This is a genomic window from Actinoplanes sp. NPDC089786, from assembly GCF_040684855.1.
In the GTDB taxonomy this organism is placed as follows: domain Bacteria; phylum Actinomycetota; class Actinomycetes; order Mycobacteriales; family Micromonosporaceae; genus Actinoplanes.
In genome coordinates this window covers 225,038-282,494 of record NZ_JBFBGU010000002.1, presented here as the reverse complement: position 1 = coordinate 282,494, position 57,457 = coordinate 225,038, and the positions used below count along the sequence as shown (strand labels likewise).

Here is a 57,457-nt window from a genome sequence, read left to right as displayed (position 1 = left end):
GGCGGTGTGCCCGGTCAGGATGATCGTGGTGCGGCGGGGGCCGGGCAGCAGCCGGACCCGCAGCAGCGGCGCCGGGCCGGCCGGGAACGGCTCGGTCATCTCGGTCACCAACGAGTCGGTCCAGTCAGCGGCCTCGGTGACCTGGAGCGGGATCGGCGTGCCGGGCCGACCGGCGAAACACGGCCCGTCCGGACCGGGCACCACGGCGGCGCGCAGCAGCGGGTGGCGCCGCTGCACCTGGGCCAGCGCGGCACCCCAGCCGGCCTCGCCGGGCGCGCCGGACACCACCGCGGCCAGGGCGAAGTGCAGCGGCTGGGCCCGCCGAGCAAGCGCTCTCAGGGCTTGCTCCATCATCCCGAGCGGACGATCTGGTGGTGTCACGGCAACTCCCTGGCGGTCCGGCGACCCGAGGCTAACCATCACGAGTGCCGAATTCGTGGAGGACCGGTGGAAGCCGCCGGAGCCGCTCGCGCAGCTCGGCGGCGGTGGCCGACCGGGTCTCCTCGTGGATGCGCAGGCTCTCGGTCCAGGCGTCCCGGGCCTGCTCGGCCCGGCCCTCGTCGAGCCGGGCGTGGCCCAGCGAGAGCAGCGCGGCCGCGGCGCCGGCGTCGTTGTCGGCGGTGCGGTAGAGGTCGGCGGCCCGGGTCAGGCATCCGGCGGCCCGGCCGTTCTCGCCCGCCCGGTGGTACAGGTCGCCCAGGCCCCGCCAGCAGTCGGCCTGGATGACCGGGTCGCCGCAGGCCTGGCCGATCGCCAGGGAATCGCCGAAGAGCCGGACCGCGGTGGCCCGCTGCCCCAGCCGGCCGGCGCAGGTGGCCAGGCCGTGCAGGGCGTCGGCCTGGCCGCGGCGGTGGCCGGTGCGGACGTGCATCCGCAGCGCCTGCCGCTCCTCGTCGACGGCCAGGCTGAAATCGCCGGCGTCGCGCAGGATCGAGGCCAGGCCGCAGTGCACCGAGGCGACCTCGCCGGCATTCTCCAGCAGCGTGAAGATGCGCCGGGCGTTCTCCAGGTGGACCCGGGCACGGTCCAGGTGCCCGAGGTGGTGGTAGGCGGCGGCCAGGCTGCGGTGAGCGTGACCCTGTCCGGTCAGGATCGGGCTGGACTGCGCCGCGCGCAGGGCCGTCCGCATCGTGCCGGCCCAGTCGTGCCAGAGCCCGCGGCTGCGGTAGAACGGCTCCAGGGTCAGCGCGAGCTGCCAGGCCGACGTGTCCGCCTCCTCGTCGGTGGCCCGCCGCACCGCCGCGCTCAGCACCGCGTGCTCGGCCGCGAACCAGGCCAGCGCCGCGGTCCGGTCCTCGGCCACCTCGGGCACGACGCCGGGTGGGGGCTCGCCCGGTGGGATCGGCTCGCGGTGCGGGGCGAGCAGGAGATGGATCCGGTACGCCGAATGGTGGTAGTGGGCGAGCAGGCGCGCGAAGGCGGCCTGCCGGTCGGCCCGTTCGTCATCGGTGAGCTGCTCCGTGGCGTACGCGCGGACCAGATCGTGAAAACGGTAGCGGCGGGGCTGGTGCTCGACGACCAGATGCGCCTGGGTGAGATCGGCGAGCAGCCCCCGGACCTCGCGCCGGGGCAACCCGGCCAGGCTGGCCGCCGCGGACAACGAGATGTCCGGGCCGATGTGCATCGCGAGCAGCCGGAACAACGCGGCCGCCGGATCGCCGAGCACCCGGTACGACCAGGAGAACGCCGCCCGGACATCCACCCCGCCGTCGGCGAACACGCCCAGGTCGGTGTCGGCGTCGCGCAACTCGTCGGCGATCGCCCGCAGCGGGAAGCGCGGTTCGGCCGCGGCCCGGGCGGCGACCACGGCCAGAGCCAGCGGCAGCCGGGCGCAGGCCGCCACGATCTCGTCCATCGCCGACCGGTCCTCGGCCGCCCGCTCGGCCCCCAGCCGCCGGGCCAGGAACTCGCCGGCCTCCTCGGCCGTCGGCACGCCCAGCGTCAGCAGCCGGGCGCCACCGGTCGTGGCCAGCCCGGTCAGCCGCCGCCGGCTGGTCACGATGACGGCACAGCCCGCGGTGCCCGGCAGCAGCGGGCGCACCTGGTCGGCGTCGTAGGCGTTGTCCAGCACGATCAGCACCCGCCGCCCGGCCAGCAGGCTGCGGAACAGGCCGGTCTGCGGCCCGATCCCGGACGGCACCGCGTCGTCCCGCACGCCGAGCGCGTTGAGGAACCCGCGGATCGCCTCGCCGGTGCCGATCGGGGCGGCGGCCACGTCGAAGCCGTTCAGGTCGATGTGCAGCTGGCCGTCCGGGAAGCGCGGGGCGAGCAGGTGGGCGAGGTGGATGGCGAACGTGGTCTTGCCGACGCCGGGCATCCCGTCGATGGCGAGCACGCCGGCCGTCAACGCCTCGCGGGCGGCGTCCAGCTCGTGCGCCCGCCCGGTGAACAGGCCCAGGTCGGGTGGGAGCTGGGCCGGGCGCACGGTCGTGGTCGTCACGGCCTGCGGCTTCAACACCGAGAGGTACGCCGCCTGCAGCTCCGGACCGGGGTCGACGCCCAGCTCGTCGGCCAGGGTCTCGCGCTTCTCCTCGTACAGCGCGAACGCCTCGCTCTGCCGGCCGTCCGCGGCCAGGGTGAGCATCAGCTGGGCCTGGAGCGCCTCGTCGAGGGGATGGAGGTCGGCGATCGGCCGCAACGCGGTGAGCATCGCGCCGCCCTGCCCGGCCCGCAGCGCGGCCTCGGCGGCGGCCCGCGCCGTGCCGGCCACCTCGTGATCGATCGCGGCGAACGCCGTCGGCCGTCGTCCGCCGCTCAGCTCGCCGGCCGCGCACGGCCCGTGGACCAGCCGCAACGCGTCGGCGAAGTGCCGGGCGGCGGCCGGGTGGTCGCCCCGCCGGGCGGCGTCCCGGGCGTCGGCGGCGTGCCCGCGGAAGGCCAGCAGGTCGGAGGCGCCCGGCGCCACGGTCAGCCGGTAGCCGGAGCGGGACCGGACCAGCCACCGGCCCTCCGAGCGGGTCGGCAGGTCCGGTTCGAGCACCCGGCGCAGCACGCCGATGTAGCGGTGGACGCTGTTCACGGCGCTGGTCGGCGCGTCGTCACCCCAGAGCAGCTCGACGAAGTCGTGCACGCCGACCGGGCCGGTCGGGTGGGCGAGCAGCAGGGCCAGCATCAGCCGCTGCTGGCGCGCGCCCAGGTCGACCTCGGCGCCGTCCCGCCAGGCCCGGAGCGGCCCGAGCAGGGCGAAGGTGGGTTCGCTGCTCATCGGCGTCCCACCACCGCCGACCAGCCGTGCCCGAGCTCCTCGGTGGCGACGTCCCGGAAGCCGGCCGCGGCCAGCCAGGCCCCGGCCTCGGCCGTGGTGCTCTGCCGCCCGGCCGGGGTCTCCAGCAGCAGGCCGAGCGAGGAGAGCAGCGCCGCGGTGTTCCGGCGGCGGCCGTCGTCGACCATCCGGTCCTGCACGACCAGCATCCCGCCGGGCGGCAGGGACGCGTGGGCCCGGGCCAGCATCGCGTCGCGGGCCGCGGGGTCGAGCCGGGCCAGCACCTCGCTCAGCACGTACACGTCGGCCGGCGGCAGGTCGTCGTAAGTTACCAACTGGTCGGTAAGGAAGAGCCGCTCGACGTTCTCGGCGTACTCCGGCGTCGCGTGCACGACCCCGCCGCTGATCCCCGGGTACGCCTGGGCCAGCCGTACGGTCAGCAGCCCGGCCCCGCCCACCTCGACCACCGTCTCGACGCCACTCCAGTCGACCCGCGCGATCAGCTCCTCGACGACCGGGGCGAGCGCCCACGCCCGGCCGTCCTGATAGTCGCGGCCCGCCCCGGCCGGCGACGAGGCCGGCGACGACGCGACCGGCGTCGCGACCTGCGGTTCCCCGCTGCGCAGCGCCCCGGTCAGCGACCCCCACATCGGATAGTCGTGGCCGCCCATCCGCTCGAGCACCCCGCCCGCGTAGGTCGGCTTCCCCCGGTCCAGGTAGAGGTCGGCGTCCGCGCTGTTCCGGTACGCGTCCCCGTCCCGGACCAGCAGCTTCAGCGCCACCAGCGCGTCCAGGAAGTCCGGCGTGGCCCGCGCGTGCAGCCCGGCCTCGGCGGCGATCCGCGCCCCGCTGCGCGCACCGTCCCCGAGCACGGTGAAGACCCCCAGCTCGACCGCGGCCAGCAAGGTCCGCGCCGCCATGAAGCCCGCCGCTACGGACAGTAACGAGTCGAGCCCTGTCTCGCCGGTCTCGCTCGTCATGCCGTTTCCAACGCATGGCAGGTACCCCAGGTTCAGATGCCGGGTCAGATCGTTGCCGAACGGCACGCCCGGACGACTGCGGACAGTGATGGGCGCGCCACATCGTAGGGTTGGGGCATGTCCGCCGCCCTCGACGCCGCCGCGGCGCTCGGACCCTATTTCCGCTGGGAACGCTGGGACGGCGACCCGGCCTGGCGACCGCTCGACGATCTGCACGACCCGGACGTGGTCGCCGGGCGGGTCGAGGCCGGCCGGCAGACGTTGATGCGGATGTCGGGGCTGGGCCGGGACCAGATCGGGGAGCGCGAAACCGCGTCGATCACCTTCCTCGGGCTGGCGTCCCGCCTGCTCTCGCCGCCCCTGGCCGCCGCCGCCCTCACGGGTCGCCCGGTCACCGCCCGGCTCTGGTGGCGGCCGGTCGAGGGTGGGCCGATCCCGTTCGCGTACGCCGAACCGGCCGTGACCGCGACCCTGACCACCGACCTGGTCGCGCCGATCCTCGAGGTCTACCGCCTCCGGTTCGCGCTGTCGACCCGGGTGCTGTGGGGCAACGTCGCGTCCGCGCTGGGCGGCGCCGCGAAGATGATCGCCACCCACGCGCCCGCCCACGCCGACCGTGCCTACGCCCTGCTCGACGAACAGCTCGCCGCGCCGCCGCTCGAGGGGCACGCCGAGCTGATCCGGCCCCAGAGGTTTTTGGTACGCAACAACTGCTGCCTGTACTACCGCATCCCGGGCGGCGGCACCTGCGGCGACTGCGTGCTGAACCGGCGTTGACACCCCGGCCATGCGGAATTCATCGGGTTGGGTGAGTCTTGGTGGGTGCTGGAACAGCGAAACTTCGGTATCGAACCGTGGGCGATCCGGGAAACCGGCCTCGACCTCGACAACCTGGGTCACGCGGAGTCGGTCTTCGCGCTGGCGAACGGTCACATCGGCCTGCGCGGCAACCTCGACGAGGGTGAGCCGCACGGCCTGCCCGGCACGTACCTGAACTCGTTCTTCGAGCACCGGCCGCTGCCCTACGCCGAGGGCGGCTACGGCTACCCGGAATCCGGTCAGGCCATCCTCAACGTCACCAACGGCAAGGTCTTCCGGCTGATGGTCGACGACGAGCCGCTGGACATCCGGTACGGCGAACTGCGCCACCACGAGCGCGTGCTCGACTTCCGGGGCGGCACGCTGACCCGGGAGTTCGAGTGGGTCTCGCCGGCCGGCAAGGTGGTCCGCGTACGCAGCGAACGTCTGGTCTCCCTGGCACAACGGGCGGTCGCCGCGATCCGGTACACGGTCAGCGCGGTCGACCAGCCGATCCTGGTCGTGGTGCAATCCGAGCTGGTGGCCAACGAGGACCTGCCGGGCGGCGGCGACGACCCGCGCGTCGAGGCGGCGCTGGCCAACCCGCTGCGCCCCGAGGGGCACTTCCTCGACGACTCCGGTGTCACGCTGCTGCACCGCGTCGAGCAGTCCGGGCTGCGGATGGCGGCCACGATGGCGCACGACATCGACGGGCCGGACGGCGTCCAGGTGCACTCGTCGGCCCACGAGGACATCGGCCGGACCACGATCATCTGCCGCATCCAGCCCGGCCAGCAGCTGCGCATCGTCAAGCACCTGGCGTACGGCTGGTCCTCGCAGCGCTCCATGCCCGCCCTGAACGACCAGGTCCGGGCCGCCCGCTCGGTCGCGCGTTACCACGGCTTCCAGGGCCTGCTCGACGAGCAGCGCCGGTTCCTGGCCGACTACTGGGCCAGCGCCGACGTCGAGATCGACGGCGACGCGCAGCTCCAGCAGGCGGTCCGGTTCGCGCTGTTCGAGGTGCTCCAGGCCGGCGCCCGGGCGGAACGGCGCGCGATCGCGGCCAAGGGCCTCAGCGGGCCCGGGTACGACGGGCACACGTTCTGGGACACCGAGACCTTCGTGCTGCCGATGCTCAGCCACACCGTCCCGGACGCCGCGGCCGACGCGCTGCGCTGGCGGCAGAGCATCCTCCCGCTGGCCCGGGAACGCGCGGAACAGCTCGGCCTGAAGGGCGCGGCGTTCCCCTGGCGTACGGTCCGCGGCCAGGAGTGTTCCGGCTACTGGCCGGCCGGCACGGCCGCGTTCCACATCAACGCCGACATCGCCGACGCGGTGATCCGGCACATCCAGGCCACCGGCGACGACGACTTCGAGCGTGAGGTCGGGCTGGAACTGCTGGTCGAGACGGCCCGGCTGTGGATGTCGGTCGGCCAGCACGGCCCCGGCGGCTCGTTCCGCATCGACGGCGTGACCGGCCCCGACGAGTACAGCGCGGTCGCCGACAACAACCTCTACACCAACCTGCTGGCCCAGCGGAACCTGCGCGGCGCCGTCGCGGCCGCCGACCGGCACCCCGGCCAGGCCGAGGAGCTCGGCGTCGACCAGGAGGAGCTGGCCGACTGGCGGGACGCGGCCGACGAGATGGTGATCCCGTTCGACCTGAAGCTCGGCGTACACGCGCAGTCCGAGGGTTTCACCAGCCACGCGCCGTGGGACTTCGCCGGCACCGCGGCCGACAAGTACCCGCTGATGCTGCACTTCCCGTACTTCGACATCTACCGCAAGCAGGTGGTCAAGCAGGCCGACCTGGTGCTGGCGATGCAGCTCTGCCCCGAGGCGTTCACGGCCGAGCAGAAGGCCCGCAACTTCGCCTACTACGAGCGGATCACGGTGCGGGACTCGTCGCTGTCGGCCGCCACGCAGGCGGTGCTCGCGGCCGAGACCGGGCATCTGGAGCTGGCGTACGACTATCTGTGCGAGACCGCCCTGCTCGACCTGGGCGACCTGGCCGGCAACACCGAGCACGGCCTGCACATCGCCGCGCTGGCCGGAGCCTGGAACGGGGTGGTCGGCGGGTTCGGCGGGCTGCGCCACCTGTCCACCGGGCTGGCCCTCGCGCCGCGGCTGCCCGAGGCGCTGACCAGGATCGCTTTTCGGCTCCGCTGGCGCGGCCGCCGCCTGCAGGTGACGATCACGCCCCGCGAGGCGACCTACCGGCTGGTCGAGGGCGAGGAGCTGGAGCTACGCCATCACGGCGAGCTGATCACCGTCCCCAAGGACGGCTCCACGGCCCACCCGATCCCGCCCCGTCCCGAGGTCGAGCCGGTCCACCAGCCGGCCGGCCGCGAGCCGCTGGCCCGCCGGGTCAAGGGCCATCAGGTCTGACCGGGACGACCGCCGGGAAGCGGACCGCCTTCGCTGCCTTCCTCGCCGCCGGACACGGGCCGGGGGCGAAGAAGTCAGGCCGGAACTGAGCGGCGCCGGCGGGTGCGGATCATCACGATGGCCAGCAGGACGGCCGCCAGGATCAGGACGATCACGCCGACCAGGGCGATCAGCCACCAGCTGAGCCAGGTCGACCGCGGCTCGCCCGGGTCGCCGAGCGGGTTCACGGCGGCCGGGGGAGTGGTCGCGGTGACCGCCTTCTCGGCGTCGACCTCGCCGTAGCCGTAGACGTTGTCGCGGCCCGGGTCGCCCAGGTCGGTGGCGCCCTTCAGGACGCGGTCGATCACCGTCGGGGCGGTGGCGGCCGGGTCCTTGGACTGGACCAGGGCGACCACGCCGGCGACCAGGGCGGTGGCCGAGCTGTCGCCGTTGAGGATGATCGGGTGGCCGTACCCGCTGGTGGATTTCGGGTCGATGGTGATGATCTGGTCGGCCGGTTTGCTGTAGACGACGTCGCCGCCGGGGGCGCGCACGGTGACGCGGCTGTCCGGCGGGCCGTACCCGGCCGGTTGATGATCCTTGTTGGTGCCGCCGACCAGGAGGATGCCGGTACGCAGCTCCTGCGGCAGGTCCTTGCCGTACTCCAGGGGCACGACCACCACGACGTTCTTGGACAGGGCGTACCGGAAGCCGTCGAAGTCGGGGTCGAAGTCGGTGAAGATTGCCTGCGACAGGTTGATCACCTTGGCGCCCTGGTCGACCAGCCAGCGCAGGCAGGTCGCGGTCGAGTCGGCCAGCCCGGAGCAGATGATCGGCTGCACCTTCGCGCCCGGCGCCACGCCGAGCAGGCCGTCGCCGCCCTTGGCCACCATCAGTCCGATGCGGGCGGTCGCCACCTCGTCGGCCAGCGGATAGTCCTTGGGCGCGTCGACGACGCTGTCCTTGACACCGACCTTGAGCCGCTTGACCGGCAGCACGGTGCCGGCGATGTCCGGATGCTCGGTGGGCATGGCGTTGGTGATCAGGCCGATCGTCACGCCGTCGCCGCGGGCGACCTGCTGGGCGGCGGGCACGTGCATCGCGTCCAGGTACCACTGCTGGTCGCGGGGTCCGGCCAGGGCCGGTGAGGCGGGCGCGAGCGCCGCGGACGTGACCGTGGCGACCGCCGCCAGGGCGGCCCACCCGCGGCGGAGCGGCATCGTCACAGCGTGACCATCTGGGGCCAGCCGTCGCCCAGCTCGCCGCGGACCTTCTTGGCGTCGACCATCTTGTTGATCGTGGCGGTCATCTGGTTGACGCCGTTCTCCAGACCCTCGTAGATCGAGTTGATCGCCGTCTGCACCAGCTCGCCGCACTTGCCCAGGGCCTCCAGCGCGCCCGCGATCGTCCCCGCGTCGACAACCGCGGCGGCGATCACGCCGGCCATGTCGAACAGCGGCTTGAACAGCGACACGATGTACGCGGCGTTGGTCGCGGCCATGTCGGACAGCCACGTCGCCAGCTCACCGCCCGCGCCGGCCAGCCCGTCGATCGCCTTGACCTGGATCGGCACCCGCTGCGCGTACGCGCGCTGGGCCGGGCCGTCCCAGTTGTTGAGGTTGGACGTGAACTGGGCCGCGGTGTCGGACATCGCGCCGACCGGCGCCTGCACCGTGTTCAGCCAGGCGAACGCCTTGTTGATCAGGGAGATCACCGGCACGCCCTTGTCCAGGATCTCCTGGACGACCTTGAGGATCTCCTCGACCGATTTCTTGATCTTCTCCATCAGGTCGTGCACCTTGCCGGCGTACTTGTGGGCGGCGTACATGCCGCCCAGGCCGCCGATCCACGACCAGTCGCTCAGGCTGTTCATCGCGCCGTTGACCGCGTCGATGAGCCGGTTGAGCTCGTCGTGCACCTTGCCCTTCTGCTCGCCGACCTGCTGGGTTGCCTTCTTGAGCTGTGCTTCCGACTCGTTGACCTGGCCGGAACCGTCGGGCGGTGGCATCGGAGTCCCTCCCGTCAGTTGCCGTAGATCTTGGACAGGTCCGTGGCGTTCTTGCCCTCCACGGCGTCGTAGTCGTCGTGTGCGCGCTTCAGGGCCTCGTTGATCTGCAGGAACTCCTGCTCGGCCTCGGTCGCGTGCTTCTGCACCAGCGCCAGGGTCGGGTCGTAGGCGTTCTTGGCCATCTGCGCGGTGGCGATCGGGCCGCAGAAGAACGCGGTCACGTACAGCGCGAGGTCGCTGATGCCGTTCTTCACCTCGGCCATGTCCAGCGACAGCTTGCGCCACTTCTCGGCCTCGTCGAGCAGGGCATCCCTGACGATCTTGACCTCGTCGTTCCCAGCCACGAAATCTCCCCTGTTCTCGCTCAGCCGATCAGGCCGGCGGCCGCGTCGAACGCGGCCATGGCCTCGCGGGCGATCATGCCGTTGGTGCTGTCGGCCGGAAGCCGGCTGGCCATCACTCGGATGTCGGCGATCCGTCCGTTCCGCACGGTGATCAGCACGAACTCGCCCGGGCCGGCCACCTCGTGCTCGCCCGCCGGCCGGGGCGTGGCCCGCGGGTCGTCGGCGTAGCGCAGCAGCATCTCGTTCTGTTCGAGCTGGCGGGACAGCCGGTAGCGCAGCTCGTCCATGTCCACGTCGTCGGCGGCGGGCCGGCGGGCCGGCGGTTCCACCCGGGCCGGCTCGGCGCGGGCCACGGCCTCGGCCTCGTCGTAGGCGGCGCTGTCGGCGTCGAAGAGCTCGATGATCGCCTGCGAGTAGGCCGAGGACAGCGCCTCGCCCAGCTCGGTGCGGGCCAGCCGCTGGTCCCACCGCATGTCGATCCGGATGTCGCGGACCTGTTGGCGGCCGTCGAGCACGACCGTGATCGTGCCGGTCGGGTCGCTGCCCTCGTAGTGCGCGTCGGGCCGGCTCGCCGCCCGGGCGGCCCGGCTTACGGCGTCGAGCTCGGCGCTGATCCGGCGCAACCGGACGAGCGGGTCGTCGTCGTCCTGTGTGGCCGACCCGTACCCGTTCAGCGAATATGTCACGATCTGTCACCCGCCCCCGTGTCCAACAGACACGGAGAATACGACGTATCGGCGGACCGCGCTGCCCCGGTGTCAGCTGGGTCAGCGCGGCCGGGTCAGCGCTTGCGGCGCAGGCAGACCAGCTTGCCGCCGGCGTCGACGGCGACGATCTCCCAGCCCTGGTCCTCGAGCATCTCGGCCGCCGAGAGCAGGACGTCGACCCGGGGCAGGTCGCTCGGGTGGATCTTCACGTCGGCGTAGAACGATGAGAACGCGATCACCAGGTAGATCAGGTTGAAGGGGTACTGATCCAGCGCGACGCGGCCGGAGAGAATGTCATCGGCCTCGAAGACGCGAGGCGGGCGCGGCATCATCGCACCAATATCGCATCGGCGGTCCAGCCCCTGGTTCAGGGGCGGCCCCGGCGGATCTGGCTGACGATCGTCTCGTCGGTGATCCGGTCGTCGGCGGCCAGCATGATCGCCTTGGAGAGGATCACCGACAGCACCACGTCGTCGTCGAACGGCAGGCTGAACCGGCCGGCCGGGGCGCGGTTGGGGACGATGCAGAGGTAGGCGTCGTCGGGCTCCATCCGGATGTTCCCGGAGCCCAGGTGGATGCGGTACGCCCCGAGCTTGCCCCGCACCCGCAGGAACCGTTCGCTCAGCTCGCAGTGCTTGCCCACGGTGAGCCGGGGGAGCAGGCGCGCCAGCACGTCGCGGCGGATCTCGGCACGCGGGGTCAGCTCGCCGAACGCCGTGCCGCTCCAGTAGGCCTGGAACCGGTCCTCGCCGCGGTCACGCCAGGTGTCGTCGGCCGCGATCGAGGTCAGGCCGACGAAGAGGTCGACGTCGCGCATCGCCTCGCTGAGGACCAGCGGCGGCACCTCGGTCAGCGGCGCCGCTTCCCAGCCCCGCCCGTCGCGCCGCTCGAACCGCACCTGATCGGTGGTACAGAACGCCTGCTCCCAGGTGCTGCCGTCGACCCAGTCGTGGTAGAACACGGCCTGCCACTGGCCGGCCGCGACCTCTTTCTTCGCCTCGCCGTGGTAGCCGTCGCTCCAGCCGCCGAGATAGTTGGCGGCCCACCCGCGCTCGCGCATCAGCGCGTTGGCCTGCCGGTAGTGCAGGACGTGCGCGGCGAATCGGTTGGAGTAGAGCCGGGTCTCGGACTCGGCCGGGGTCAGCAGATAGACCTCGCGGAACGCCTGCTTGATCGGCTGCCGCAGGCCGGCCTCGACCATCCGGTCGCGCCACCGGGCGACCTCGGCCGGTCCGGCCAGCGCCGGATGCCAGAGTCGCACCCGCCAGCCGGGGCCGGGCGCGGCGTCCTGATCGGACAGGGTCCACCCGTCGCCGGTCGGCACGGGCAGGCCGGAGACCCAGCTCGTGCCGTCGGCCGACGCCTGCCAGATCAGCGGCCGCGCGAAGGCGCCCGTCACCGGATGGTCGAGGTAGCGGGCGACCCAGGTGTCCCGCTCCCAGACCCGTTCCTGGCTCAGCAGGTCTTCCACCCGCCGGCGCTCCACGCCCAGCGCCTTGTTGAGCTCGGTGACCGCGGCCCGGGCCTCGGCCAGCGCGTCCTTCCAGGCCGGCGGCACCGCCCGCAGCACCTCACCGCCCCGGTAGGCCCGCAGCCGCGCCTTGCCGCCGATGATCTCGACGACGCCGGCCTCGTCGTCGCCCAGCGACCAGGTGCGCCGGCCGGACGCGTCGAGCCCGTGGTCGTCGACCGACAGTTCCAGCGCCTCACCCGGCGCCCAGCCACGCGCCCGTCCGATGCGTTCCAGCGCGGCCTGCACGCGGGGCAGCAGCGTGCGGCTGCGCGTGGTCAGGCTCAGCACCGCGAGGGCGCGCACCGGCGCGTCGCCCGGCCGGTCGCCCAGCACCTCGATCGCCGCCGTCGCGGCCTTCGGAGCGACCACCCGGGCACCACCCCGGCGCTGCGGCGACCCGGCCACGACCGCGAGGTCGCTGATCAGCTTGGTGCTCTCTTCCCCCGGCGTCCGCGACTGGAACCAGACCAGCCCGCGAAGCAACCCGTCGATGTAGTCCCACACCTCACCGGCCCCGGCGCGGTAGGCGCCGAGCATCGCCGCGACGGCCTCCTTGACCCGGGGTGACGCGGCCAGCCGGGCGTCGGCCTCGCGCAGCCACGCCTTGGTCGGTGCGAGCTTGGGCAGTTCGGCGGCGAACCAGAACGCCTCGTGGACCTGTGGGTCGGTGAGGAGCGTCTCGAGCTCGGCCGAGGGCCGCCGCGCCTGGCCGACGGCCATCAGCAGGTCACCCGGGATGCCACTCACGCGGGCGATGGCCCGGCCGTAGAGGGGCGTGAGCAGGCGCATCCCCTCGGTCGAGAACTCCCAGCCGGTGTGCAGCGCGGCCAGGGCCGCGGACAGCCGGTCGCCGAGGCCGGACAGGTCGGCCGGGTCCAGCGAGAGGGCGATCAGCACGGGCACCCAGAACGGCGTCTCGGTGTGGCTCGGCAGGTCGTCGAGCAGGACCTGGAGCGCCCACTCGAGGTCATTGCGGGAGTAGTGCGTCGGCATCTCCTGGAGCGCGGCCATCGCGGGCGACAGCCAGGCCCGCGCCGTGCTGTCCTCGGCGGTGAGGTAGGCGTGTGCGTGCAGAACGGCGTCGCGACGCTCGGCCGGGGACAGCGCCGCCAGCAGACGGGGATCGCCGCTGCCGATGAACTCGCGGAAGACCTCGGCCATCAGCCACCGACCAGCGGCATCAGCCGGATGAAGGCCACCGCGTGGGCCCGGCCCAGGTCGATGACCTCGTCGAGATCGTCCACCTGCCGGTCGCCCGCGATCATCACGAACGCGTTGTGCCCGAAGCCGGCACACGCGGCGTCGGCCTGCTTCTCCCAGTCGACCTTGGGCCGCCGGGGATCGGCCGGTCGGACCAGCCCCCGGAACGTGTCGTGCCCCGCCGGCGTGGCGTTGAACCGCGCCACCTCTTCGCGCACCCGCAGACGCACCAGCTCGCGCGCGGTGATCTGGTCGGGCAGATCTGGCAGCACCCACTCGTCGATGGCCCGGCCCGCCATCGTCTCGTCGCGCACGATCACCTCGGCCATGAAAACCCCCGTCCTCCGTGTACGGCGGGATCATGCCGGACGGGTACGACAGATTCCGCCTCGGTCAGTTGAAGACGGCGACCGGGCGGATCGACAGCTCCCGGTCCGTGGAGTCCCAGGACCGGACGCGGCCCAGGCACCGGGCCATGAAGGGGCCGGCGAGCATGTCCTCGGTGCTGATCTCGCCGATCGGGCAGCGGAAAACAACCCGCGCCGCCTTGTCGCCCCCGGGTGGGGAGGCCGCGAAGAGCACGTGCTCGCCGGTCCGCTCGAACAGGTCGAAGCTGCCCCAGACCGAGACGTAGGCGCCGGGCCGGGCGAGCTCGGCGAACGGCAGCGAGCCGCCACCCCGGGACGACACCCGCTCGCGCAGGGTGCGGTCCGGTTCGACGACGCCGTCCAGCAGGTCGACGTAGATGACGTCGCCCTTGTCCTCCAGCACGTCCATCACGATCTTGATGACGGCGACCGGGTCGGCGTTGTCCACGTACTTGGTGGCGACCTGCTGGTTCACGCCCCGTTCCGCCTCCGCGACGAAGCCGTACAGGTCGGCGGCCAGCTTCGCGTTGGTCGGGATGAACTCCGGGTCGGCGAGCATCTGCTGGGCCGGATAGAGCGGGACCCGGTCAGTGTCCGGCACGGCCCGGTCCCGCACGATGTCCAACTGGTAGGCGAAGTACTGGTGTTCGTAGACCACCACGATCGGCGCCTTGCCCTTGCCTTCCGGCGATCGGTAGGAGTTGAACAGGTCGGCGTCTTGCAGCCCTTCGAGGGTGAGCATCGGCTTGATCCGGGCGGCGATCCGGAGCGCGTCCTGTTCCCTGTGCGGCGCGTTGCGGCCGCCGATCACCCATGCGGCCAGGGCGAGATACGTCTGACCCGAGTTGGCGAAGCACATGTTCGCGGTGTGGGCGAGCACCCGGTTCCCGTTGGTGACGGTCCCTCCGTCCGCGTCCTTCTGGCTTCCGAGGTCGAGGCCGTCCCAGGTCGTCCCGGCCTCCGTCAGGCCCAGGAACTTCGCGGTGTCGAGGGTGTAATACATCGGCGGGCCGCCGAGCCGGTTGGCCTGTGGCCGGGCGACACCGGCCGCGACCAGGGTCTCGGCGTACTGCCGGAAAGACGCGAGCACCAGCGGGCTGGCGAACGGATGGGTGACCTTCGGCGAGATGTTCCGCTCGGCGAGCCGGCTCCTGATGGTGGACGCCGTGGGTCGGCCGGACGGGAACAGAAAGTTGTACCCGTCGAACGAGCCGGTCGCGGTTTCGCCGGAACCGGTCTGGGTGACCTCCACCCGGAAGTGCCGCTTCAGCAGGATCTGCTGCATCGTCGGGTCGAGGAAGAGGTCGCCCGCGGAGCCGCTCTTGCCGCGCAACAGGACCGGCTCGCGGAACGGGAGCAGCGCGTTGCCGGTGACGAGGAGCACGACGAGCCCGAGGGTGCCGACCGAGGCGGCCACCGCGAACCAGATTCGCAGGCGGTGGGTCCAGAAGCCCGGTCGAGGACGGACGGTGAGGCGAGGAGCGGACACACTGCGTTCCACTGGTCAAGTGTCGCAGATCGGGATAAATGGATGCCTGGTCGGCTCGCGATCCAGGTCCGTCTGCTGGAAAGATCGGCAGCCGGACCGAGATCCCGCAGCGAGTTACAAAACACCTACCTCCCGTATGTTTCGAGCAGGCGCAGCCAGACCTCGCTGACGGTGGGGTAGGAGGGAACCGCGTGCCACAAGCGGTCCAGCGGGACCTCGCCGACCACGGCGATCGTGGCCGAGTGCAGCAGCTCGGCGACGTCCGGCCCGACGAAGGTCACCCCGAGCAGCACCTTGCGCTCCTCGTCGACCACCATCCGCGCCTTGCCCAGGTAGCCGTCCGCGTACAGGCTCGCGCCGGCCACGTTGCCGATCTCGTAGTCGACCACGCGGGTGCGGTAGCCGGCCTTCTCGGCGGCCGCGGCGGTCAGGCCGACCGAGGCGACCTCCGGCTCGGTGAAGGTCACCTGGGGTACGGCCTGATGGTCGGCGGTCGCGACATGCTTGCCCCACGGCTGGTCGTCGACGGGCTTGCCGCCGGCCCGGGCCGCGATCACGTCCCCGCACGCCCGCGCCTGGTACTTGCCCTGGTGGGTGAGCAGCGCCCGGTGGTTGACGTCGCCCGCCGCGTACAGCCAGTCCTCGTGGACCAGCATCGTGTCGTCGGCCTCCAGCCACGCACCCGGCTTCAGCCCCACGGTCTCCAGACCAAGATCATCGGTGCGAGGCGTACGCCCGACCGCCACCAGAACCTCGTCGGCCAGGATCTCCTCGCCGCCCGGCAGCGTCAGGTGCACGACACCGTCGTCGTCGCGGCGCACCTCGGTGGCGCTCGTGCCCGTCCGCACGTCGGCGCCGGCCTCGGTCAGGGCCTTGGCCACCAGCTCGCCGGCGAAGGGTTCGTTCCCGGCCAGCAGCCCGCTCCGGGCCAGCAGCGTGACCCGCGCCCCGAGCGAGGCGTACGCGGTGGCCATCTCGGTCGCGACCACCCCGCCGCCGATGATCGCCAGCCGCTCCGGCACCTCCTTGGCCGACGCGGCGTCCCGGCTGGTCCACGGATCGCTGCCGGCCAGCCCCGGGATGTCCGGCAGCAGCGCGTCGCTGCCGGTCGCGACGACCACGGCGTGCCGGGCGGTGAGCACGGTGCCGCCGACGTCGACCCGGCGTGGCCCGGCGAGCCGCCCGTGCCCGCGGACCAGGTCGATGCCGGCGCTGCCGAGCCACTCGACCTGCCCGTCGTCCTTCCAGTCGGACGCGAACCCGTCCCGCCGGCGCAGCACGGCCGCCACGTCGAGCCGGCCGGTCACCGCCTCGCGCGCGCCGCCCACCGCCCGGGCCGCGCGCAGAGCCGAGTTGCTGCGCAGCAGTGCCTTGGTCGGCATGCAGGCCCAGTACGAGCATTCGCCGCCGACCAGCTCCTTCTCGACGATGACGGCGGTGAGGCCGCCCTTGACCGCCCGGTCGGCGACGTTCTCGCCGACCGGGCCGGCGCCGATGACCACGACGTCATAGGTGTTGCTCTCTGTCATGTCAGACTGCCTTCGCGGTGCGGGCCGCCCGGCCGAGACGCAGGGCGGAGATGAGGAAGAACACCCCGCCGACCACGGCGTACCCGGCGAGGTTGGTGAGGCCGGCCCCGTTCTGCCCGGACATGATGGCGAAGCCCGAACCGGCGAGGACCGAACCCGCGCCACTCACGATCATCGCCCATTGGCCGCCGAGCCTGCGGCGGCTCAGCCCGACGGCGAGCTGGATCACGCCGGCCACGACCGCCCAGACGCCCCAGACCAGCAGATCCGCGGGCACGTCGACGGGCCGACCGGCGATCTGCCCGCCGTCGACGCGGTCCGGGCGATCGCCACCTCCATCGTCGGTCAGATCAGCGGGCCGGGGTTCCGCGGCTGCGCGTTCCTCAACGCGGTGGCCGAGTACCCCGACCCCGCCCATCCGTGCACCAGATCGTCGTCCGGCATCGTGACTGGTTCCTGGGGTCCTCACGGGTCTGTTCGGCGACGAGCCCACCGCGCGGCAGTTCGTCATGCTGCGGGACGGCGCGATGACCGCTGGTTGCATCTCGGACAAGGCGGAGGTCGGCGAGACCTTCCTCGCCGCCGTCGAGGGCATTCTGCGGTCGCATGCCATCGGCGCATCGTCCAGGACGGATGGCTGAAGGACGACAGCCACGCGAGGCGCCTTCAGATAGCGTTCAGCTCGCGTCCGCCGTGGATCCACGCTGGACGCCCTATCGTGCCCTGAGCTGCTCGCTCCCACCCCTGGAGGGTTCGTGTCCCGATTAGCCGCCGCGGCCTTGTCGCTGTCTCTCGCCGGTGCCGCCGGTCTGCTGTCCGCCACCCCGGCCGCCGCGAACCCGGGCGGCACCGGCCTTGTCATCAGTGAGGCGTACGTCAACGGCGGTTCGGCCGGCGCGACCTTCACCAACAAGTTCGTCGAGTTCTACAACCCCACCACGAACCCGATCCCGTTGGGCGGCGACTCACTGCAGTACCGCGCCCCCACCAGCACGGTCGTGCCGAGCGGGTCGCAGGTCTTCGCGCTGTCCGGCACGGTTCCGGCCCGCGGCCACTTCCTGGTCCAGCTGCCCAGCAACGGCGCCAACGGCGCCCCGCTGCCCACCGCGGACCTCACCACCGGCACGTCGGTCAACCCGGGCGCGGGCGGTGGCACCCTCTACATCGTCGACGGCCCGTCCGGCGTGCTGCCGACCGACGCGTCGGTCATCGACAAGATCGGCTGGGGTACGAGCAACTCGCCGGAAGGCACGGCCGCGAGCGGCAACTCGGTGATCCTGAGCTACCAGCGCTCCGCCGCCGGCGCCGACACCGACAACAACGCCGCCGACTTCCCGGTGGCCACCCCGGCGCCACAGAACGCCGGCTCGGTCCCGCCCGACCCGGATCCCGAGCCCACGGCGAGGACGATCGCCGAGATCCAGGGCACGGACACCGACACGTCCCCGCTCAACGGGCAGAACGTGATCACCGAGGGCGTCGTCACCGCGGCGTACCCGGTCGGCGGTTTCAATGGTTTCTCCCTGCAGACCGGCGGTCCGGACACCACACCGGGCGCCTCCGACGCGGTCTTCGTCTTCGGCTCGATCTCGGCCGCACAGGTGGCCGTCGGCGACAGCGTCCGGGTCGCGGCCAAGGTCACCGAGTTCCAGGGCCTGACCGAGCTCAGCGCCCCGACCGTCACCCGGCTGGCCACGCCGCTCCCGGCGGTCACACCGGCCGCGCTGCCGTGGTCCGAGCTGGACACCGCGGCCGAGAAGGAGGCGCACGAGGGCGAGCTGATCGCGCCGGGGGGCGACTTCACGGTCAGCGACACCTTCGACGCCAACTGGTTCGGCGTGTTCACCCTGGCCGCGGGCGACGAGCCGCTGCGCCAGCCGACCGACGTGGGCCGGGCCGGCAGTGCCGAGGCGCAGGCCGCCGCGGCCGACAACGCCGCCCGCGCGATCGTCCTGGACGACGGGTCGAGCCTGAACTACAGCTCGGCCGCCAACAGCGGCAAGCCGCTGCCCTGGCTGACGGCCGCGCGCTCCGTGCGTACCGGAGCGAAGGTGTCCTTCCATCAGCCGTTGATCCTCGACTTCCGCAACGGGGGCTGGAACCTGCAGCCCCGGCAGCAGGTCACCGACGACGGCGCGGCGGTCGCGACGTTCACCGACACCCGGGCCGCCAACCAGCAGCCGGCCACGCTCAAGGGGGCCAAGCTGGCCACGTTCAACGTGGAGAACTACTTCCCGACCACCGGCCAGGAGTACGTCGCCAAGGGCCTCGGCACCTGCAAGTACTTCAATGACCGGGCCGGCACCCCGATCGGGGTGGACGAGTGCACCGGCTCGGGACCGCGCGGCGCCGCCACCGAGGAGAGCTTCCAGCGGCAGCAGGGCAAGATCGTCACCGGCATCAACCGGCTCGGCGCCTCGATCGTCTCGTTGGAGGAGGTCGAGAACTCGGTGTGGTTCGGCGAGGCGCGGGACACCGCCCTGGCCGGGCTGGTCGACGCGCTCAACGCCAAGGCGGGCGCGGGCACCTGGGCGTACGCGCCGTCCCCGGCCGCCGACGGCCTGCCGCCGCTGGCCCAGCAGGACGTCATCCGCACCGCCTTCATCTACAAGCCGGCCGACGTCTCGCTGGTCGGCCCGCCGAGCGTGCTGACCACCGCGTCCGACCCCGGCGAGCCGTTCTCGATCGCCCGCGAGCCGCTGGCGCAGGGCTTCAAGAAGAAGGGCGCCACCGAGGCCGACGCGTTCCTGGTCGTGGCCAACCACTGGAAGTCGAAGGGCGCCGGCGCGGCGCTCTACCCGGGCGACGAGCAGGACACCCGGCCCGCGTACGACCAGGGCTCGTTCAACGCGACCCGGGTCCGTGAGGCGCGGGAGACGCATGCCTTCGCCACCCAGCGGGCGGCCGCCCTCGGCACCGACCGGATCTTCCTGCTGGGTGACCTGAACGCGTACACCCACGAGGACCCGATGCAGGAGCTCTACGGGTTCGGCTACACCGACCTCGGGAGCCGGTTCAGCCCGTCCGAGCACACCTACTCGTTCGACGGGAAGGCCGGCTCGCTCGACCACGTCCTGGCCAACCCGGCGGCGCTGAAGATGGTCACCGGCGCCGACATCTGGCCGATCAACGCCCAGGAGTCGGTGGCGTACAACTACAGCCGCTACAACTACAACGTCACGCTGCTGTTCAACCCGGACGACCCGTTCGCCGCGTCGGACCACAACCCGGAGATCGTCGGCCTGACCCTGCCGGCGCTGCCGGAGTGGTCGGCCAAGAAGATCTACGACAGCGGTGACACGGTGGCCTACCAGGGCCAGGTCTGGCGGGCGCTGTGGTGGACGCTGGCCCAGCCGCCGGGCGACCCGTACGGCCCGTGGGAGCAGATCGCCACGGCCGCCGACGGCTCGATCCTGTGGACCCCGTCGCGCGTCTTCACCACCGGCGACATCGTCACCTACCAGGGCCACCGGTTCCAGGCCCAGTGGTGGACGCGCAACCAGGCGCCCGGCTCACCGTGGGGCCCCTGGAAGAAGCTCAGCTAGGCCGCTGCCCGGCCGCCCCCGTCCGCTCCAGCCGGGCGGGGGCGGATGGGCCCGACGGCCGGCCCCGGCGAACTAGGCTCCGATGAGCAAGGTCATCCGGCTGATCGACGCGGGGACGGCACCATGATCATCGACACCCACCAACACCTGTGGACCGCTGCGTACGAGTGGCTCCAGGATCCTTCGCTGTCCCGGATCCGGCGCGACTACACGGTGGCCGACCTGCGGGCCGCGATCGCCACGACCGGCGTCGAACGCACGGTGCTGGTCGAGGCCGGCAGCTGCACGTCGGCCGAGACCGACCTGTTCCTGCGGACCGCCGCGGCGACGCCCGAGATCGCGGCCGTGGTCGGGTGGGCCTCGATCGCCGATCCCGCGCTGGCCGGCACGATCGCCGCGCATCGCGCCGGTCCCGGCGGCGAGCTGCTGGCCGGCATCCGCGACCAGGTCCAGGCCCAGCCGGACGACTTCCTCGACCGGGCGCCGGTCCGCGCCGGGCTGGCCGCGGTGGCCGAGGCGGGGCTGGTCAACGAGCTGGTGGTCCGCGCGACGCAGCTCCCGTCGGTGGCCCGGGCGGCGGCCGCGCTGCCCGGCGCCACCTTCGTGCTCGACCACCTGGGCAAGCCGGGGATCGCGGCCGGCGCGCTGGGGGAGTGGCGTGACCTGATCGCCCCGGTGGCGGCCCGGCCCAACGTGGTGGCCAAGCTGTCCGGCCTGGTCTCCGAGGCGAACTGGGAGACGTGGACGCCGGCCGACCTGGCGCCCTTCGTGACCGCCGCGCTCGACCTGTTCGGGCCGGAGCGGCTGATGTTCGGCTCGGACTGGCCGGTCCTCGAGGTGGCGGCCACCTACGAGCAGGTCTACACCACGACGGTCGACCTGGTCGGCGGGACCGACCCGGACATTTTCGGCCGGACCGCCACTCGGGTCTACCACCTGTGACATCACAGACAGGCGCTGGCCGATCGGTGTTTCCTCCGGGCACCGTGGGGCAGTACAGCGTTGATCAATGTCTGGAGCGCCGATGTCGACCACGCCCGATGAAGACTCCCGCCTGACCGTCGGACCGCCCGCCGACCACGCCGCGGGGCTCAAGGCGGTCCAGGTCAGCATGGGCAAGGCGGTCAAGCAGATGGGCGTGGTCAAGACCGCCCGCAACCTGCTCCACCTCAACCAGGTCGACGGCTTCGACTGCATGAGCTGCGCCTGGCCCGATCCGAAGGGCCATCGGCACACCGCCGAGTTCTGTGAGAACGGCGCCAAGGCCGTCTCGTGGGAGGGTCAGCGCGACACGGTCGGCCCGCTGTTCTTCGCCGACCACCCGATCGCCGAGCTGGCCGGGCAGACCGACCACTGGCTCGAGAAGCAGGGCCGGCTGATCCACCCGATGGTGCGCCGCGACGGCGGCACCCATTACGAGCCGATCTCCTGGAAGGACGCGTTCGCCCTGATCGGCGAGCACCTGAACGCCCTGGCCGGCCCCGACGCGGCGGTCTTCTACACCTCGGGCCGGGCGAGCAACGAGGCCGCCTTCCTCTACCAGCTGCTGGCCCGGGCGTACGGGACGAACAACCTCCCGGACTGCTCCAACATGTGCCACGAGTCCACCAGCGCGGCCCTGGCCCGCACGATCGGCATCGGCAAGGGCTCGGTCTCCCTCGACGACCTGCACCGGGCCGACCTGATCGTGGTCTCCGGCCAGAACCCGGGCACCAACCACCCCCGCATGCTCACCGCGCTCGAGATCGCCAAGCGGGACGGCGCGAAGATCCTGGCCATCAACCCGCTGCCCGAGGCCGGGCTGCTGCGCTTCGACAACCCGCAGAAGGCGAGCGGGCTGGCCGGCCGCGGCACCGCCCTGGCCGACCAGCTGCTGCAGATCCGCTCCAACGGCGACCTCGCGCTGTGGCAGGCGATCGGCCACCTGCTCCTGAAGGCCGACGCGCTCGACCACGAGTTCATCGCGTCGAGCACCACCGGCTTCGAGGCCTGGGCCGAGCACGTACGCGACATCGACCGCGACGCCATCCTCGCCGCGACCGGCCTCACCTGGGCCGAGATCGAGGCCGCGGCGGCGATGCTGGCCGGCGCGAAGCGGATCGTGCACTGCTGGGCCATGGGCATCACCCAGCACCACAACTCGGTCGCCACGATCAAGGAGTTCGTCAACGTCGCCCTGGCCCAGGGCATGATCGGCCGGCCCGGCGCCGGCCTCTGCCCGGTCCGCGGCCACTCCAACGTCCAGGGCGACCGGTCGATGGGCATCTGGGAGAAGCCGCCACAGTTCTTCCTCGACGCGCTGGGCACCGAGTTCGGCTTCGAGCCGCCCCGCCACCCCGGCTACGACGCCGCCGACGCGGTGCGCGCCTTCCGCGACCGCAAGGCGAACGTGTTCGTGGCGCTGGGCGGCAACTTCGTGGCCGCCATGTCCGACACCTCGGTGGTGGCGGAGGCGATGCGTGGCGCCGAGCTGACCGTGCAGATCTCGACCAAGCTCAACCGCAGCCACCTCGAGGCCGGGCGTACCGCGCTGATCCTGCCCACCCTGGGCCGCACCGAGCAGGACCTGACCGGTGGCCGGGTCCAGCGGATCACCGTGGAAGACTCGATGTCCGAGGTGCACGCCTCCCGCGGCCGCTCGAAGCCGGCCGGGCCGCTGCTGCGCTCCGAGATCGACATCATCTGCGGCATCGCGGCGGCCACGCTCGGCGACCGGCACGGCATCGACTGGGCCGGGTTCACCACCGACTACGACCGGATCCGTGACCGCATCGGCGGGGTCGTGCCCGGCTGCGCCGGATACACCGAACGGATCAGCAATGGCGGCTTCACCATGCCCCACCCGCCGCGCGACTCGCGCACGTTCCCGACCCCCGAGGGCAAGGCCGTCTTCACGGTCAGCCCGATCGAGGTGCTCCAGGTCCCGCCCGGCCACCTCATCCTGCAGACCCTGCGCAGCCACGACCAGTTCAACACCACGGTGTACGGGCTGGACGACCGCTACCGCGGCATCAAGGCGGGCCGTCGCGTGCTCTTCATCAGCGCCGAAGACCTCTCCGAGCTGGGCTTCGCCGACGGCGACCACGTCGACATCGTCTCGGTCTTCACCGACGGCGTCGCCCGTCGCGCGGCCCGGTTCCGGCTGGTCGAATACTCGACGCCCAAGGGCTGCGTGGCCGCCTACTACCCCGAGACGAACCCGCTGGTGCCGCTCGATTCCCAGGCGGTCGAGAGCGGCACCCCGACCTCGAAGTCGGTCATCGTCCGCCTGGAGCGCGCCTCGTAGTCAGCCGCGCCCGCAGAACGGTGTCGTGGGTGTGGTGGCCGCCGGGCGGGCGAGGGCGGGTCTCGCCGACCTCGACGCTCCACGAGTCGTCGAGGAGGGACGCGACCTCGGACGGCTGGTAGAAGCTCCGCGGGTCGGGGTCCATGTCCGCGGGCAGGCCGGCCAGGTCATGGCCGACGAACAGCAGGGTTCCGCCCGGCGCCACGGCGTCCAGCAGGCCCCGCAGGCCGGCGTGACCCTCGCGGCGCGGCAGCGGGAAGTACTGGGCCGACACCAGGTCGAAGGGGCCGGCCGGCGGCGGCCCGCTGGTCAGGTCGCCCAGGATCCAGTCGACCCGCCCGGCGACATCGGCGCCCGCGGCCGCGGCCCGGTCGAGCGCGATCCGCGAGATGTCGACCGCGGTCACCCGCCACCCACGCCTCGCCAGCCACAGCGCGTCACCACCCTCGCCACACCCGATGTCCAGCGCCCGCCCGGGTGTCAGCCCGCTCACCTCGTCGACGAGTACGCCGTTCGGGTTACCGCTGAACAGCCGCTGCCGGCTCTGATATCGCTCGTCCCAGTACTCGGCGTCCATGATCCCTAGGCTTACTGACGCCGAGATCACAGGCCAGGTTCTTTGCCGGGTCGGCAAACCGGCCGATAGGTTGGTCACGCGAAGGGGAGTAGCTCCCAATGCTGTGGTCGACATGCTGGCGTGCGGTCTGCGCCCGGCCACACGGCCTCATCCACGGGTGAGGCGGGCGAGACCTTCGATCTGGCTGAGACATTGCCGGGTCGAGGTCGTTCGTGCCCGCCCCGGTCTGACGTGGAGAGGCTTTTTTCATGGACGGGTTCCTGGCCGCCCTGGCGCTCAGTTTCGGTGTCATCTTCGTCGCCGAGCTGGGCGATAAATCGCAGCTCATGGCGATGACGTTCGCCACCCGCTTCAAACCGCTGCCGGTCCTCATCGGCATCACCGTGGCCACCGCCGTCGTCCACGCCGTCTCGGTGGGCATCGGGTACGGGCTGGGCGCGTCCTTGCCGACCGGCTGGATCGCGCTCGTGGCCGGCCTCGCCTTCCTGGCCTTCGGCGCCTGGACGCTGCGCGGCGACTCGCTCACCGAGGACGAGAAGGGCAAGGCCGAGCAGACCAGACGCTCGGCCATCGTCGCCGTGAGCGTCGCCTTCTTCCTGGCCGAGCTGGGCGACAAGACCATGCTCGCCACGATCACCCTGGCCACCCAGCACGGCTGGTTCGGCACCTGGCTCGGCTCCACGCTCGGCATGGTCGCCGCCGACGCCCTGGCCATCCTGCTCGGCCGCTTCCTCGGCAAGCGCCTCCCCGAGAGGGCCATCAAGTACGGCGCCGCCGCCCTCTTCGCGATCTTCGGCGTCTGGCTGCTCATCGACGCGATCGGCCAGCTCGCCTGATCCGGTCGCGATCGTCTACTTCGGGCAGGAGTACTTGTCCAGCGCGTCGAAGGCAGGCCGGACCTTCGCCTGACGTTGATGTCCGAATCCGGCCAGCGTCGGTGCGCCCCGCCGACCAGACTCCTCGAAATGACTGACGAGAGAACGATCCAGCGGGCGCGGGTTCTGCGGGAGCTGCACGAGCGGTCGGTGCTGGTGCTGCCGAACGCCTGGGACGCGGCCAGCGCGGCCCTGGTGGCGCGGGCCGGCGCGGCGGCGGTCGCGACCACCAGCGGCGGGGTGGCCTGGGCGCTGGGCCGGGGCGACGGTGAGGGCCTGACCAGGGACGAGATGGTGGCCGCGGTGGCCCGGATCGTCGCCGCGGTCGAGGTGCCGGTGACGGCCGACGTCGAGGGCGGCTACGGCGACAGCCCGGAGGACGTGGCCGAGACGGTCCGCGCGGTGCTGGCCGCCGGTGCGGCCGGCGTCAACCTCGAGGATGCCCGCTCGTCGGACGGCACCCTGCGTTCCGTCGCCGAGCAGTCGCGACGCGTCCGGGCCGCCCGGGAGGCCGCCATCCCGGAGTTCGTGATCAACGTGCGCACGGACGTCTACCTCCGCCAGGTCGGCGACCCGGCTGGGCGCCTGGACGACGTCCTGGCCCGGGCCGGCGGTTATGCCAAGGCCGGCGCCGACTGCCTGTTCGTCCCGGGCCTGCTCGACCTGGGAACGTTGGGCCGGCTCACCGAGGCGTCGCCGCTGCCGGTCAACGCGATGACCGGCCCGGGCGGGCCGACCGTGGCCGAGCTGACCGCCGCCGGCGTACGCCGGATCAGCGTGGGCACCGCGGTGGCGCAGGCCGCCTACGCCGTGGCCGACCGCGCCGCCCGTGAGCTGCTGACCACCGGCACCTTTGCCGCGCTGAACCCGAACCTCGACTACCCGGAGCTGAACGCGCTGCTCACCTGACCCAGAAGTCCGTTGGCAGCGCCTCGATGTGGGCGGCGGACTGTTCCATGTAGCCCGCGACCGACGCCAGCGCGGTCGCGGCCGGATCGCCGGCCTCGGCCATCTCACGCATGGTCGCGGCCTGCCGCCGGGCGCGCCCCACCACGGTGGCGCCGAAGGCGTGCCGGTCACCGTCGTAGCCGTACGCGTCGAGCAGGAGATGAAGACGGCGCGACCGGTCCGCGCTGTGGTGGAAGCCGATCCCCTCCGCGATCTCCGGCGGGCACAGCGGCACCCACCAGAGCGCGGCGAGCGCCAGGTCGAACTCCCGCGTCGACGGGAACGCCGAGTCCCAGTCGAAGAAGCCGACCAGCCGGTCGCCGTCGAGGACCGCCGCGTTGTACGGGGCCACGTCCTGATGACCGATGACCAGACCCGGTTCCATCGTCCGCCCGGTGAACCACTGAGCGTCCGCCGGTGGCACAAAGCCGGCCGTCACGTCGTGGAGGCGTCGCATCCATCGGCCGACCTGGGTGAGCAGCACGTCGGTGAACGACCAGACCGGCCAGGGGACCTGGCCGGCGGCCGTCTCGCCGGGCAGGAAGGTGAGCATCTCGCGGCCCTGGTCGTCGAAGCCGAGCACCCGGGGAGCACCGTCGAAGCCGGCGTCCTCCAGATGTCGCAGCAACGCGTGCACCGTGGGTGTCCACGGGAAGGTCTGCTTGTGGACGACGTCGCCGATCCGCGCGGCGCCGACGGTGTTCCCGCCGGCCAAGGCCTCTTCGGTCATGCCGTGGTTATAGCCCTCGTCGAGCGACGGCGACACTCGATTACGGACGCCGGCCCGGCGGCGGGTGACCGCCACCGGGCCGGCTGTCGGATGTGGGTCAGTTGCCGTCCAGGAGCGGCGGCTTCTTGCCGACGTAGACCCCGGCGGCCTCCTTGCCGAGGACCGCGACGTCGAGCGTGCACGCCTCGAGCCACCCGGCGGCGATCTCCTTCTGCCGGCAGATCGACAGGGCCCGGTCACGGATCTTCGGGTCCAGGTCGCGGGCGAAGAACGGCTTGTCCGGGTTGCTCTCCTCGGTCTTCTCACCGCAGACCGAGAGCAGCGACTCGGACGGCTTCACCCGCCAGCTGTCGCCGAACTTGTGGTACAGGTCGCCGAACGACAGCGGCACCTGGAAGATCGTCCCGTCGCGCGCCTCGAGCAGCTTGATGTTGTTGTCGGGGTTGCCGAGCAGGCCACGGACCTTCGCCGGCCAGGTGCCCAGGCCGACCTCCACGTCGAGGTACGCGCCGCGCGGCGTGACGACGACGCTGTTGCCACTTTCGTCGGTCACCACGTACGCGCCGCCCGACGTAAGAGTGACGTTCACGCCGGACTTCAGGACCAGGGGCTCGTCCTTGAGTTCGACCTTCTCGCCGTCGACGATCAGCGACCTGCCGCCGCAGACCGCAACCTCGGACTTGCCCATCCGGGTGCCGATGGCCTGGTTGACCGACGCGTTCGGCCAGGTCGGGGCGCCGGAGATGTGCCGCGCCTGCACCTCGAAGCCGGTGCCGACCTCGGCGAGCGTGTAGTCGCCCACGCCCTGGAAGTCGTAGTACAGGCCGGCGAGGGTGTGCGCGTGCACGTCGCCGATGGTGACGCCGGCCGCGCAGCCCGGAACGTTGGCGCCGTCGTGCTGCTTGAAGATCAGGGCCGGTCCGGCTCCGCTCTCGGCCGGCGCGTCGGGGCCGAAGTTGAGGTTGTTGGTCTCGCCGGTGAACCCGGTCGCCACGCAGGTCGGCTTGTCCCGGCCGCCGTAGAGGACCCGGTTCCGCACGGTCATCGAGTTGCCGAGGTCGAAGCTGAACATGCCGCCGCCGTCCTCGTTGCCACCGAGGCCGAAGACGTTGAACTCGGAGGTGTCCCAGCCGGCCGCCGCGTTGACCGAGTTGTCGCCGGTCCGGGTGAAAGCGGTCGTCCCGACGAACAGCGTCGCGCTGTCCGCCGTCGCGCTGACCTGGCCGGCCAGGCTCAGGTTGGCCAGGTTGTCGATCGGCTGGTTCGGCACCAGGGTGGCGCCCCCGCTGTTGTTGCGGAAGCAGTAGATGTCACCGACGCCGCCGAACTGGAACTGGTTCCAGCCGCCGGGGCAGGTGGTGTTGAAGTTGAGCAGCCAGTACTGGATGAAGACGAAGCCGTTCGACCCGTCGTTGGCGTGGACGAACTGCTCCCACCCCCGGCAGCCCGGGTTCGGCGACCCGGCGCAGGCCGTGCTGGCGAAGAAGTTCGTGTTCATCTGCAGCGTGTACGCGTCCTCGATCAGCGCGCCCGCGTTGCCGATCGGTCCCCGGCCGCCGGTGACGTTGACGTCCTCGAACGTGCCGATCGAGGTCTGGATGAAGTTCCCGGCCGGCACCTGCGCCGACAGGTCGGTGCCGTTGCCGATCACGAGCGGCCGGGCGCCGGCCTTGGGCGGCATCGGGATGGCCGGTGGCGCGGCACACGCGGCCGGCCGCCAGTTGGTGCTCGGGTACTCGGTGGTGAAGCACCCCTTGGACGCCGGCCGGGCCACCTTGGAGACCGAATTCTGCCAGTCCCCGATGCCCGGAGTTGGAGCCGCGTGAGCCGCAGTGGCGCCGGCTAACACGACGATGAGGGCACACAGCGTGCCCAGAACTTTCCTCATGGCCGTTCCTCCCCCAACACAAGCCACGAAATGGTCGTGCAAAGGAGACGGCTTCGGCTGCTTCCGAAACAACGCCAGAAGTGCTGTAGAGGCTATGTCGGATACCCGAAACGTCGCATGAGCCGGCGCAGTTTCGCCTCCGATCCGGACTGGCCGAGCCGCTCGTAGAGCCGCAGGGCCGTGCCGAAGTGCTCGTGCGCCGGCTCGAACTCCTCCTGCGCGTGGTAGTCGGCGCCGACGCAACGGTGGGTGAGCGCGAGGATGTGCTCGTTACCCTCCGCGATCTCCATCGCCGACCGGTGGTAGCGCAGGGCGGTGGAGACGCCGATCTCGAAGTGGGCCGATCCGAGGTTGTTGAGGAAGATCGCCTCGCGGGCCCGGTCGCCCAGCTTCCGGCTCAGCTCGACGCCCTGCTGGGTCAGCGCGAGGACGCGGTCGAAGTCGCGCTGCCGGAACGCCGCCACACTGTGCGCCTCCAGGGTGCGCATCGTGCCGACCTCGTCGGAGTTGACCCGGGCCAGCGCGTACGCCGAAGCGAAGGTCTGCTCCGCCTCGTCGTGCCGGCCATCCTCGGCCAGGGCCTTGGCGATCACGCTCAGCAGGATCACTCGGCGCTGCGGTGTCGGCGCGAGTTCCAGCGCGGCCCGGTAGTGGGTCACCGCGGCCGCGAAGTCCTCCTCGTGGAAGCTGGCGTTGCCGCGCTTGCTCAGCAACAGATGCCGGTCGCCGAGGCCGGACTCGACGGCCCGGTCGAGCAGCCGCAGCAGCGGGAGGGTGTGACCGTGCGTGTCCAGGTAGCCGCAGGAGGCCAGCTGCTCGACGATGGTCGGGTCGAGCGCCGCCTCGGCCACGATGTTGTCCAGCTCGCGGGCCAGAAGATCATGATCCGACGCGTACGCCAGGACGAAGTCCCGCACCCGGGCCGGCGCCGGCGGCAGCACCGACCGCGCGTAGGCGACCGTCAGGTCGTGCAGCACGTAGACGCCCGCCGAGCGCTTCGCGAAACTCACGTCGACCAGCGCGTTGAGCGCCGCCCGGGACCGGTTGAGGCTGATGCCGAGGCAGCACGACAGCAGCTCCGGCGTGACCGTTCCGCTGGCCAGCGACCCGATCGCGCCGAGGGCGGCACGGGCGTCGGCCTGGGGGAGGGCGTCGATCGTGGTGTCGAGCAGCCGCCGCGCGTTCTCCCGGCCGGGCGCGGCGAACCCGGCGGGCATGGCCAGGTCGTGCGGCGCGCCGTCGACCTCCTTGCGCAGGTCGGCCGGGGTGAGCGCGTACTGGCGCAGGCGGTGCCCGGCGATCTCGATCAGGTACGGGTGGTGCCGCAGGTCGCGGCACAGGGCGGCGGCGTCGGGATGCGAGGCGTACGTGTCGTCGTGCGCGTGATGGGCCAGCAGCCTGGCCGCCTCGGCCGGGTCGAGCCCGTCCACCTCGACCTGATGCTCCACGCCCAGCTTGAGCCGGGACGTGACCAGGACCGCGATGCCGGCCGGGATCGCCCGCAGCACGGTGTGCAGGGCGGACGCGTTCCAGACGTCGTCGAGCACGCACAGCCGTACGCCGAGCTCCTCGAGCTGGTGGCCGATCATGAGAAGCCGCGCGTCGCCCTCGGGCCCGCCGCCGCCGAGGCCGAGCGCCGTGGCCAGGCACCGGGCCAGCCCGTCGAGCAGCACGTCGGAGTCCGCGTCCCCGGTGCGGAGCCACAGGTACGGCCCCTTGCGCGCGTCCACCGACCGGTCGGCGACGGTGGCCGCGATCGCGGTCTTCCCGGCGCCGCCCAGCCCGTGCAGCAGCACCCGTCCGCCCTCGTCGAGCCGGGCGCTCACCGTCTCGATCACCCGCTGACGGCCGACCATCAGCTCGGGCCGGTGCAGCCGGTTGGCCGCGCGGTCGAACAGGAGCACGTCCAGCCGCGACGTGTCGGCGGCCCACCGCGGTTCCGGGTTCGAAGACCGGCGATCGTTGCGTACGGTCGCAGCCGCGCGCCGCAACGATTCGGCCCGCGCCGGGTCGCCGTCCAGATAGGTCACGATCTCGCGCAGCCGTTCCGGGCCGATCGGGCGGGCGCCGGTGAAGAACGCCGACACGGTGGCCGCGACCAGCCCGACCGCCTTGCCGATCCGGGCCATCGACGGCTGTCCGTGCGCCCGGTGCAGGTCGTCCAGATATTCCAGCAGGTCGCGTTCCGGTCCGCCGGTCGGCCACCGGTGCTTGCTGAACCCGGCCACCGGCGCCTCCCGTCCGTCAGCAGAACGTCAGCAGTTCCGCAGCAACCCTGTTCCGGTTGTACCGGGTCCGCGCACGCTGGCCCACATGCAATCACGCTTACGGATCGCGGGGTTCGGGATCTTCTCCGCCGAAGTGGACGGACTGCCCGCCGACCTGCCGCCCATCACCCGTACCGTCCTGGCCCGCCTGGTCCTGGCCCGCGGCGCCCTGGTCTACGCCGACGACCTGCACCGCGACGCCTGGCCCGACCCGGCCGGGCAGATCCGGCGCGAGCAGCGCGTCGGCGTCCACAAGCGCATCGGCGAGCTTCGCCGCTGCCTCCCGCCCGGCCTGCTGGTCACCGAACGCGCGGCCCGCACCGGCTACCGCCTGCTGCTCGACGGCGACGAGGTGGACCTCTACGTCTTCGCCGACCTGGTGTTCCGGGCCGCCGTGGCGCCGGACGAGATCGCCGTCGACCTGCTGATCGCGGCCCTGGCCATGTGGACCGAGCCGCCGCTGCTCGGCCTGCCGGAGAAGCCGTTCGTCACCGAGCACGTGGACCGGCTGGTCCGGCTGCGCGACCGGGCCTGCCGCGCGCTGGTCGCCGCCGGTCGCGCCCTGGGCCGCACCCGCGACGTGATCACCGCGCTGGATCGCCTCCAGGCCGGCAATCCGGACGACAACGGACTCCGCGCGTACGCCGCGGATCCGCTTTCCGTCACTTCCGTTGTGCTCGCCGGTCCGTCCGGCCAGATTGCTGTTCCATGAGACGTCTCCTGGGGGCCGCGCTGGCCCTGCTGATCGTGACCGCTCCGGCCTCACCGGCCGTCGCGAAGGTGCCCGTCCGGCCGGTACCCGGGAACGTCGCCGTGGTCGTGGTCGACGACTTCGGTCTGGGCAGGAACCCCAAGGCCCGCACGGGTACGCGGACCGACAACTGCACGGTCGGCGCCAACGAGGTCGGCTCCACCGGCGCCGGGGACGACCTCCCGCCGTCCGGCTATTCGCACGGCGATCTCGTGTACCGCGTACTCAAGGACGATCTTTCCGTGGTGGCGGGGACGGCGCCGGACGTCGACACGGCGGCGATGACACAGTGGACGTACGTCATCGGCGGTGAGAAGTACGCGCTGCGTGAGGTGCCGGTGCACGCCGACCGTTACCGGGTCGACGAGTTGCTGGCCGGCCTGCGCACCCAGATCGAGGCGCTGCGCAAGGACGGCTTCGACCGCATCGTGCTCAACCTCAGCTTCGTGGTCGTCCCGTGCGACGTGGTCGGCTGGCTCGACGAGAAGTCCCTGAACGAGCTGCTGGCCGCCTACGACGAGATGGTGAGCAACGACGCGACCGGCGACCTGAAGGACGCGCTGCGGGACTACCTGGACGGGTCCGGCCGGCTCGACCCCGCGCTGGTCCGCGGCGGCGCCTTCACCACCCGGGTGCTGCGCGACGACCGCCTGGCCGTGCTGCGCTCGCCGCTGACCGGCGCGTTCTACCGCACCGTCGACGTCCGCGAGTTCAACCCCGGCAAGCGCCCGCTGGCCGGCATCATCCACGACCAGGCCTGGACCAGCTTCCGCCACGACCTGATCGAGCCCGACGGCCCGCTGACCGTCGTACCGGTCGGCGCCGCCGGCAACGGCGTGAAGGACGCCAAGGGCAACCGCATCGGCCTGCCGTTCCCGTTCGCGCCCGCGCTGTGGGACTTCGTGGTCAGCGCCAGTGTGGACGCCGAACCGTCGATCGCCGCCCGCTTCAACTCGGGCGAGGTCAAGCTCGACGCCACCGGTCCCGCGGCCCTGCTGCCCGGCAGCTTCGGCAGCTCGTTCGCGGCGCCGAGGCTGAGCGCCCTGCAGGCCAAGTACCTGGCCGAGACCGGCGCGAGGGCCTGCGGCGGCACCCCGTCCCTGGGCTACGTCGACCTGACCGGCTCGCCCACGCTCGACCTGACCACCGCCTCGCCGTGGAAGAACGAGGGCAAGGCGGCCTGGCCCGGCATCTGCGCGAACTTCCCGGGCTGAGGCCTTTCCCAGGGTCCTCGTCAAAGGGGTAATCTGCCCGCATCGATCGGCGTCCCCGTCCGGTCCCGGCAGATGGGCATCGTCGACCCGTGAGCGGATGGAAGAGGCTCTGCCGGCGTGTGGTGGCCGGGTTGTCCGCCGGCGTGGTCGCCGTGCTCGGGGTGCCCGCCACAGCGGCGCGGGCCGGCGACACCGTCCGGTCCGAGCAGTGGCATCTCCGTACGCTGAACGTGGCCGGGGCCTGGACCTGGTCGCAGGGCGCCGGTGTCACGGTCGCGGTGATCGACTCCGGGGTGGACGCCCGCCAGGTCGATCTGCGCGGCCAGGTGCTGCCCGGCCTCGACCTGGTCGACACCGAGGGCGACGGCGACACCGACCTGGTCGGGCACGGCACCACGGTGGCGGCGATCATCGCGGGCAAGGACGACGCCGCGGGTGTGGCCGGCATCGCCCCCAAGGCCAGAATCCTTCCGGTACGCGTGCTCGACCAGACCAACCGGTACAACGACGCGCTGGTGGTGGCCGAGGGCGTCCGGTGGGCGGTCGACCACGGGGCGAAGGTGATCAACCTGTCGCTCGGCGGCGGCGCCGGCAGCGCGGCCCTGGCCGCGGCCATCGACTACGCCTTCGCCAAGGACGTCGTGGTGGTCGCCTGCACCGGCAACGTGAGCGCGTCGACCACGAACGCGGTGTGGTACCCGGCCCGGGAGCCCGGCGTGATCGCCGTGTCCGGGGTGGACCGTTCCGGCGACGCGCTCTGGTCCGGCTCGAACTACGGTCGCGAGACGGCGGTCACCGCCCCCGCGGCCCACATCGTCGGCATCTATCCCGACGGCTACAACAAGGCCAGCGGCACCAGCTTCGCCGCGCCGATCGTCGCCGGCACCGTGGCGCTGGTCCGGTCCCGCTGGCCGTCGATGCCGGCCGGCGAGGTGGTCAACCGGATCCTCCGGACCGCCCGCGACCGGGGTCCCGAGGGCCGCGACGAGAAGTACGGCTTCGGCCTGGTCGACCCGACCGGCGCGCTGACCGCGGAGGTCCCGGCGGTGGAGGGCAACCCGCTCGACACCTCGCCGGCGCCCGGGCACGCCCGGCTCGGCACCCCCGGCGCCTCCGGCTCGGCCCCGCTCGGCGACCGCGCCCAGGCCGACCGCGCCGCCGCGGACGCCGGCGCCTCGGCCGCGTCACCGGCCGGCGACGAGAGCAGGTCCCGCCTCTGGTGGCCCGCGGCGGCCCTCCTCCTCCTCACGGCCGGCCTCGGCGTGGCGATCATCCGCCGCTCGTCCTAGCCTCGCCACGCGTTGTTCGACCTGGATCGAATGGCTCGGACACGCGGCCCGGTCCTGCGGTGTGCTGTGGTCATGGTTTCCGTCGGCATTCTGGGTCCGCTGACCGTGACCGTGGACGGGCGGGACGTCACACCGAGCGCCGCCCGGCTGCGGACCGTCCTGGCCGTCCTGGCATTGTCGGCCGGCACCCCCGTGTCGGCCGGCCGCCTGGCCGCCGCCGTCTGGGACGAGGACCTGCCGGCCAGCACCCGCCGCACGCTGACCGTCTACCTGACCCGGCTGCGGCGGCTGCTCGGCGCGGCGTCGATCCACACCGGACCGGCCGGCTACACGCTGGTGGCCGACCCGGACCGGGTGGACGCGCTGCGCTTCGCCCGGCTCCTCGACGAGGCCGCCGGGGCGGGTGACGCCCGTACCGAACGAAAGATCCTCGGCCTAGCCCTGGATCTGTGGCGCGGGCCGGCCCTGGCCGACATGCCTTCCGCCTGGCTGGCCGACGTCGAGGCGACCCGGCTGACCGACCTGCGGCTGTCCGCCCTGGACCGCCGCATCACCCTGGACCTGGCCGGGCACCACCACGACGGCCTGAGCGCCGAGCTGCGTGCCCTGACCGCGCGCCACCCCCTGCGCGAGACCTTCTGGGCCCACCTGATCACGACCCTGCACCGAACCGGCCGCCGAGCCGACGCCCTGGCCGCCTACCAGCGCCTCTACCGCCTCCTGGCCGACGAGCTGGGCATCGAACCGGGCCCGGAGGCCCAGGCCGCCCACCGCCGCGTCCTCGCCGCCGCCCCGGGCCGGTCCCGCCGCCGCCCGGCCCCGCACTGGCCGGCCTGCCCGTCCCGGGCCCCGCACCGGCGGAACGCGGCCGCGACGACCCGGGGGTGATCAGCGTTCCAGGCCGGGGCCCGAGAGCCGGGCCACATCCAGCATGCGGATGACCTCGGCCGGGCTCGGCCGGGCCAGGCCAGGCCGGGATGGAACAGCACCGCGCGAGCCCGCTCGTCGGGGACCTGTTCCGGCCGGTCGGCCGACCACAGGGAGGCATCACGGGCCAGGGCGTGGAAGGTCGGCCGGAACTCGCTCTGGATGATCAGAAGGGCGGCCAGCTGGATCTCCTGGGCGCGGCTCGGCCGGGGCGACACCAAGGTGTCCCGCCGGCGGATGGCGAGGGCCAGGTTGAGCACGTTGACGAACCGCTTGACCCGCCGCGGATTGTGCCCGAGACCGGTCTCGATCAGTTTCCAGAGGACCGGATCCGCCCCGAGGTCGCCCAGGGCCGGGCCGAAGGCACGTCGCACGGCGGCGAACTGGATCCGCGGCAGGTGGAACGGAAGCTGGATGATCTTCTCGAGGTAGGCGCCGCCGTCCGCCGCCACCTCGGAGCCGAACTTCGTCGAGGCGATCGAGCCGAGGAGGTCGATGTCCATCGCCAGCACGAAGACGCAGCGGGCGTCGCCGATGAAGAGCTTCATCGCCTCCAGCACGCTCAGGGCGGACTCCGGCGTACAGCGGTCCAGGTCGTCGACGAAGACGAACAGTTTTCCCCCGGGCGGGAGCATGGCGTCGACGGCGGCCGCGAAGTCGGCCTCGAAACGGTTGATCTCGGCGTAGTGCTGCCGGTTCTCGGCCGTCACGGCGTCGATCACCGACGTCACGTCGGCGGCGGGCACGAGCCCGCCGCTGGCCAGGTTGGCCGCGATCCCGGCACCGGCCCGCAACCCCAGCCAGGACACGGCCCGGGCCATCCGGGTGACCCGCTCGCCGCCGCGCTCCTCCTCGAAGGCCACCTCGGCCAGCAGGGACTGGAGCAGCGCGGCCCAGACCTCGACCTTCTGGTCGTACTTCCACGGGTTGAACCACACGGCCCGGTCGGTGGGCGCACCGGTCAGCAGGTCCTGCCACATGCGCATGAAGCTGGACTTGCCGGAACCCCAGGAGCCGAAGACCCCGACCGTCAGCGGGAGGGAGTCCGCCCGGGCGACGACGTCGTGCAGTTCCTCGACGTACGTCCGGAAACCGAACAGGTCGCCGTCGACCGCCGGGACCGGGTTGTCGGACAGTGGCGTGATCAGGTGGTCCTCCCTGAGGTGTGGCGTGATCGGACCGTATCGGTCGACGCCGAGCCGGACAAACCGGCCGATCATCGGATTTGCCTGCTGCTCGCTTCGTGTTGAGCTGACGGACAGCTCACGCCAAGTCGATAGCCTGGAGGAATCCGCGGTGTTTGTCGGTTCGGAACGACTGTCCGTGGTGGACCGGCTCGTCACGACGTTCGACGAGCTTCGCCACACCTGCACGCCGCGGATGATCGCCCTCGTCGCCTCACCCGGCTGGGGCAAGACCCGGATCGTCCAGGAGTTCTACGCCCGGCTCGCCGCCGTGCAGCCGGCGCCCGGCTACTGGTCGCCCTCCCTGGTGGACAGCCCCGACGCCGCTTCGGCCACCTTTGTGGACGTCACCACCAGCCGCAAGGTCGTCCGGCACCGGCGGCTGACCGTGCCGGCCGACACGGTCCCGCCCTGGTTGTGGCTCGCCCCGGCCAGCAGCCGGCTCGGCGACGGCTCGTGCGGCCCGGCTCTGGAGTCGGTGGCCGACCAGTTGGCGCCGCATCTCGGGACGGTGCTGCAGGCGATCGCCGCGCGCGGCGCGCTCGACGACTCGATCCTGGCGGCGGTGGCCGCGGCCGTGCCCCTGAGACATCTGGTCAACCTGAGCCCGATCACTCCCGAGCTGTCCCAGCGCCTCCTCCGGCTGTCGGTCGACCGCATCGTCCCTGGCACCGCGGAGCTGACCGCCGGTCTGGGCAACGCCTTCGCCGCCCTGCTCCGGGCCGCCGCGGACGGGCTCGGTGGCGACCGGCTCGGCGTCGTCGTCGTGCTGGACGACGCCCACGACCTCGACCGGGCCACCGTCGACTTCGTCACCGAGATCCTCAGCGGCAGCGTGCCGGTGCTCTTCGTCGCGACGACCTGGCCGGACCCACCGGGCGGTGACGCCATGCCGTCGCCCTTCACCGCGTACCTCGCCGAGGCGGCCGACGCCGAACGGGTGCATCGCGAGGTGCTCGCCCGGCTCGACCCCGACGATCTGGTGGACTACGTCCGGGCCCAATTCCCGGAGACCGACCCCGGGGTCGCGTTCCGGCTCGCCCAGCGGGCCGACGGCAACCCCTACGCCCTGCGGCTGCTCCTCGACACGCCGCGGGTCCGGTCGGCGACCGGCAACGGCCGCATCGTGCTGGACGCCGACGAGATCGAATCGATCAACGGTGGTCTCGACAGCCTGCTGCGCGAGCACTGGGCCCGGCTGACGGCCGGCGTGCAGCAGACCCTGGCCACGGCGGCCATGCTGGGGCAGTCGTTCGTCGACGACGTCCTGCTGTCGGCCCTCGAAGCGCTCGACACGGAGTCCGGCAGCGGCCTGGCCGAGGCGCTCGCCAGCGCCTGGATCCGGCCCGCCGGTGAACCTGTCCGGGTCATCGAGTTCATCGAGCGCATCCGCTACGAGCTCGCCCGCGACGCCGTCGTCAACGTGCTCTCGCCCAAGGTCCGCGAGCTGATGCTGCACGCGGCGTTGCGGACCGTACGCCGCCTGCTGGACAGCTCGGACAAGGAGTACCGGCAGACGCTGCTCGCCCTGCACGTCGGCCTGGCCCAGGACGGCGCCGAGCCCGATCTGGTGCGGGCCGCGCAGAGCGCCGGCGAACTGGCCGACATCGCCCGGGAACAGCACCGCCGTGCGGAAGCCATCCGCTACCTGGACCGCGCCATCGAATGGCTGGAGAAGGGCGACGACGTCGAGCCGTCGATGCTGGCCGGCTTCTACACCGCGCTGGCCGAGAACCAGGTGCTCGAGCTGAGCCGGGCCAGGAGCGAGCCCGCCGCCCTCAGGGCCCGGGAGATCGCCACCGCCGGCCTCGGGCCGCACGACGAGGTCCGCCTGCACGCCCAGCTCGCCGTCTTCCGGGCCTGGCTCCGCCGGGATGACCCGGAGGTGTTCCAGCGGGCCATCGATCTGCTGCACGAGATCGAGGCCAACCTGCCGCAGGAACCGTCGCCGTTGCTGGTCCGTAGCCTCTGGGCGGCGCAGCGCAACGTGCTCAGCCTCGAAGGCGCCCACGAGGACGCCCGCCGGCGGGCCGGGGAGCTGGTGGCGTTCTGCGAGGAGCACCTGGGCACCCACAACCGGTGGACGCTCGACTCGATGGAGCAGACGGCGTTCCAGGCGGTCCGGTGCAACGACCTCGACGAGGCCGTCCGCGTACGCCGGGCGGTCCTGAGCCGACGTATCGACACCATCCCGGTGACCGGCCGGATGCCCGCCGCCCTGGCCCAGCACAACCTCGCGAGTGTCCTGGCCCGGCTAGGGGATGACCAGCACCTGGCCGAGGCGGAGGAGCACGCGGAGGCGGTGCTCGCCACCTGGTCAAGGGTGTACGGGATGACCACCGGCAGGTCGTGCATGGCTCGGCTCATCCGGGCCCGCGTGTGGCAGCAGCAGGGCCTGTCGGCCGAGAAGCGGGGTGACGAGGAGGTGGCCGCTGACCTGTACCGGCGCGCGGCCGGTGAGACCGCGGCCGTCCTAGAGCTTCGGGCCGGCGCGTTGCCCGCCTCCCGGGCGATCGCCCTGATGCGCCACGGCTGGTCGTTGGCCGCGACCCGCGATCGGCAGGGTGTGACGCTGCTGAGGCAGGCTCTCGCCATCCGTGAGAATGACCTTTGTCAGGATCACACCTTCTGGGTGGCCCGCGAATGCGCCGGCTTCCTGGTCTGGGCCTATCAGCGGTTCGGCCTCGAGCTGGAGGCGGAGTCGGTGATCCGCCGGTACCAGCTCACCGGCTGAGAGGTAGCGGCTGCCCGCACCACTCCCGGACGGCGGCGAGGGTCTCGTCGGCCGGGAGCATGCGGTCGGACGCCCAGGCGACGTAGCCGTCCGGGCGTACCAGAACCATCGCCGGACCCGGCAGCGCCTCGCGCCGGACCACCTTGACCCCCGGCACCTCGCCCAGGGCCAGCGGCGAGCGGGTGACCAGCACGAACCGGCCGTCGCGAAGCTCGGTGTAGAGCCGGTCGACGTCGGGCATCCGGCGGCCGGTCCACCGGTGGGCGCCGGACGTGCGGGCCGGGTACGCGATGCCGACGCCGCTGATCCGGCCGGCGATCATGCGGCGGGTGCGGTGGAACCGGAAGATCGCGCGCATCACCAGCGCCTGGGCGATGGTGCGCGGGTGCTTGCGGCCGAGGACCATGCCGTTGAAGGCGTCGGTGAGCCGCAGAACCTGCTCGCCGACCGGGTGCCGTTCGGACTCGTAGCTGTCCAGCAGCCACGGGGCCGCCGTTCCGTGCACCGCCGCGGCCAGTTTCCAGCCCAGGTTCATCGCATCCTGGATGCCGGTGTTCATGCCCTGGCCGCCCAGCGGGGAGTGGACGTGCGCGGCGTCGCCGGCCAGGAAGACCCGGCCCGAGCGGTAGCGGGACGCCTGGCGGCGCTCGCTGAGGAACCGGCTGGTCCAGCGCGGCTCGCTCATGCCCAGGTCGCTGCCGGCGATGCGCCGGAAGGCGTCGCGCATCTCGTCGTAGGTGACCGGCTCGCTCAGCGGCGTCCGGTCACGCCGGCGGTCCCAGGCGATGGCCCGGAACCAGCCGTCGCCGAACGGCACGATGATCACCGCGCCGTCCTCGCCGGTCCGGGCGAACATCGCCTCGGCCGGCGGCTCGGAGAGGTGCACGTCGGCGAGCAGGATGTGGGTCTCGTACTGCTTCCCGGCGAAGTCGATGCCGGCCATCCGCCGCACGGCGCTGTGCGCGCCGTCGCAGCCGGCCACGAAGCGGGCCCGCTCGGTGTGCGGGTTCTCGCCGCCCACCTCCAGGATCACGCCGTCGTCGTCCTGGCGCAGGCCGAGCACCTCGGCGCCGGTGACGATCTCCACGCCGAGCCGCTCGGCCCGGGCCCGCAGCGCCTTCTCGGTGCCGCTCTGCGGCGCGATGAAGATCATCGGGTAGCGGGTGTCGAGGATGTTCAGGTCGAGGGCCGCGCCGGGCAGGGGCGCGATGCGGGTGACGGGTACGCCGTGCTGGAGCACCTCGTCGGCCAGGCCTCGGGCGTCGAGCAGTTCGAGCGTACGGGCGTGCAGCGCGAACGCCCGGGTGATGTTGGGGTCCTCGCGCCGCCTCTCCAGCAGGCGCACGTGGACACCGGCGAGCGCGAGCTCCCCGGCCAGGGCGAGTCCGGTGGGTCCGGCCCCGACGACGATCACATCGGCCGAGTTCATGGCGGTTCCTCTTCTCGTTGTTCGGATGGACCCAGCCTGCGGGTGGGCGTACGTCGATCGAATCGGTGATGTCACCGGTCCCGTAGCATCGGCGGCATGCTGCACGGGCGGCGCGACGAGTGCACGCTCATCGATGGCCTGCTCGCCGCGGCCGCCGATGGGCAGAGCGGTTCGCTCGTCCTGCGCGGTGAGGCGGGCATCGGCAAGTCGGCCCTTCTCCGGTACGCCGAAGAGCAGGCCACCGGCATGCGCGTCCTGCGCGGCACCGGCATCGAGTCCGAGTCGGAGTTCCCGTTCGCCGCCATCCACCAGGTGTTGCGGCCGGTCGCCGAGCTGATCGAGGTGATACCGGAACGGCTCGGCGCGGCCCTCCGCGGCGCGTTCGGCCTCGGCCCGGTGACCGGCCCGGACCGCTTCCTGGTCTCGCTCGCGGTGCTCAGCGTGCTGGCCGAGGCGGCCGAGGAACGCCCGCTGCTCTGCCTGGTCGACGACGCGCACTGGCTCGACGGCGCCTCGGCCGGCGCGCTGACCTTCGCCGCCCGGCGGCTCGGCTCGGAGGGCGTGGTGATCCTGTTCGCGGCCCGTGACCACTTCGACGCCGCCGGGCTGCCCTCACACACGCTCACCGGCCTCGACGAGCCGGCGGCCGGCGCGTTGCTCGGCGCCGGGCTCTCCGCCGCGGTCCGCGACCGCCTGGTGGCCAGCACCGCCGGGAACCCCCTGGCCCTGCTCGAGCTGCCCGGCTCGCTGTCGGCCGACCAGCTCTCCGGCCGCGAGTCGCTGCCCGAGCGTCTGCCGGTGGGCGCGGGGGTGGAGCAGGTCTTTCTCGATCGGGTACGCCGTGAGCACCCGTCCACGCAGACGCTGCTCCTGGTCGCGGCGGCCGAGGACAGCGGCGAGCTGGCGCCGGTGCTGCGCGCCGCCGACCGGCTCGGCGTCCCGTCCGGCGCGCTGGACGCCGCCGAGAAGGCGGGCCTGGTCCGGGTCGACGCCGGGACGGTCGTGTTCGGCCACCCGCTGGTCCGTTCGGCCGTCTACCGGGGCGCGACCTTCTGGCAGCGCCGCGACGCGCGGCTGGCCCTGGCCTCGGCGCTGGACGGCGACGAGAACGCCGACCGCCGGGCCTGGCACCTGGCCGCGGCCGCGCTCGGCCCGGACGACGAGGTCGCCGCCGAACTGCACCGCACCGCCGACCGGGCCCGCTCCCGGGGCGGGCACGCCGCCGCGGCGACGGCTCTCGAACGGGCGGCGACGTTGACCGCCGACGCGGCGCTGCGGGGCGAACGGCTGGTCCTCGCGGCCGCGTCGGCCTGGCAGGCGGGCGCCCCGGAACGCGCGACCGGGCTGCTCGACCGCGTGGTCGCCGCCTCGCCGGCCCTGCGGTGCCGGGCCGACCACCTGCGCGGGTCGATCGAGTCGGTCTGCGGCGAGCTGACCGCGGCGTACGCGATCCTGACCGGCGCCGCCGCCGATGCCGGCCCGGTGGCCGCCGCGCAGATGCTCACCGAGGCCGGGCAGGCGGCGTGGCTGGCCGGTGACGCCGCCGGACTGCGCGAGGCCGGTCGCCGGCTGGCCGCCCTGCCGATGCCGGACGCCGCGATCCCGCTCAGCGCCCAGCTCGTGCAGGGCTTGGACGGCCTGCTCAGCGGGGACACGGCGGCCGCCGCCCGGCACCTGCGTGCCGCCGCGGCCACCTTCTCCGGCTTTTCCGCACCCGCGCTGCCGGGCATTGTCACCGCGGCTCCTTCACCCGCGGCTCCTCAGCGCGCGGCTCCTCAGCTCGCGGCCGGCGGCGCGGATCTGCGGGCGATGATGATCACCGCGGCCGGGGCGATGTTCCTCGGGGATGACGCGGTGGCGGTCGGGTTGTTCACCTCCGCGGTGGCCCGGGCGCGGTCGGCCGGCGCCGCGTCGATGTTGCCCGCGCTGCTCGCGCCGCTGTCCTCGCTGGAAGGCTGGACCGGCCGGTTCGCCGCGGGCACGGCCGACGCCACCGAGGGCCTGCGTATCGCGACCGAGACCGGCCAGGACAACCCGGCCGCGCACCTGCGCGCGGTGCTGGCCTGGATCGACGCGGCGCACGGCCGGGATCGGGAGTGCCGGGACCACGCGGCGGCCGCCCTGACGCACGCGATCGGACATCGGCTCGGTCCCGCCGCGGGCATCGCGTCGTGGGCCCTGGGCCTGCTCGATCTCACCGCCGGCCGTCCCGGTCAGGCCCGCGACCGGCTGGTGGCGCTGGCCGTGGCCGGGCCGGGGGAGTCCCACCCGATGGTCGGCGTCTTCTCGGCCGCCGACCTGGTCGAGGCCGCCGTCCGCACCGGCGACCGGGCCACGGCCGAGGCCGCGCTGACCCGGCTGTCCACCTGGACCGCGGACACCGGGTCGGCGTGGGGCGCGGCGCTGGTGGCCCGCAGCCGGGGGCTGCTGTCCGACGACGACCGGGACTTCGCCGAGGCACTCGATCGGCACGCGACCGGCGGGCGGCCGTTCGACTCCGCGCGTACCCGGCTGCTCTTCGGCGAAGCCCTGCGCCGGCGCCGGAAGCGGACCGAGGCCCGCACCCACCTGCGGGCCGCACACGAATCGTTCGAGCGGCTCGGGCTGGCCGGGTGGGCCGAGCTGGCCGCGAACGAGCTGCGGGCCACCGGCGAGACCGCCCGCAAGCGCGACCCGAGCACCACCGGCGAGCTCACGCCGCAGGAGACGCAGATCGTCCGGATCGTGGGGGAGGGCGCGACCAACCGTGAGGTGGCGGCGCAGCTCTTCCTCAGTCCCCGTACCGTCGACTACCACCTGCGCAAGATCTTCACCAAGCTGGACGTGGCGTCCCGGGCCGAGCTGATCAGGCTGGCGGCGCGGCCGGACCGGTGACTTCGCTGATGCGATCGCCGCTGAACGCCAGGGTCATCATCGTGTGCCGGGCCACGCCGGTGATCGTGTCGCCGTCCACGGTGGCCTCACAGTCGAGCGTGGCCGGGAAGGGCGAGCTGATCCGGGCGCGGAACCGGAGCCGGCCGCCGTCGACGCGGGCGCGGTCGAACGGGCGGCCGTCCAGCGAGCCGGTCAGCTCCTGGTCGACGGCCTGGAGGATCAGCTCGGCGGTACGAGTGCCGCCCGGGGTGTCGAACCTGATCCGCCAGTCGCCGGTCGCCTCGCGGGCCAGCCGGTAGCGGTCGGCGCCCGCCCGATAGGCGCGGTGCGACTCGGCGTGGTCGGGCTCCGGCTGCTCGTCGGTGGCTGATGCCGCGGGGCCGGCTGATGCCTCGGCGGCGGCTGATGCCTCGGCGCCGGCGACGATGCCGGAGAAGCGCCGGGTGGCCAGGTTGGACGAGGCGGCGTACCCGGCCGCGCGGATCTGCATGGCGTGCTCGTAACGGCGTACCGCGTCGTCGAGGGTCTGCTCCTTGGCGAGGGCCCGGGCCAGTTCGGCCGCGTCGAGCAGGGCCAGATTGACGCCGTAGCCACCGAACGGTCCCATCGCGTGGGCGGCGTCGCCGAGCAGGGTCACGCCGGGCCGGTGCGGCCAGGTCATCGGCGTGGGCAGGAACCAGATGCCTCGCTCGACGTAGTCGTCGCTGTCGGTGAGGAACGGTTGCAGGCCGGGCGACCAGGCCGCGTACCGCTCACGCAGGTAGGCGTGCAGGCCGGGACGATCATCCACGTGTACGCCGGCCCGCCGCGCCCAGTCGGCCTCGGTGCGCATGGCGAGGTACCCGCGGATCACGCCGTTGCTGTTGCGCTGGGCGATGATCGCGTTGCCGTCGTCGCCGCGGGCGAACATGTGGCCCTTGCCGCCCATCACGGCCGCGAGCGCCGGGTGGCGGCGGTCCGCGTCGTCGTACCGGACGTCGAGGAAGGTGACGCCCGAGTATTCCGGAACCACGTCGCTGACCAGCGGCCGCACCCGGGACCACACGCCGTCCGCCCCGATCACCAGGTCGGCGTCGGTGGTCGTGCCGTTCGCGAAGGCCAGGCGGTGCCGCCCGTCGCCGAGGGCCGCGGCGCCGGTCAGCCGGTGGCCCCAGCGGACGTTCTCCGGGCGCACATGCCCGGCGATGAGCGCGCGCAGCTGACCGCGGTCGATCTCGGGCGCCGCGGTGTCGTCCTCGTCGTGCTGGAACGAGCCCCGCTCGGCGCCGTGCATGTCGATCATGCGCTTGGACTGGTCCTCGGCCCGGGCCACGGTCATGAACTCGTCGAGCAGCCCCGCGTCGGCCAGCGCGATCTGGCCGGTGTCGGCGTGCAGGTCGAGCGAGCCGCCCGCGTCACGGGCGTCGGCCGAGGCGTCGGTGTCGTAGACGGTGGCGGCGATGCCGTGCTGTTGCAGCACCAGGGCGCAGAGCAGGCCGCCGGGCCCGGCGCCGACGATGGCGATGGTCATGGTCATGGAGGTTCCTCCCTCGTTACCAATCAATCGATTGATCGGTGGTGCTGACCATAGCCAATCAAGCGATTGGTAATCAAGTAGGATGTGACCCATGCCGCCCAGAGCCCGCCGCAGCGCCGCCGACACCCGCGCCGAGATCCACCGGGTCGCGCTGGAGCTGTTCACCGAGAAGGGCTTCGACGCCACCACGACCCGCGACATCGCCGCCGCCCTGGGCATGAACCAGTCGTCGCTCTACTACCACTTCGCGGGCAAGGAAGAGATCCTCCGCAGCCTGCTGGAGCAGCGCCGGCGCGACGTCGACACGTTCCTGGAGTGGCTCGAGACGCGGCCGCGGACGCCCGGCCTGCTGCGCGAGGCGGCGTTGCGCTGGCTCGACAACACCGGCGAGGAGCACGTGTACGCCCAACGCTTCGCCCTGGCCAACCAGGCCATCCAGCGGCGGCTGGGCGGCCCCGAGCTGAGCGTGCCGGCCGCCTTCGAACGGGTGGTCGCCCACTTCGCCGGCCCCGGCGCCCCCGCCGCCGACGTCCTCTACATCCGCGCCGTCTTCAACACGGTCGGCTCGGTGCTGGCCGCCACCTACGGCGCCGCCGACGTCAACCCCGCCGACGTCCTGGCCGCCGCCCGCCGCATGGTCCTAGCCTTGACTGCCTAGCGTTGGTCCTAGCCTTGACCGCCCAGCGTTCGTCCTGCCGATCGACCGAGCCCTAGACCGCGGCCGCCGCCGCGACCTTCCAGGTGCCGTCGGCGCGGCGCATGGTGAGCACGACCCGGTTCTGGTCGACCTTCTCCCCGCTGATCTTGGCGTTGCGCCGGTACTGGTTGAGGTAGACCAGCACGGTCACGGTGTCACCGCCGACCTCCTCGACCCCGATCGCCGACACCTGGGCCTGCACGATCGCCTTCTCGGTGGTGGCCAGGGGCTTGAGTCCGGCGGTCATCTTCACGTACTCGCCGGAGAAGCCGCCGGTCGTGTAGCGGCTGCCGTTGGCCACGCTCGCGTCCCAGCTCCGGTAGTCGTACGAGAAGATCGCCTGCGCCGCCGTGCTCGCGTCGGCCACCGAGGCCTTGGCCGCCGTGGCCCGCGCGGCTCCCGCGTCACGCTGCCACCACAGCCAGCCCCCCGCCCCACCGGCGACCGCAGTCACAACGGCCAGAACCAGCGCCACCCTCTTCCGCCGCGTCATCGCTTCACCTGCCGCACTCGCCTTCACCTGCCGCACCCGCCTGCATCCGGTTTCACCCGACGAACTGGAGCTGGGAGACGAGCCAGCGGCCGCTGGCTCCGTCCTTGGCCAGTCCCACCCGAACCCGGTAGTGCGAGAGCCGCCCGTCCGGCGCCCCTTTGTTCTTCACGGTCGCATCCACCGCCACCAGCACGACGGCGCTGCGAAGATCGCCCGACACCCATCCGGTACGCAGAACCGTGCCCTTGGAGTCGACCTTGTTCTCGAGCACCGCCTTCCGCACCTGCGCCGAGCCCCGGGTGAACTCCTCCCGGAAGTCGCCGGTGGCCCGGCCGCTGATCCGCTCGATATCGGCGTCCACAGTGGTGGCACTGATCGACATGAAGTCAACCGCCGCCTGCCGAGCCGCCGCGGTCGCCTGCTGATGCGCCTCCTCAGTCCAGCGCTGGTCATAAACGTCTCGCCCCACCAGCCCGCCGCCGACCAGCACGGCCGCCAGCAACACACAGAGCCCAACCACGACGTAGCGCCACCGGCGCGCCAGTGCTTCCGGATCCGCATCCGAGCCCGCGCCTGCGTCCGTGCCGTCCAAGGCCGTATCCGTACCCGCACCCGCGTCCGCAACTGCGCCCGAGCCCGAGTCCGCGTTTCCGCCCGAGCTGACGTCTGCTCGCGAAGGAGTTGATCTTGAAGCTTCGCGCGCACCGCCACCGCCCCCACCCCTATGGGTGGGCGGGAATGTAGCAGCGGGCTGTGACGATTCTGCGACGTCATCCACAGGGTCGGAGATTGTGGACAACTCCGGGCCAGATCCGGCCGAAGGGTCAATCGGCGGGTCAGGGACGCGCGGCGTCACCGGCCGCACCCTCTGTGTCCGGGACACCTGGCGGCGCCGCACGCTGCGCGAAGGCTCGTTCACGGCGTCACTCCCGACAGAAGAAGCTGCTTCCAGGACTGCGCTCCGGCCACGGCTTCCTGCCCGCCGGTCCCGCCGAACCGCATCGGCAGCCCGTCCGGCCCGACCACCAGCCCGCTCGCGGGGTCGTACCCGGCCACCGGAGGCGACGCGGCGGCCGGCGCCGCTCCACCATCCGGGGCGGGCGCGACCGTGCCTCGCCCGTCCGGCCGGGGCGCGTTGCGTTCGCTGCGGACCCCGGATCCGGCCGCGAGCTCGGCGTCGGTGCAGGTCTGCGCCCCGGTGTCGGTGTACTGGCAGGGCGGCGGGTCGTTGGCGTTGACCACGAGGCCGAAGTGGGCGGTGCCGTCGCCGGGTGCGACCGTGTAACCGCCGGCGATGACCAGGGGGTACGTGACCAGGATCTGTTCGATGCCGGGGAGCCGGCGTACCGCGATGCCGTTGACCGTGATCAGGTTGCCGAGCAGGGTGCCGATAGCCGGGTCGAGGCCGCGCAGCAGCAGGGTCAGTTCGGTGGCCGCGGGCGGCCCGTTGGCCAGCAGCCGGCGCAGGTCGGGGTCGGCCTTGCGGAGGGTGCCGCTCAGCGAGGCCAGCCCGGCCGCCCACCGCCGCAGCGCCGCCGACTGGGACGCCTGTGTGGTGAGCACGACGGTGGCGTCGTCGATCAGCCGTTCGGTCTGCGGAAGGTAGGCGCCGCCGGTGTCCAGCAGGGTGTCCGACGAGTCGAGCAGCAGCTGGAGTGCGGCGGCGTTGCCTTCGAACGCGGTGCCCAGTTCGGTGATGACCACGGTGAGCTTGTCGCCGTCGACCGATCGGACCAGCTCGTCGAGGTTGGTCAGGAGCAACTCCACCGGCAGGGGGGTGCCTGTGCGGGATGCGGGAATCACCGACCCGTTGCCGAGGTACGGCCCTCCGGCGCGCTCGGGGCGCAGGTCGACGTACTGCTCGCCGACGGCCGACCGCAGCCCGATGACCGCGCGCAGGTCGGCGGGCACCTTCACGTCCCGCTCGAGGGACAGGTCGGCCCGGGCCCCGGACGGTGTGAGCCGTAGGGACGACACCCGCCCGACCGGCACCCCGCGGTACGTGACCGGTGCGTTCACGAAGATCCCGCCGCCGCGGGCGAGGTCCAGGTGCACCACGTAGTCCCGCCTCGCGATGCCCACGTACTCGAGCCCGACGTAGCTGACGCCGAGCGCGCTGATCACCAGGAACACCAGGACCTGGAGCTTGGCCATCCGGGTCAGGATCATGGCTGGTCACATCCGGTGAGCAGGCCGAGCGGCCCGCAGTCGCGGGTGGGCAACGGCAGCGGGAGCTGGGGCAGCTGGGGCAGCGGGAGGCCGGGGACGCTGACCGAGATGCTGGGCAGGGGCACGTCCGGGAGCTCCGGCGCGCCGGGGACGACGGGAGTCTTCGACGGCTTGGGTGTGCGCCGCGGCGAAGAAGGAGAAGGGGCAGAAGAGGGGGGCGCCGGTGTGGATGGCTCCATCGCCGCGGTGTCCGGGTTGACGAGCAGGTTCGACAGGACGACGGCCGCGTCCAGATCCAGGGTGGCGTACAGGTTGACGAACCTGGCCTTGATCGCCCCGCGCACGTTCGGCGGGAACGGGTAGGTCAGCATGAAGTTGAGCGCGTGCGGCAGGTCGTCGCCGGCCTTGACCAGCTGGGACAGGATCGGACGCAGGTCGGCCAGGGTGGCCAGCGTCGCGTCCCGGCTCTCGTTGATCACCCGCGTGCCGACCGTCGACAGGTCGCTGAGCGAGGTCAGCGCCGAGGTGAGCTGCACCCGCTGGTCGGCGAGCACCTTCAGCCCGGGGTCGAGCGCGTCCAGCGCCGTCCCGATGGTCTCCTTCTCGTCGGCGAGCTTGCCGGAGAGCGCGTCGAGGGCGTCGATGGCCCGGGTGATGTCGGCCTTCTGCGCGTCCAGCCCGCCGATCAGCGTCTCGAGCTGTCCGAGCAGGTCGTTGACCGCGGGGGAGCGGCCCTTCAGGGCCTTGCCCAGTTCGGCGTTGATCGTGCGCAGCTGGGCCAGCCCGCCTCCGTTGAGCAGCAGGCCGAGCGCCGCGAGCACCTCCTCGACCTCGGCGGTGCGGCCGGTGCGCTCCAGCGGGATCAGGGCGCCGTCGGTGAGCGTGCCGGTGCCCGGTTCGCCGACCGGCGGCGACAGCGACACGAACTTCTCCCCGAGCAGGCTGCTCTGCCGCAGCTCGGCCGTGGCGTTGGCCGGCAGGCGTACCCCGTCGTCGATGGTCATCCGCACCCGGGCCTGCCAGCCGTCCAGCCAGACCTTGTCGACGCTGCCCACGGTCACGTCGTTGACCCGGACGGCCGAGCGCGGCACCAGGTCGAGCACGTCGGCGAACGCGGCGGTGACCACGTAGGTCGAGTCGGACCGGGAGCAGCCGGCGCCGGCGGCCACGACGACGAGCAGGAGCGACAGGAGGCGCTTCATCATCGCCTCCCAGGCAGCGGCAGAATGCCGGCGAGGGTGGGATCGCTACCGACCGAAGGGGGCGCGACCATGACCGGCTTCTTGACCGCGGGCGACGAAGGCGGCAGGCCGAGCAGCTTGCGCAGCGGGTCCGGCAGGGGGAGGCCGCGCTCCACCAGGTCCCGCGCGAGCGCCATGCACACGTCCGGCACCTGCGCGGCCGGCACCAGGTTGACCAGCAGCGAGCAGACGTAGGTGGCCGGGCCGTACGGGCCGAGCAGGTTGTCGCGGGTGTCCAGGGTGCCGGAGCGCGGGTTGTAGACCAGGTTCAGGTTGGCCAGCGCCAGCGGCGCCACGTCGAGCACCTCGATCAGCGCCTGCTGCTGCCGGACCAGCACGGTGGTGACGTCGGTGAGCGCGGCGACGTCCTGGCTCAGCAGCTCGCGGTTGTCCCGCACGAACGTCGCCACCTGGGCCAGCGCCACCGACAGGCTCCGCAGCGTGGCCTCCAGTTCGGGGCCCTCGCCGGCGAGTTGCTCGCTCGCGGTGGCCAGCCGGCCGTTGAACTGGCGGACCAGCCGGTCGCTCTTGGCCAGCATGGTGGTGAACTCCTGCAGGTCGGCGACCGTTCCGAAGAGGTCGTTGCGGCCGTCGGAGAGCGTCTTCAGCGTTGTGCTCGCGCCGTCGATGGTGTCGTGCAGGTTCTCGCCGTTGCCGTCGAGGTTGGCCGCGCCGGTGTCGACGAGGTCGCTCAGCGAGCCGTCCCGGTTGGCGCCGGTGGGGCCGAGCGCCCGGTTGAACTCGTCGAGCGCGCGATAGACCTCGTCGAGTTCGAGGGGCACCGCCGTGCGCGAGGTGGGCAGTTCGGCGTTGTCGTTCAGGACCGGGCCCTTGGTGTACGCGGGGGAGAGCTGCACGTACCGATCGCTGACCACACTGGGTGGGATGATCACGGCCATCGCGTCCGCCGGAACGGGCTGCTCAGCGTCGTACTCCATGACGACCCGCACCGTGTCACCCTGCGGGACCACCTCGGTGACCGTGCCGACCGCGACGCCCAGCACCCGCACGCTCGACCCGGGCGTGATCCCGACGGCGCTGGTGAAGTGGGCCACCAGCCGCCGGTCGTCCGAGCCGCCGCCGAACACGACGAACGCGGCCACCCCGGCCAGGACGACGACCAGCGCGCCGGCCGCGATGGTGAAGAGCCGGGCCCTCATCGGACCGGCCCCGGCTGGAACGGCTGGATCAGGCCGTCGAGGTACGAGTCGAACCAGCGCCCGTTGCCCAGCACGTTGGTGAACGCGTCCAGGAACGGCGCGAACGTCGCGATGGTGTCGCTCAAATTGTCCCGGTTGCGTTGCAGCACGGCCAGCGCCCTCCGCAGGTCGGTCAGCGCCGGCGCCAGCCGGGCCCGGTTGTCCTTGACCAGCCCGGACAGCTGACCGGCGAGCGCGGTCGTGGTGACCAGCAGCTGGTGGATCGCGTCCCGGCGCTTGATCACCTCGGCCAGCAGCAGGTCGCCGTCGGCGATCAGCTTCCGGAACTCCTCGTCCCGTTCGGCCAGCACGCTGCTCACCCCGTGCGCGTGTTCGAGCAGCTCCCGGAGCTGCGCGTCCCGGGACGACAGCGTGCGGGTGAGCCGGGACAGCCCGTCCAGCGAGGTGCGGACGCTGTCCGGGGTGTCCGCGAAGGCCGCCGACAGCGCGTCGAACGCGGTGGCGAGCTGCTTGGTGTCGATCTGCTGGAACCGGTCGGCCAGCCCGGTGACCGCCTGCACCACGTCGAACGGCGACGCCGTGCGGGACAGCGGGATCTCGCCGTCCTCGGCCAGCCGGCCGTCGCCCGCCGGGCCCAGCGCCAGGTACTTCTGCCCGAGCACGGTCTTGATCCGGATGGTGGCGCTGGTCGTGTCGCCCAGCCGTACCTCGTCGTCGTCGATCCCGAAGGACACCTTGACGTACGTCTGGCTCGCCGACGAGGCCAGCTCGACGCCGGTCACCTTGCCCACCTTGACGCCGGCGATGCGTACCTCGTTGCCCTCGGCCAGGCCGCTCGCGTCGCGGAAGGCGGCGTGATAGGTCGCCCCGCCGAACAGCCGGCCGAGGTCTTCCAGGTGGAACGCGCCGTACATGAGCAGGGCCGCGACCACGATGGCGAGGGCGCCGAGCTTCCTCATCGGTCACCGCCGGTCCGGCAGCGGGCCTGGTCCGAGCTGAACGGCCCCACCGGCGTCCGACCGGCGACCGGCAGCGCGATGTGCCCGTCGAAGTCGCACATGAAGAAGTTGAACCACGAGCCGTCGGACGCGGTGGTGGTCAGGTCACGGTACTGGCCGGGCAGCCGGGACAGCGTCTGGTCGAGCACGCCGCCGTTGTCGGCCAGCGTGTCGCTGAGCCGGCCGAGCTGGTCGATGTCGGCGCGCAGGTCGGGGCGGGCGTCGCGGAGCAGTCCGGCGGTGGCGCTGGTGACGCCGGAGATGTTGGTGACCGCGTCGCCGATGGCCTCGCGGTCGGCGGCCAGCCCGGAGACGAACTGCTGTAACGCGGCCACGCTGCCGGAGAGCTGGTCGCGGTGCTCGTCCAGGGTGGCCAGCACGGTGTTCAGATTGTCGATGACCCGAGTGATCACGGCGTCGCGGTCGGCCAGCGTGGAGGTCAGCGAGGCGGTGTGCTCCAGCAGCCCGGAGACGGTGCCGGCCTCGCCCTGGAAGACCTGGATGATCTCGTACGCCAGGGTGTTGACGTCGTCGGGGCTCAGCGCCGTGAACAGCGGGCCGAAGCCGTTGAACAGCACCGTGAGATCGAGGGCGGGCGAGGTCTGGGCCAGCGGGATCAGCCCACCTTGACGCAGATTCTCCGACGCGCCCGGCTGGTTGGTCAGGGCCACGTAGCGCTGGCCGACCAGGTTGCGGTAGCGGACGGCGGCGTGCACGTTGGCCGGGATCGGGATCGCCTGGTCGACCGTGAGTGCGAGCTCGGCGGTGGCGCCGTCGATCAGGCGTACCTCGCTGACCTGCCCGACCTTGACCCCGGCGATGCGGACGTCGTCGCCGGGCAGCACCGAGGTGACGTCGGTGAATCGGGCGCGGTACTCGGTGCCGTCCGGCGCGAACGCGCCCAGCGACCCGGCGAGCAGGCCGGTCAGCACGAGCGTGATCGCGGCGAAGACAATCAGCTTGATCAGCGGCGGCGCGACGTTGCGGTTCATCCCCCGGACACCACCGTTCCACGCAGCACCGGGCCCCACAGCAGCGCGGCCGCGTCCGGGACCTGCTCGGGCGGCGTGCCGGTGGCCTGGCCGGCCAGCACGTCGATCACGCCGCGCTCCTCGGCCGTCCCCGAGTAGCCCATGGCCGCGGTCGTGGTGATCGGGATCGGCCCGCCCTGATCGCCCTCGGTGCCGTCGTCCAGGCCGGGCGGTTTCAGGGGCACCGGCGGGTCGGGCAGCCCGTAGCATTTCGGGCCGCCGCTCGCGTCGTACCGCGGATCGTCTCTGCCCATGACGTATTTGCCCTGGTCACGGGTGGCCTCCAGGGTGATGTGCATCCGGCCGTCGCGGAACACCTGCTCGATGCGGGGCTGGAGGGTGACCAGGCCGTCGAGGACACAGGGGTATTCCGGCGCGTACGTGGCCAGCAGGCCGAGCACCGGCTCGCTGACCTTGCCGACCTGGATGATCCGGTCGCCGTGCCGGTCGAGGAAGCCGGTCGCGTACTCGGCGGCGTCGGTCGTGTCGGTCAGCAGCGCGGCCAGCTGCTGCCGTTGGTCGGCGATCGTGGTCATGGTGACCGTGGCGTTGCGCAGCAGGGTGAGCAGGTCGTCGGCGGCGCCGTGGTACGCCTCCAGGGTGTCTGCCAGCCGTTTGATGTCGGTGCGCAGGTTGGGCACGTGCGGGTTGAGCCGGACCAGGTAGTCGTCGAGCTGTTCCAGGTTGCCGCCGAGCTGGTCGCCGCGGCCCCGCAACGCCCCGGCCAGCACGCCGAGCGTGGTCGCGAGCTGCTCCGGGGCGATCGTGCGCAGCAGCGGCAGCACGTCGTCGAGCACCCGTTCCAGTTCCAGGGCGCTGCTGCTGCGGTCCTGGCCGATCACGGCGCCGTCCTTGATCGTGTCGTGCGGCGCGGCGGGGATCTCGAGGGACACGTACCGCTCCCCGAAGAGGGTCTTGGGCAGCAGCCGCGCGGTGACGTCGGCCGGGATCCAGGCGCTGTCCCCGGGCCGGAGCGCGAGCTTCATCCGCGCGGCCGTCCCGTCGGCGGTGATCGACCGCACCTCGCCGACGATCACGTCCCGCACCTTCACGTCGGCGCCCGGGTTCAGCTGGAGCCCGGTGTGGTCGGCCAGCAGGGTCACGGTGACGACCGGCGTGAACGCCTTCCGGTAGACGAGCACGCTCAGCGAGACCGCCGCCAGCAGCAGGACGACGAAGCTCGCACCGATGAGTTTGAGCCTCATCCCGCGATCCTCACCGTGGTGGTGGCGCCCCAGATCGCCAGCGAGAGGAAGAAGTCGATGATGTTCACCGCGACGATCGCCGTCCGTACGGCCCGGCCCACCGCCACACCCACGCCGGCCGGCCCACCGCTGGCCGTGTAGCCGTAGTAGCAGTGCACCAGCACCACGACCACGCTGAAGACGAGCGTCTTGCCGAACGACCAGAGCACGTCGGACGGCGGCAGGAACAGGTGGAAGTAGTAGTCGTACGTGCCCGGGGACTGCCCGAAGTAGGCGGTGGCCATCGTCCGGGTGGCGAGGTAGCTGGAGAGCAGCCCGATCACGTACAGCGGGATGACCGCGACGAAGCCGGCGATCATCCTGGTGGTGACCAGGAACGGCAGCGACGGCACGGCCATCACCTCGAGCGCGTCCACCTCGTCGCTGATCCGCATCGCGCCGAGCTGCGCGGTGAACCCACACCCGACGGTCGCCGAGAGCGCGATGGCGGCGACCAGTGGGGAGATCTCACGGGTGTTGAAGTACGCCGAGACGAAGCCGGTGAACGCGCTGCTGCCGAGCTGGTTGAGCGCCTGGTAGCCCTGCAGGCCCACCTCGGTGCCGGTGAAGAAGGTCATGAACGCGATCACGCCGACCGTGCCGCCGACCACGGCCAGGGCGCCCGACCCGAAGCTGACCTCGGCCAGCAGTCGCAGGACCTCCTTCTTGTAGTTCTTCAGGACCCGGGGCACGGCCGCGAACGTGCGGGCGTGGAAGGCCAGCTGGGCGCCGAGGTCGTCGAGAATCACCTCAGGTGCCCTTCTGGGGTACGACCTGGAAGTAGATCGCCGTGATCAGGAAATTCAGGGCGAACAGCAGCATGAAGGTGATCACCACGCTCTGGTTCACCGCGTCGCCCACGCCCTTCGGCCCGCCACCCGCGTTCAGCCCCTTGTACGACGCCACGAGCGCCGCCGCCGCACCGAACACCAGCGCCTTGAACTCGCCCGCGACCAGGTCGGGCAGCTGCCCCAGGGCCTGGAAGCTGGCGATGTACGCCCCCGTCGTACCCCCTTGCACCAGCACGTTGAAGACGTAGCCGCCGGCCACCCCGACCACGCTGACCAGCCCGTTCAGCAGCACCGCGACCAGCATCGAGGCGATCACCCGGGGCACCACGAGCCGCTGCACCGGGTCGATGCCCAGCACCCGCATCGCGTCGATCTCCTCGCGGATCTTGCGCGCGCCCAGGTCGGCGCAGATCGCCGAGCCGCCCGCTCCCGCGATGATCAGCGCGGTCACGATCGGCCCCGACTCCCGCACCACGGCCAGCACCGACGCCGCGCCGGTGAACGACTGCGCGCCGAGCTGGCGGACCAGCGACCCGAGCTGCAGCGCGATCACCGCCCCGAACGGGATCGACACCAGCGCCGCCGGCAGGATCGACACCGAGCTGATGAACCATGCCTGCTGGATCAGCTCCCGCACCTGGAACGGCCGTCTCACCGTCTTCCGCGCCGTGTCCAGGCTGAACGCCACGAACTGGCCGGTGCTCTCCAGGACGTTCATGCCGCGAACGACCCGCTGGGCGGCGTGACGTTGTTCTCGTTGCACCACTGGCCGGGCGGGCGCTCGGCCTCCCGCGGCTTCTTGTTCGACGGCTGCAGCTGGATGGGGATCGGAGGCAGCTGGCCCAGCTCCTCGCCCGACTCGGCCTCGGCGGCCAGATCGGCCTCGTCCTTCTCCTCGGACATCCCGATCGGCCCGACCCGCTGGGCGTTCAGGAACTGGCGCACCACCGGCTCGGTGCTCGACAGCAGCATCTCCCGCGGCCCGAACATGGCCAGATGCCCCTTGTGCAGCAGGCCGATGTTGTCGGGCACGGTCCGCGCGGTGTTGATGTCATGCGTGACGATCAGGAAGGTCGCCCCGGTCTGCTGGTTCAAATCAATGATCAACTGATTGAGGTACGCCGTACGCACCGGATCGAGCCCCGAATCCGGCTCGTCGAACAGAATGATCTCGGGGTCGAGCACCAGCGCCCGGGCCAGCCCGGCCCGCTTCCGCATGCCACCGGAGATCTCACCCGGCAGCTTCCGCTCGGCGCCGTTGAGCCCGACCATGTCCAGCTTCTCGCCGACGATCGCCCGCACCTCGGACTCCGACTTCCGGGTGTGCTCACGCAGCGGGAACGCCACGTTGTCGTAGATGTTCATCGAGCCGAAGAGGGCGCCGTCCTGGAAGAGCACCCCGAACAGCTTGCGTACGGCGTACAGCTGCCGCTCCTTCAACCGGGGCAGGTCCTGCCCGTCGATCCAGATCGACCCGCTGTCCGGCCGGAGCAGCCCGACCAGCGTCTTGAGGAACACCGACTTCCCGGTCCCGGACGGTCCGAGCAGGACCGAGATCTCCCCGGCGGGCAGGGTGAGGGTGACGTCCTCCCAGATCACCTGGCGACCGAACCTCTTGGACAGTCCCTCGACCGCCACCGCCACACCCACGAGTGCCTCCCCGACCCCGGCGAACAGCCGGTTGCAGAGATATAACACGCATGTAGCGCCGTACGCATGTCCACTGTGCAGTTCGTTATCTGCGGACGCCCGTCATCAGGAGGTCGAGCAGGCGGGAGGCCAGGTCACGCTGGTGCTCCTCGGCGGCGATCAGGGTGATCCCGCCCAGCGACATCAGCAGGTCGTTCGGGTCGACGCCGGCCCTCACCCCGCCGGCCTCCTGCAGCGTCGCGATCGCGGCGCGGAGGCGGTCGCGGGTCAGCTGGATGTCCGCCTCCGAGGTCAGGACGGCCCGGAGCGCCTCGCCGAGCCCCCGTTTGGCCGCCATGAAGTCGACGAACATCTCCATCCAGGTGCGCAGCCCTTCGGCCCCCGGCTGGTCACGGGCCAGGTCGTCGGCGGCGGCGCAGAGGCGCTCGACCTCCTGGCGGTAGACCGCCTCGACCAGCGCCTCCCGGGTCGGGAAGCGGCGGTAGACGGTGCCGATGCCCACGCCGGCCTCGCGGGCGATCGCCTTCATCGAGGCGCCGGTGCCCTCGCGGGCGAAGGCTCGCGCCGCGACCTCGAGCACCCGGTCGTGGTTGTCGCGCGCGTCGGCCCGCATGTCGCTCACCTCACCTCCGCGATTCGTTGCTAACCGGACCACGGTCCGTTTAGTGTCGGCTTAAGCGGACCGTGGTCCGCTTATTCGACTCTAGCAAGGAGGGCGTCATGCCCGTTTCCTTCGGCCCCGTTTCCTTCGGCCCCGTTCCCTTCGGCCCCGTTTCCCTCGGCCCCGTTCCCTTCGGCCCCGTTCCCTTCGGCGCCACGTCAACCGCCGCCCAGGTGATCAACGGTGTCGACCTGCGCGGTCGTCGAGCCGTCGTCACCGGGGGCGCCTCGGGCATCGGGGTCGCCACGGCCCGCACCCTGGCCCTCGCCGGCGCGTCGGTCACCCTGGCCGTCCGCGATCTCACGGCGGGCCATCGGGTCGCCACCGAGATCGGCCACGGCGTCGTGGTGGCGCCCCTCGACCTCGCCGACCAGGCATCGGTGCGCCGTTTCACCACGGATTGGACCGGCCCGCTGCACATCCTGGTCAACAACGCCGGCGTGATGGCCACCCCCGAGACCCGCACGCCACAGGGCTGGGAGCTCCAGTTCGCCACCAACCACCTCGGCCACTTCACGCTGGCGCTCGGCCTGCACGACGCCCTGGCCGCCGCCGGCAACGCCCGCGTGGTCTCGGTCAGCTCCGTCGGCCACATCAACGGCGACGTCACCTTCGACGACCTGATGTTCAACCACCGTCCGTACGACCCGTGGGCCGCCTACAGCCAGTCGAAGACGGCCAACGTGCTCTTCGCCGTCGAGGCGGCCAAGCGCTGGGCGCCCGACCACATCGCGGTGAACGCCCTCAACCCCGGCCGGATCGCCTCCACCGCACTGGGCCGCC

47 protein-coding genes and 1 pseudogene (2 of these 48 cut by a window edge) are annotated in these 57,457 nt (G+C 72.2%); 16 read left to right on the top strand and 32 right to left on the bottom strand.

Annotated elements, in window-relative coordinates; translation table 11 throughout:
* The 3 genes in view from AB0O15_RS12135 to AB0O15_RS12125 are tightly spaced (at most 31 nt apart) and all read right to left on the bottom strand, a layout consistent with a single transcriptional unit that may run on beyond the window.
* A protein-coding gene (locus AB0O15_RS12135; protein WP_364317589.1) for a hypothetical protein crosses the window boundary here: on the bottom strand, positions 1-381 show its beginning. The gene continues 831 nt to the left of window position 1, outside the view; 381 of the gene's 1,212 nt are visible here — the first part of the coding sequence; the start codon lies at positions 379-381; its stop codon lies beyond the left edge, outside the window.
* A 31-nt stretch (positions 382-412) separates the two neighbouring features.
* Positions 413-3,205 (bottom strand): BTAD domain-containing putative transcriptional regulator, encoded by a 2,793-nt coding sequence (locus AB0O15_RS12130; RefSeq protein WP_364317587.1) that lies wholly within the window; start codon positions 3,203-3,205, stop codon positions 413-415.
* On the bottom strand, positions 3,202-4,182 hold the full coding sequence (locus AB0O15_RS12125) for a methyltransferase dimerization domain-containing protein (protein ID WP_364317586.1): 981 nt from the start codon (positions 4,180-4,182) through the stop codon (positions 3,202-3,204). Before AB0O15_RS12125 ends, AB0O15_RS12130 begins: the two co-directional genes overlap by 4 nt.
* Before the next feature lie 117 nt (positions 4,183-4,299).
* Here AB0O15_RS12125 and AB0O15_RS12120 point away from each other — a divergent pair, with 117 nt between their 5' ends.
* Positions 4,300-4,959, top strand: coding sequence for a (2Fe-2S)-binding protein (locus AB0O15_RS12120; RefSeq protein WP_364317585.1), 660 nt, complete (start codon positions 4,300-4,302; stop codon positions 4,957-4,959).
* Positions 4,960-5,004: 45 nt separating this feature from the next.
* Positions 5,005-7,368, top strand: a complete 2,364-nt coding sequence (locus AB0O15_RS12115; protein WP_364317583.1) for a glycosyl hydrolase family 65 protein — start codon at positions 5,005-5,007, stop codon at positions 7,366-7,368.
* Positions 7,369-7,442: 74 nt separating this feature from the next.
* Here AB0O15_RS12115 and AB0O15_RS12110 read toward each other — a convergent pair whose 3' ends face one another.
* The 10 genes from AB0O15_RS12110 to AB0O15_RS12065 form a co-directional block, all read right to left on the bottom strand.
* The gene (locus AB0O15_RS12110; RefSeq protein WP_364317582.1) at positions 7,443-8,567 is read right to left on the bottom strand and encodes a S8 family serine peptidase; all 1,125 of its coding nucleotides are present in this window, start codon (positions 8,565-8,567) and stop codon (positions 7,443-7,445) included.
* 2 nt (positions 8,568-8,569) lie between these two features.
* A complete protein-coding gene (locus tag AB0O15_RS12105) occupies positions 8,570-9,355 on the bottom strand; it encodes a hypothetical protein (protein WP_364317580.1) in 786 nt (261 codons plus the stop codon).
* A 14-nt stretch (positions 9,356-9,369) separates the two neighbouring features.
* A complete protein-coding gene (locus AB0O15_RS12100; RefSeq protein ID WP_364317578.1) occupies positions 9,370-9,699 on the bottom strand; it encodes a hypothetical protein in 330 nt (109 codons plus the stop codon).
* Positions 9,700-9,719: 20 nt separating this feature from the next.
* The gene (locus AB0O15_RS12095) at positions 9,720-10,385 is read right to left on the bottom strand and encodes a YbaB/EbfC family nucleoid-associated protein (RefSeq protein WP_364317576.1); all 666 of its coding nucleotides are present in this window, start codon (positions 10,383-10,385) and stop codon (positions 9,720-9,722) included.
* Between the two features lie 95 nt (positions 10,386-10,480).
* A complete protein-coding gene (locus AB0O15_RS12090) occupies positions 10,481-10,738 on the bottom strand; it encodes a hypothetical protein (protein WP_364317575.1) in 258 nt (85 codons plus the stop codon).
* Between the two features lie 35 nt (positions 10,739-10,773).
* The gene (locus tag AB0O15_RS12085) at positions 10,774-13,080 is read right to left on the bottom strand and encodes a DUF4132 domain-containing protein (protein WP_364317573.1); all 2,307 of its coding nucleotides are present in this window, start codon (positions 13,078-13,080) and stop codon (positions 10,774-10,776) included.
* Entirely contained in the window at positions 13,080-13,448 is a 369-nt protein-coding gene (locus tag AB0O15_RS12080) for a hypothetical protein (RefSeq protein WP_364317571.1), read from the bottom strand. The genes AB0O15_RS12085 and AB0O15_RS12080 overlap by 1 nt, the downstream gene beginning before the upstream one ends.
* A gap of 64 nt (positions 13,449-13,512) precedes the next feature.
* Positions 13,513-14,988 carry a hypothetical protein gene (locus AB0O15_RS12075; protein WP_364317570.1) on the bottom strand — a complete coding sequence of 492 codons (1,476 nt, stop codon included), beginning with the start codon at positions 14,986-14,988 and terminating at the stop codon, positions 13,513-13,515.
* 113 nt (positions 14,989-15,101) lie between these two features.
* On the bottom strand, positions 15,102-16,505 hold the full coding sequence (locus AB0O15_RS12070; protein WP_364317568.1) for an NAD(P)/FAD-dependent oxidoreductase: 1,404 nt from the start codon (positions 16,503-16,505) through the stop codon (positions 15,102-15,104).
* Position 16,506: 1 nt separating this feature from the next.
* Positions 16,507-16,923: a hypothetical protein gene (locus AB0O15_RS12065; protein WP_364317567.1), complete on the bottom strand. Its 417-nt coding sequence runs from the start codon at positions 16,921-16,923 to the stop codon at positions 16,507-16,509.
* Between the two features lie 91 nt (positions 16,924-17,014).
* Here AB0O15_RS12065 and AB0O15_RS12060 point away from each other — a divergent pair, with 91 nt between their 5' ends.
* From AB0O15_RS12060 to AB0O15_RS12045, 4 genes are all read left to right on the top strand, one after another.
* On the top strand, positions 17,015-17,146 hold the full coding sequence (locus tag AB0O15_RS12060; protein WP_364317565.1) for a hypothetical protein: 132 nt from the start codon (positions 17,015-17,017) through the stop codon (positions 17,144-17,146).
* A 114-nt stretch (positions 17,147-17,260) separates the two neighbouring features.
* On the top strand, positions 17,261-20,050 hold the full coding sequence (locus AB0O15_RS12055) for an ExeM/NucH family extracellular endonuclease (RefSeq protein ID WP_364317564.1): 2,790 nt from the start codon (positions 17,261-17,263) through the stop codon (positions 20,048-20,050).
* Positions 20,051-20,173: 123 nt separating this feature from the next.
* Entirely contained in the window at positions 20,174-20,992 is an 819-nt protein-coding gene (locus tag AB0O15_RS12050; RefSeq protein WP_364317562.1) for an amidohydrolase family protein, read from the top strand.
* 82 nt (positions 20,993-21,074) lie between these two features.
* Positions 21,075-23,336, top strand: a complete 2,262-nt coding sequence (locus AB0O15_RS12045; RefSeq protein ID WP_364317561.1) for an FdhF/YdeP family oxidoreductase — start codon at positions 21,075-21,077, stop codon at positions 23,334-23,336.
* Here the strand turns inward: AB0O15_RS12045 and AB0O15_RS12040 are convergent.
* The gene (locus AB0O15_RS12040; protein ID WP_364317560.1) at positions 23,308-23,913 is read right to left on the bottom strand and encodes a methyltransferase domain-containing protein; all 606 of its coding nucleotides are present in this window, start codon (positions 23,911-23,913) and stop codon (positions 23,308-23,310) included. The two genes, AB0O15_RS12045 and AB0O15_RS12040, sit on opposite strands and share 29 nt — an antisense overlap.
* A 248-nt stretch (positions 23,914-24,161) precedes the next feature.
* On the opposite strand from AB0O15_RS12040, the gene AB0O15_RS12035 reads away from it, so the two are divergent.
* Together AB0O15_RS12035 and AB0O15_RS12030 are read left to right on the top strand one after the other, a co-directional pair.
* Positions 24,162-24,749, top strand: a complete 588-nt coding sequence (locus AB0O15_RS12035; protein ID WP_364317558.1) for a TMEM165/GDT1 family protein — start codon at positions 24,162-24,164, stop codon at positions 24,747-24,749.
* Positions 24,750-24,878: 129 nt separating this feature from the next.
* Entirely contained in the window at positions 24,879-25,697 is an 819-nt protein-coding gene (locus tag AB0O15_RS12030; RefSeq protein WP_364317556.1) for an isocitrate lyase/phosphoenolpyruvate mutase family protein, read from the top strand.
* Here AB0O15_RS12030 and AB0O15_RS12025 read toward each other — a convergent pair.
* From AB0O15_RS12025 to AB0O15_RS12015, 3 genes are all read right to left on the bottom strand, one after another.
* Positions 25,690-26,466 carry a phosphotransferase gene (locus AB0O15_RS12025; protein WP_364317554.1) on the bottom strand — a complete coding sequence of 259 codons (777 nt, stop codon included), beginning with the start codon at positions 26,464-26,466 and terminating at the stop codon, positions 25,690-25,692. The genes AB0O15_RS12030 and AB0O15_RS12025 overlap by 8 nt on opposite strands.
* 97 nt (positions 26,467-26,563) lie before the next feature.
* Entirely contained in the window at positions 26,564-28,354 is a 1,791-nt protein-coding gene (locus AB0O15_RS12020) for a VWD domain-containing protein (protein WP_364317553.1), read from the bottom strand.
* A 92-nt stretch (positions 28,355-28,446) separates the two neighbouring features.
* Positions 28,447-30,582, bottom strand: coding sequence for an NB-ARC domain-containing protein (locus AB0O15_RS12015; RefSeq protein WP_364317552.1), 2,136 nt, complete (start codon positions 30,580-30,582; stop codon positions 28,447-28,449).
* Between the two features lie 85 nt (positions 30,583-30,667).
* Between AB0O15_RS12015 and AB0O15_RS12010 the strand changes: the two genes are divergently transcribed.
* The 4 genes from AB0O15_RS12010 (at position 30,668) to AB0O15_RS11995 (ending at position 34,763) form a co-directional block, all read left to right on the top strand.
* Entirely contained in the window at positions 30,668-31,333 is a 666-nt protein-coding gene (locus AB0O15_RS12010) for a BTAD domain-containing putative transcriptional regulator (protein WP_364317550.1), read from the top strand.
* Entirely contained in the window at positions 31,330-32,586 is a 1,257-nt protein-coding gene (locus AB0O15_RS12005; protein WP_364317548.1) for a hypothetical protein, read from the top strand. The genes AB0O15_RS12010 and AB0O15_RS12005 overlap by 4 nt, the downstream gene beginning before the upstream one ends.
* Before the next feature lie 131 nt (positions 32,587-32,717).
* The gene (gene mycP, locus AB0O15_RS12000) at positions 32,718-33,875 is read left to right on the top strand and encodes a type VII secretion-associated serine protease mycosin (RefSeq protein ID WP_364318124.1); all 1,158 of its coding nucleotides are present in this window, start codon (positions 32,718-32,720) and stop codon (positions 33,873-33,875) included.
* Positions 33,876-33,947: 72 nt separating this feature from the next.
* Complete coding sequence (locus tag AB0O15_RS11995; protein ID WP_364317547.1) at positions 33,948-34,763, top strand: AfsR/SARP family transcriptional regulator; 816 nt, start codon at positions 33,948-33,950, stop codon at positions 34,761-34,763.
* 302 nt (positions 34,764-35,065) lie between these two features.
* Here AB0O15_RS11995 and AB0O15_RS11990 read toward each other — a convergent pair.
* Positions 35,066-36,022: pseudogene (locus AB0O15_RS11990) on the bottom strand (P-loop NTPase fold protein); the annotation flags it as partial.
* A 76-nt stretch (positions 36,023-36,098) separates the two neighbouring features.
* On the opposite strand from AB0O15_RS11990, the gene AB0O15_RS11985 reads away from it, so the two are divergent.
* Positions 36,099-38,720 (top strand): AAA family ATPase, encoded by a 2,622-nt coding sequence (locus tag AB0O15_RS11985; protein WP_364317546.1) that lies wholly within the window; start codon positions 36,099-36,101, stop codon positions 38,718-38,720.
* On the opposite strand, the gene AB0O15_RS11980 is transcribed toward AB0O15_RS11985, so the two are convergent.
* On the bottom strand, positions 38,710-40,149 hold the full coding sequence (locus AB0O15_RS11980) for an FAD-dependent oxidoreductase (protein ID WP_364317544.1): 1,440 nt from the start codon (positions 40,147-40,149) through the stop codon (positions 38,710-38,712). The genes AB0O15_RS11985 and AB0O15_RS11980 overlap by 11 nt on opposite strands.
* A 96-nt stretch (positions 40,150-40,245) precedes the next feature.
* On the opposite strand from AB0O15_RS11980, the gene AB0O15_RS11975 reads away from it, so the two are divergent.
* Entirely contained in the window at positions 40,246-43,023 is a 2,778-nt protein-coding gene (locus tag AB0O15_RS11975; RefSeq protein WP_364317543.1) for an AAA family ATPase, read from the top strand.
* Here the strand turns inward: AB0O15_RS11975 and AB0O15_RS11970 are convergent.
* On the bottom strand, positions 42,995-44,539 hold the full coding sequence (locus AB0O15_RS11970) for an NAD(P)/FAD-dependent oxidoreductase (RefSeq protein ID WP_364317541.1): 1,545 nt from the start codon (positions 44,537-44,539) through the stop codon (positions 42,995-42,997). The genes AB0O15_RS11975 and AB0O15_RS11970 overlap by 29 nt on opposite strands.
* Before the next feature lie 91 nt (positions 44,540-44,630).
* Here AB0O15_RS11970 and AB0O15_RS11965 point away from each other — a divergent pair, with 91 nt between their 5' ends.
* Positions 44,631-45,197, top strand: coding sequence for a helix-turn-helix domain-containing protein (locus AB0O15_RS11965; RefSeq protein WP_364317539.1), 567 nt, complete (start codon positions 44,631-44,633; stop codon positions 45,195-45,197).
* Between the two features lie 52 nt (positions 45,198-45,249).
* Here AB0O15_RS11965 and AB0O15_RS11960 read toward each other — a convergent pair whose 3' ends face one another.
* From AB0O15_RS11960 to AB0O15_RS11905, 12 genes are all read right to left on the bottom strand, one after another.
* Positions 45,250-45,729, bottom strand: coding sequence for a hypothetical protein (locus AB0O15_RS11960; protein ID WP_364317538.1), 480 nt, complete (start codon positions 45,727-45,729; stop codon positions 45,250-45,252).
* A gap of 52 nt (positions 45,730-45,781) precedes the next feature.
* A complete protein-coding gene (locus AB0O15_RS11955; protein ID WP_364317537.1) occupies positions 45,782-46,321 on the bottom strand; it encodes a hypothetical protein in 540 nt (179 codons plus the stop codon).
* 323 nt (positions 46,322-46,644) lie between these two features.
* Entirely contained in the window at positions 46,645-47,898 is a 1,254-nt protein-coding gene (locus tag AB0O15_RS11950; protein ID WP_364317535.1) for an MlaD family protein, read from the bottom strand.
* A complete protein-coding gene (locus tag AB0O15_RS11945) occupies positions 47,895-49,100 on the bottom strand; it encodes an MCE family protein (RefSeq protein ID WP_364317534.1) in 1,206 nt (401 codons plus the stop codon). Before AB0O15_RS11945 ends, AB0O15_RS11950 begins: the two co-directional genes overlap by 4 nt.
* Positions 49,100-50,299: an MCE family protein gene (locus AB0O15_RS11940; RefSeq protein WP_364317532.1), complete on the bottom strand. Its 1,200-nt coding sequence runs from the start codon at positions 50,297-50,299 to the stop codon at positions 49,100-49,102. Before AB0O15_RS11940 ends, AB0O15_RS11945 begins: the two co-directional genes overlap by 1 nt.
* Entirely contained in the window at positions 50,296-51,258 is a 963-nt protein-coding gene (locus AB0O15_RS11935) for an MCE family protein (RefSeq protein WP_364317531.1), read from the bottom strand. Before AB0O15_RS11935 ends, AB0O15_RS11940 begins: the two co-directional genes overlap by 4 nt.
* Positions 51,255-52,289 carry an MCE family protein gene (locus AB0O15_RS11930; protein ID WP_364317529.1) on the bottom strand — a complete coding sequence of 345 codons (1,035 nt, stop codon included), beginning with the start codon at positions 52,287-52,289 and terminating at the stop codon, positions 51,255-51,257. Before AB0O15_RS11930 ends, AB0O15_RS11935 begins: the two co-directional genes overlap by 4 nt.
* On the bottom strand, positions 52,286-53,533 hold the full coding sequence (locus AB0O15_RS11925) for an MCE family protein (protein ID WP_364317527.1): 1,248 nt from the start codon (positions 53,531-53,533) through the stop codon (positions 52,286-52,288). Before AB0O15_RS11925 ends, AB0O15_RS11930 begins: the two co-directional genes overlap by 4 nt.
* Positions 53,530-54,321: an ABC transporter permease gene (locus AB0O15_RS11920; protein WP_364317525.1), complete on the bottom strand. Its 792-nt coding sequence runs from the start codon at positions 54,319-54,321 to the stop codon at positions 53,530-53,532. The genes AB0O15_RS11925 and AB0O15_RS11920 overlap by 4 nt, the downstream gene beginning before the upstream one ends.
* 1 nt (position 54,322) lies before the next feature.
* The gene (locus AB0O15_RS11915) at positions 54,323-55,081 is read right to left on the bottom strand and encodes an ABC transporter permease (protein WP_364317523.1); all 759 of its coding nucleotides are present in this window, start codon (positions 55,079-55,081) and stop codon (positions 54,323-54,325) included.
* The gene (locus tag AB0O15_RS11910; protein WP_364317522.1) at positions 55,078-56,013 is read right to left on the bottom strand and encodes an ABC transporter ATP-binding protein; all 936 of its coding nucleotides are present in this window, start codon (positions 56,011-56,013) and stop codon (positions 55,078-55,080) included. Before AB0O15_RS11910 ends, AB0O15_RS11915 begins: the two co-directional genes overlap by 4 nt.
* An 85-nt stretch (positions 56,014-56,098) precedes the next feature.
* Positions 56,099-56,626 carry a helix-turn-helix domain-containing protein gene (locus AB0O15_RS11905; protein WP_364317520.1) on the bottom strand — a complete coding sequence of 176 codons (528 nt, stop codon included), beginning with the start codon at positions 56,624-56,626 and terminating at the stop codon, positions 56,099-56,101.
* Between the two features lie 107 nt (positions 56,627-56,733).
* Here AB0O15_RS11905 and AB0O15_RS11900 point away from each other — a divergent pair, with 107 nt between their 5' ends.
* Positions 56,734-57,457: the 5' portion of an SDR family NAD(P)-dependent oxidoreductase gene (locus tag AB0O15_RS11900; protein ID WP_364317518.1), read on the top strand. The gene runs 275 nt beyond the window's last position; only the first 724 of its 999 coding nucleotides appear in the window; it begins with the start codon at positions 56,734-56,736; its stop codon lies off the right edge, out of view.

What these genes read in the sequence shown, in the direction of transcription:
- AB0O15_RS12130 (WP_364317587.1), bottom strand. Translation starts at nt 3,205, where the DNA reads ATGAGCAGCGAACCCACCTTCGCCCTGCTCGGGCCGCTCCGGGCCTGG.
- AB0O15_RS12125 (WP_364317586.1), bottom strand. Translation starts at nt 4,182, where the DNA reads ATGACGAGCGAGACCGGCGAGACAGGGCTCGACTCGTTACTGTCCGTA.
- AB0O15_RS12120 (WP_364317585.1), top strand. Translation starts at nt 4,300, where the DNA reads ATGTCCGCCGCCCTCGACGCCGCCGCGGCGCTCGGACCCTATTTCCGC.
- AB0O15_RS12110 (WP_364317582.1), bottom strand. Translation starts at nt 8,567, where the DNA reads ATGCCGCTCCGCCGCGGGTGGGCCGCCCTGGCGGCGGTCGCCACGGTC.
- AB0O15_RS12105 (WP_364317580.1), bottom strand. Translation starts at nt 9,355, where the DNA reads ATGCCACCGCCCGACGGTTCCGGCCAGGTCAACGAGTCGGAAGCACAG.
- AB0O15_RS12090 (WP_364317575.1), bottom strand. Translation starts at nt 10,738, where the DNA reads ATGATGCCGCGCCCGCCTCGCGTCTTCGAGGCCGATGACATTCTCTCC.
- AB0O15_RS12085 (WP_364317573.1), bottom strand. Translation starts at nt 13,080, where the DNA reads ATGGCCGAGGTCTTCCGCGAGTTCATCGGCAGCGGCGATCCCCGTCTG.
- AB0O15_RS12080 (WP_364317571.1), bottom strand. Translation starts at nt 13,448, where the DNA reads ATGGCCGAGGTGATCGTGCGCGACGAGACGATGGCGGGCCGGGCCATC.
- AB0O15_RS12070 (WP_364317568.1), bottom strand. Translation starts at nt 16,505, where the DNA reads ATGACAGAGAGCAACACCTATGACGTCGTGGTCATCGGCGCCGGCCCG.
- AB0O15_RS12065 (WP_364317567.1), bottom strand. Translation starts at nt 16,923, where the DNA reads ATGGGCGGGGTCGGGGTACTCGGCCACCGCGTTGAGGAACGCGCAGCC.
- AB0O15_RS12060 (WP_364317565.1), top strand. Translation starts at nt 17,015, where the DNA reads ATGCTGCGGGACGGCGCGATGACCGCTGGTTGCATCTCGGACAAGGCG.
- AB0O15_RS12050 (WP_364317562.1), top strand. Translation starts at nt 20,174, where the DNA reads ATGATCATCGACACCCACCAACACCTGTGGACCGCTGCGTACGAGTGG.
- AB0O15_RS12045 (WP_364317561.1), top strand. Translation starts at nt 21,075, where the DNA reads ATGTCGACCACGCCCGATGAAGACTCCCGCCTGACCGTCGGACCGCCC.
- AB0O15_RS12040 (WP_364317560.1), bottom strand. Translation starts at nt 23,913, where the DNA reads ATGGACGCCGAGTACTGGGACGAGCGATATCAGAGCCGGCAGCGGCTG.
- AB0O15_RS12035 (WP_364317558.1), top strand. Translation starts at nt 24,162, where the DNA reads ATGGACGGGTTCCTGGCCGCCCTGGCGCTCAGTTTCGGTGTCATCTTC.
- AB0O15_RS12030 (WP_364317556.1), top strand. Translation starts at nt 24,879, where the DNA reads ATGACTGACGAGAGAACGATCCAGCGGGCGCGGGTTCTGCGGGAGCTG.
- AB0O15_RS12025 (WP_364317554.1), bottom strand. Translation starts at nt 26,466, where the DNA reads ATGACCGAAGAGGCCTTGGCCGGCGGGAACACCGTCGGCGCCGCGCGG.
- AB0O15_RS12020 (WP_364317553.1), bottom strand. Translation starts at nt 28,354, where the DNA reads ATGAGGAAAGTTCTGGGCACGCTGTGTGCCCTCATCGTCGTGTTAGCC.
- AB0O15_RS12010 (WP_364317550.1), top strand. Translation starts at nt 30,668, where the DNA reads ATGCAATCACGCTTACGGATCGCGGGGTTCGGGATCTTCTCCGCCGAA.
- AB0O15_RS12005 (WP_364317548.1), top strand. Translation starts at nt 31,330, where the DNA reads ATGAGACGTCTCCTGGGGGCCGCGCTGGCCCTGCTGATCGTGACCGCT.
- AB0O15_RS11995 (WP_364317547.1), top strand. Translation starts at nt 33,948, where the DNA reads ATGGTTTCCGTCGGCATTCTGGGTCCGCTGACCGTGACCGTGGACGGG.
- AB0O15_RS11980 (WP_364317544.1), bottom strand. Translation starts at nt 40,149, where the DNA reads ATGAACTCGGCCGATGTGATCGTCGTCGGGGCCGGACCCACCGGACTC.
- AB0O15_RS11975 (WP_364317543.1), top strand. Translation starts at nt 40,246, where the DNA reads ATGCTGCACGGGCGGCGCGACGAGTGCACGCTCATCGATGGCCTGCTC.
- AB0O15_RS11970 (WP_364317541.1), bottom strand. Translation starts at nt 44,539, where the DNA reads ATGACCATGACCATCGCCATCGTCGGCGCCGGGCCCGGCGGCCTGCTC.
- AB0O15_RS11965 (WP_364317539.1), top strand. Translation starts at nt 44,631, where the DNA reads ATGCCGCCCAGAGCCCGCCGCAGCGCCGCCGACACCCGCGCCGAGATC.
- AB0O15_RS11960 (WP_364317538.1), bottom strand. Translation starts at nt 45,729, where the DNA reads ATGACGCGGCGGAAGAGGGTGGCGCTGGTTCTGGCCGTTGTGACTGCG.
- AB0O15_RS11950 (WP_364317535.1), bottom strand. Translation starts at nt 47,898, where the DNA reads ATGATCCTGACCCGGATGGCCAAGCTCCAGGTCCTGGTGTTCCTGGTG.
- AB0O15_RS11945 (WP_364317534.1), bottom strand. Translation starts at nt 49,100, where the DNA reads ATGAAGCGCCTCCTGTCGCTCCTGCTCGTCGTCGTGGCCGCCGGCGCC.
- AB0O15_RS11940 (WP_364317532.1), bottom strand. Translation starts at nt 50,299, where the DNA reads ATGAGGGCCCGGCTCTTCACCATCGCGGCCGGCGCGCTGGTCGTCGTC.
- AB0O15_RS11935 (WP_364317531.1), bottom strand. Translation starts at nt 51,258, where the DNA reads ATGAGGAAGCTCGGCGCCCTCGCCATCGTGGTCGCGGCCCTGCTCATG.
- AB0O15_RS11930 (WP_364317529.1), bottom strand. Translation starts at nt 52,289, where the DNA reads ATGAACCGCAACGTCGCGCCGCCGCTGATCAAGCTGATTGTCTTCGCC.
- AB0O15_RS11925 (WP_364317527.1), bottom strand. Translation starts at nt 53,533, where the DNA reads ATGAGGCTCAAACTCATCGGTGCGAGCTTCGTCGTCCTGCTGCTGGCG.
- AB0O15_RS11915 (WP_364317523.1), bottom strand. Translation starts at nt 55,081, where the DNA reads ATGAACGTCCTGGAGAGCACCGGCCAGTTCGTGGCGTTCAGCCTGGAC.
- AB0O15_RS11905 (WP_364317520.1), bottom strand. Translation starts at nt 56,626, where the DNA reads ATGCGGGCCGACGCGCGCGACAACCACGACCGGGTGCTCGAGGTCGCG.